The organism is Pseudoalteromonas sp. SG45-2, assembly GCF_014164115.1.
GTDB lineage: Bacteria > Pseudomonadota > Gammaproteobacteria > Enterobacterales > Alteromonadaceae > Pseudoalteromonas > Pseudoalteromonas distincta.
Genome location: NZ_JACJEO010000007.1, coordinates 57,672 through 115,342 on the forward strand (window position 1 = coordinate 57,672; position 57,671 = coordinate 115,342).

48 protein-coding genes, 3 pseudogenes and 2 riboswitches (1 of these 53 only partly in view) are annotated in these 57,671 nt (G+C 38.7%); of the genes and pseudogenes, 19 read left to right on the plus strand and 32 right to left on the minus strand.

What is annotated here, in order from left to right; all coding sequences use genetic code 11:
- Positions 1-24: 24 nt before the first annotated feature.
- The 8 genes from H5116_RS06575 to H5116_RS06610 form a co-directional block, all read right to left on the minus strand.
- Positions 25-540 (minus strand): M23 family metallopeptidase, encoded by a 516-nt coding sequence (locus tag H5116_RS06575; RefSeq protein WP_182693383.1) that lies wholly within the window; start codon positions 538-540, stop codon positions 25-27.
- An 89-nt stretch (positions 541-629) separates the two neighbouring features.
- Positions 630-896: a YrhK family protein gene (locus tag H5116_RS06580; protein ID WP_002961829.1), complete on the minus strand. Its 267-nt coding sequence runs from the start codon at positions 894-896 to the stop codon at positions 630-632.
- Between the two features lie 151 nt (positions 897-1,047).
- On the minus strand, positions 1,048-2,388 hold the full coding sequence (locus tag H5116_RS06585; protein ID WP_002961828.1) for an SPFH domain-containing protein: 1,341 nt from the start codon (positions 2,386-2,388) through the stop codon (positions 1,048-1,050).
- A complete protein-coding gene (locus H5116_RS06590) occupies positions 2,381-2,719 on the minus strand; it encodes a methanolan biosynthesis protein EpsI (RefSeq protein WP_121955681.1) in 339 nt (112 codons plus the stop codon). The genes H5116_RS06585 and H5116_RS06590 overlap by 8 nt, the downstream gene beginning before the upstream one ends.
- Before the next feature lie 235 nt (positions 2,720-2,954).
- Positions 2,955-4,442, minus strand: coding sequence for a hypothetical protein (locus tag H5116_RS06595; protein ID WP_182715784.1), 1,488 nt, complete (start codon positions 4,440-4,442; stop codon positions 2,955-2,957).
- A 582-nt stretch (positions 4,443-5,024) separates the two neighbouring features.
- Positions 5,025-8,117 (minus strand): pilus assembly protein, encoded by a 3,093-nt coding sequence (locus H5116_RS06600; protein WP_182715785.1) that lies wholly within the window; start codon positions 8,115-8,117, stop codon positions 5,025-5,027.
- 555 nt (positions 8,118-8,672) lie between these two features.
- Positions 8,673-9,083: a hypothetical protein gene (locus tag H5116_RS06605; protein ID WP_004336087.1), complete on the minus strand. Its 411-nt coding sequence runs from the start codon at positions 9,081-9,083 to the stop codon at positions 8,673-8,675.
- A 501-nt stretch (positions 9,084-9,584) separates the two neighbouring features.
- Entirely contained in the window at positions 9,585-9,992 is a 408-nt protein-coding gene (locus H5116_RS06610) for a hypothetical protein (protein ID WP_024609350.1), read from the minus strand.
- 468 nt (positions 9,993-10,460) lie between these two features.
- Here H5116_RS06610 and H5116_RS06615 point away from each other — a divergent pair, with 468 nt between their 5' ends.
- Complete coding sequence (locus tag H5116_RS06615) at positions 10,461-10,919, plus strand: hypothetical protein (RefSeq protein ID WP_231616293.1); 459 nt, start codon at positions 10,461-10,463, stop codon at positions 10,917-10,919.
- 74 nt (positions 10,920-10,993) lie between these two features.
- On the opposite strand, the gene H5116_RS06620 is transcribed toward H5116_RS06615, so the two are convergent.
- The 6 genes and pseudogenes from H5116_RS06620 to H5116_RS06640 all read right to left on the minus strand — a co-directional run bounded on the left by H5116_RS06620 (position 10,994) and on the right by H5116_RS06640 (position 16,453).
- On the minus strand, positions 10,994-12,244 hold the full coding sequence (locus tag H5116_RS06620; RefSeq protein ID WP_182715786.1) for a sodium:proton antiporter: 1,251 nt from the start codon (positions 12,242-12,244) through the stop codon (positions 10,994-10,996).
- A 269-nt stretch (positions 12,245-12,513) separates the two neighbouring features.
- On the minus strand, positions 12,514-12,933 hold the full coding sequence (locus tag H5116_RS06625; protein WP_182715787.1) for a hypothetical protein: 420 nt from the start codon (positions 12,931-12,933) through the stop codon (positions 12,514-12,516).
- Between the two features lie 188 nt (positions 12,934-13,121).
- Positions 13,122-13,238 (minus strand): annotated as a pseudogene (locus H5116_RS20310) (alpha/beta hydrolase); the annotation flags it as partial.
- A 79-nt stretch (positions 13,239-13,317) separates the two neighbouring features.
- Positions 13,318-14,397 carry a protein kinase domain-containing protein gene (locus tag H5116_RS06630; protein WP_182715788.1) on the minus strand — a complete coding sequence of 360 codons (1,080 nt, stop codon included), beginning with the start codon at positions 14,395-14,397 and terminating at the stop codon, positions 13,318-13,320.
- Positions 14,394-15,416: a serine/threonine-protein kinase gene (locus H5116_RS06635; protein WP_182715789.1), complete on the minus strand. Its 1,023-nt coding sequence runs from the start codon at positions 15,414-15,416 to the stop codon at positions 14,394-14,396. Before H5116_RS06635 ends, H5116_RS06630 begins: the two co-directional genes overlap by 4 nt.
- Before the next feature lie 20 nt (positions 15,417-15,436).
- On the minus strand, positions 15,437-16,453 hold the full coding sequence (locus tag H5116_RS06640; protein WP_182715790.1) for a PP2C family serine/threonine-protein phosphatase: 1,017 nt from the start codon (positions 16,451-16,453) through the stop codon (positions 15,437-15,439).
- A gap of 298 nt (positions 16,454-16,751) precedes the next feature.
- On the opposite strand from H5116_RS06640, the gene sbcB reads away from it, so the two are divergent.
- Complete coding sequence (sbcB, locus tag H5116_RS06645; protein ID WP_182715791.1) at positions 16,752-18,197, plus strand: exodeoxyribonuclease I; 1,446 nt, start codon at positions 16,752-16,754, stop codon at positions 18,195-18,197.
- Between the two features lie 242 nt (positions 18,198-18,439).
- Here the strand turns inward: sbcB and H5116_RS06650 are convergent, their stop codons facing one another.
- Positions 18,440-19,321, minus strand: a complete 882-nt coding sequence (locus tag H5116_RS06650; RefSeq protein WP_182715792.1) for an NAD(P)-dependent oxidoreductase — start codon at positions 19,319-19,321, stop codon at positions 18,440-18,442.
- A 121-nt stretch (positions 19,322-19,442) separates the two neighbouring features.
- Here H5116_RS06650 and H5116_RS06655 point away from each other — a divergent pair, with 121 nt between their 5' ends.
- Positions 19,443-20,003, plus strand: coding sequence for a glutathione peroxidase (locus tag H5116_RS06655; protein WP_024605886.1), 561 nt, complete (start codon positions 19,443-19,445; stop codon positions 20,001-20,003).
- A gap of 88 nt (positions 20,004-20,091) precedes the next feature.
- Positions 20,092-21,072 (plus strand): 2-hydroxyacid dehydrogenase, encoded by a 981-nt coding sequence (locus H5116_RS06660; RefSeq protein WP_182715793.1) that lies wholly within the window; start codon positions 20,092-20,094, stop codon positions 21,070-21,072.
- A gap of 91 nt (positions 21,073-21,163) precedes the next feature.
- On the opposite strand, the gene H5116_RS06665 is transcribed toward H5116_RS06660, so the two are convergent.
- The gene (locus H5116_RS06665; protein ID WP_007375800.1) at positions 21,164-22,486 is read right to left on the minus strand and encodes a sodium-dependent transporter; all 1,323 of its coding nucleotides are present in this window, start codon (positions 22,484-22,486) and stop codon (positions 21,164-21,166) included.
- A gap of 141 nt (positions 22,487-22,627) precedes the next feature.
- Here H5116_RS06665 and H5116_RS06670 point away from each other — a divergent pair, with 141 nt between their 5' ends.
- Positions 22,628-23,386, plus strand: a complete 759-nt coding sequence (locus H5116_RS06670; protein ID WP_182715794.1) for a 4'-phosphopantetheinyl transferase superfamily protein — start codon at positions 22,628-22,630, stop codon at positions 23,384-23,386.
- Positions 23,387-23,432: 46 nt separating this feature from the next.
- On the opposite strand, the gene lysC is transcribed toward H5116_RS06670, so the two are convergent.
- Positions 23,433-24,824 carry a lysine-sensitive aspartokinase 3 gene (lysC, locus tag H5116_RS06675; protein ID WP_182693750.1) on the minus strand — a complete coding sequence of 464 codons (1,392 nt, stop codon included), beginning with the start codon at positions 24,822-24,824 and terminating at the stop codon, positions 23,433-23,435.
- A gap of 75 nt (positions 24,825-24,899) precedes the next feature.
- A riboswitch (Lysine riboswitch) is annotated at positions 24,900-25,072 on the minus strand.
- 101 nt (positions 25,073-25,173) lie between these two features.
- Positions 25,174-26,421, minus strand: a complete 1,248-nt coding sequence (gene nhaD, locus H5116_RS06680) for a sodium:proton antiporter NhaD (protein ID WP_101217585.1) — start codon at positions 26,419-26,421, stop codon at positions 25,174-25,176.
- Between the two features lie 222 nt (positions 26,422-26,643).
- Here nhaD and H5116_RS06685 point away from each other — a divergent pair, with 222 nt between their 5' ends.
- The 4 genes from H5116_RS06685 (at position 26,644) to H5116_RS06700 (ending at position 31,901) form a co-directional block, all read left to right on the plus strand.
- Entirely contained in the window at positions 26,644-27,915 is a 1,272-nt protein-coding gene (locus H5116_RS06685; protein ID WP_182715795.1) for a hypothetical protein, read from the plus strand.
- A 3-nt stretch (positions 27,916-27,918) separates the two neighbouring features.
- Positions 27,919-28,467, plus strand: a complete 549-nt coding sequence (locus H5116_RS06690; protein WP_024605891.1) for a condensin complex protein MksE — start codon at positions 27,919-27,921, stop codon at positions 28,465-28,467.
- Positions 28,464-31,241, plus strand: a complete 2,778-nt coding sequence (locus H5116_RS06695) for an ATPase (RefSeq protein ID WP_182715796.1) — start codon at positions 28,464-28,466, stop codon at positions 31,239-31,241. The genes H5116_RS06690 and H5116_RS06695 overlap by 4 nt, the downstream gene beginning before the upstream one ends.
- Positions 31,242-31,349: 108 nt before the next feature.
- Positions 31,350-31,901 carry a DUF4136 domain-containing protein gene (locus H5116_RS06700; protein WP_024595193.1) on the plus strand — a complete coding sequence of 184 codons (552 nt, stop codon included), beginning with the start codon at positions 31,350-31,352 and terminating at the stop codon, positions 31,899-31,901.
- Between the two features lie 289 nt (positions 31,902-32,190).
- Here H5116_RS06700 and H5116_RS06705 read toward each other — a convergent pair whose 3' ends face one another.
- A complete protein-coding gene (locus tag H5116_RS06705; protein WP_182715797.1) occupies positions 32,191-32,679 on the minus strand; it encodes a peptide-methionine (S)-S-oxide reductase in 489 nt (162 codons plus the stop codon).
- A gap of 340 nt (positions 32,680-33,019) precedes the next feature.
- On the opposite strand from H5116_RS06705, the gene H5116_RS06710 reads away from it, so the two are divergent.
- A complete protein-coding gene (locus H5116_RS06710; protein ID WP_182715798.1) occupies positions 33,020-34,870 on the plus strand; it encodes a TonB-dependent siderophore receptor in 1,851 nt (616 codons plus the stop codon).
- 382 nt (positions 34,871-35,252) lie between these two features.
- Here H5116_RS06710 and H5116_RS06715 read toward each other — a convergent pair whose 3' ends face one another.
- Positions 35,253-35,516 carry a YkgJ family cysteine cluster protein gene (locus H5116_RS06715; RefSeq protein WP_008134548.1) on the minus strand — a complete coding sequence of 88 codons (264 nt, stop codon included), beginning with the start codon at positions 35,514-35,516 and terminating at the stop codon, positions 35,253-35,255.
- Between the two features lie 169 nt (positions 35,517-35,685).
- Between H5116_RS06715 and H5116_RS06720 the strand changes: the two genes are divergently transcribed.
- From H5116_RS06720 to H5116_RS06740, 5 genes are all read left to right on the plus strand, one after another.
- Entirely contained in the window at positions 35,686-36,864 is a 1,179-nt protein-coding gene (locus tag H5116_RS06720) for an efflux RND transporter periplasmic adaptor subunit (RefSeq protein WP_024597428.1), read from the plus strand.
- A 2-nt stretch (positions 36,865-36,866) separates the two neighbouring features.
- A complete protein-coding gene (locus tag H5116_RS06725; RefSeq protein WP_182715799.1) occupies positions 36,867-40,016 on the plus strand; it encodes an efflux RND transporter permease subunit in 3,150 nt (1,049 codons plus the stop codon).
- A 144-nt stretch (positions 40,017-40,160) separates the two neighbouring features.
- Entirely contained in the window at positions 40,161-40,331 is a 171-nt protein-coding gene (locus tag H5116_RS06730) for a hypothetical protein (RefSeq protein WP_182715800.1), read from the plus strand.
- 36 nt (positions 40,332-40,367) lie between these two features.
- Positions 40,368-41,324: a hypothetical protein gene (locus H5116_RS06735; protein WP_024599523.1), complete on the plus strand. Its 957-nt coding sequence runs from the start codon at positions 40,368-40,370 to the stop codon at positions 41,322-41,324.
- Between the two features lie 99 nt (positions 41,325-41,423).
- Positions 41,424-42,314, plus strand: coding sequence for a dienelactone hydrolase family protein (locus H5116_RS06740; protein WP_182715802.1), 891 nt, complete (start codon positions 41,424-41,426; stop codon positions 42,312-42,314).
- A gap of 67 nt (positions 42,315-42,381) precedes the next feature.
- Here H5116_RS06740 and rhlP read toward each other — a convergent pair.
- The 3 genes and pseudogenes from rhlP to H5116_RS06755 all read right to left on the minus strand — a co-directional run bounded on the left by rhlP (position 42,382) and on the right by H5116_RS06755 (position 44,519).
- Positions 42,382-43,207: pseudogene (gene rhlP, locus H5116_RS06745) on the minus strand (rhombotarget lipoprotein).
- Between the two features lie 18 nt (positions 43,208-43,225).
- Positions 43,226-43,570: a lactoylglutathione lyase gene (locus H5116_RS06750; protein ID WP_182715803.1), complete on the minus strand. Its 345-nt coding sequence runs from the start codon at positions 43,568-43,570 to the stop codon at positions 43,226-43,228.
- 13 nt (positions 43,571-43,583) lie between these two features.
- Positions 43,584-44,519 (minus strand): LysR family transcriptional regulator, encoded by a 936-nt coding sequence (locus H5116_RS06755; protein WP_182715804.1) that lies wholly within the window; start codon positions 44,517-44,519, stop codon positions 43,584-43,586.
- 133 nt (positions 44,520-44,652) lie between these two features.
- Here H5116_RS06755 and H5116_RS06760 point away from each other — a divergent pair, with 133 nt between their 5' ends.
- Together H5116_RS06760 and H5116_RS06765 are read left to right on the plus strand one after the other, a co-directional pair.
- A complete protein-coding gene (locus H5116_RS06760; protein ID WP_182715805.1) occupies positions 44,653-45,678 on the plus strand; it encodes a zinc-binding alcohol dehydrogenase family protein in 1,026 nt (341 codons plus the stop codon).
- A 361-nt stretch (positions 45,679-46,039) separates the two neighbouring features.
- Positions 46,040-46,696 carry a nitroreductase family protein gene (locus tag H5116_RS06765; protein ID WP_182715806.1) on the plus strand — a complete coding sequence of 219 codons (657 nt, stop codon included), beginning with the start codon at positions 46,040-46,042 and terminating at the stop codon, positions 46,694-46,696.
- A 113-nt stretch (positions 46,697-46,809) separates the two neighbouring features.
- Here H5116_RS06765 and H5116_RS06770 read toward each other — a convergent pair whose 3' ends face one another.
- Positions 46,810-47,211 (minus strand): hypothetical protein, encoded by a 402-nt coding sequence (locus H5116_RS06770; protein ID WP_096792864.1) that lies wholly within the window; start codon positions 47,209-47,211, stop codon positions 46,810-46,812.
- Positions 47,208-47,648: a T6SS effector amidase Tae4 family protein gene (locus H5116_RS06775; RefSeq protein ID WP_232525520.1), complete on the minus strand. Its 441-nt coding sequence runs from the start codon at positions 47,646-47,648 to the stop codon at positions 47,208-47,210. The genes H5116_RS06770 and H5116_RS06775 overlap by 4 nt, the downstream gene beginning before the upstream one ends.
- A 189-nt stretch (positions 47,649-47,837) precedes the next feature.
- On the opposite strand from H5116_RS06775, the pseudogene H5116_RS06780 reads away from it, so the two are divergent.
- Positions 47,838-48,089: pseudogene (locus tag H5116_RS06780) on the plus strand (NAD(P)H-dependent oxidoreductase); the annotation flags it as partial.
- Positions 48,090-48,213: 124 nt separating this feature from the next.
- Here H5116_RS06780 and H5116_RS06785 read toward each other — a convergent pair.
- From H5116_RS06785 to dapB, 7 genes are all read right to left on the minus strand, one after another.
- On the minus strand, positions 48,214-48,600 hold the full coding sequence (locus tag H5116_RS06785) for a hypothetical protein (RefSeq protein WP_096792863.1): 387 nt from the start codon (positions 48,598-48,600) through the stop codon (positions 48,214-48,216).
- Between the two features lie 276 nt (positions 48,601-48,876).
- The gene (gene ribB, locus H5116_RS06790) at positions 48,877-49,530 is read right to left on the minus strand and encodes a 3,4-dihydroxy-2-butanone-4-phosphate synthase (protein ID WP_182715837.1); all 654 of its coding nucleotides are present in this window, start codon (positions 49,528-49,530) and stop codon (positions 48,877-48,879) included.
- Positions 49,531-49,776: 246 nt separating this feature from the next.
- Positions 49,777-49,948: riboswitch (FMN riboswitch) on the minus strand.
- A 76-nt stretch (positions 49,949-50,024) separates the two neighbouring features.
- Positions 50,025-51,083 (minus strand): S66 peptidase family protein, encoded by a 1,059-nt coding sequence (locus H5116_RS06795; RefSeq protein WP_024597434.1) that lies wholly within the window; start codon positions 51,081-51,083, stop codon positions 50,025-50,027.
- Between the two features lie 158 nt (positions 51,084-51,241).
- On the minus strand, positions 51,242-51,718 hold the full coding sequence (greA, locus tag H5116_RS06800; RefSeq protein ID WP_004335404.1) for a transcription elongation factor GreA: 477 nt from the start codon (positions 51,716-51,718) through the stop codon (positions 51,242-51,244).
- A 48-nt stretch (positions 51,719-51,766) separates the two neighbouring features.
- On the minus strand, positions 51,767-54,985 hold the full coding sequence (gene carB / locus H5116_RS06805) for a carbamoyl-phosphate synthase large subunit (RefSeq protein ID WP_039487473.1): 3,219 nt from the start codon (positions 54,983-54,985) through the stop codon (positions 51,767-51,769).
- Between the two features lie 16 nt (positions 54,986-55,001).
- Positions 55,002-56,138: a glutamine-hydrolyzing carbamoyl-phosphate synthase small subunit gene (carA, locus tag H5116_RS06810; RefSeq protein ID WP_004335400.1), complete on the minus strand. Its 1,137-nt coding sequence runs from the start codon at positions 56,136-56,138 to the stop codon at positions 55,002-55,004.
- 361 nt (positions 56,139-56,499) lie between these two features.
- Positions 56,500-57,303 (minus strand): 4-hydroxy-tetrahydrodipicolinate reductase, encoded by an 804-nt coding sequence (dapB, locus tag H5116_RS06815; RefSeq protein ID WP_182715807.1) that lies wholly within the window; start codon positions 57,301-57,303, stop codon positions 56,500-56,502.
- Between the two features lie 354 nt (positions 57,304-57,657).
- On the opposite strand from dapB, the gene H5116_RS06820 reads away from it, so the two are divergent.
- Positions 57,658-57,671, plus strand: partial view of a Na+/H+ antiporter NhaC family protein gene (locus H5116_RS06820; protein ID WP_004335396.1) — the start only. The gene runs 1,300 nt beyond the window's last position; the window shows 14 of its 1,314 coding nt (coding positions 1-14); its start codon is at positions 57,658-57,660; its stop codon lies beyond the right edge, outside the window.

The following is a 57,671-nucleotide window of genomic DNA, read 5'->3' on the forward strand; positions in this document are numbered from 1 at the left end:
ATCTTGATTTAACAGCTAAAACTATTATTTAGCAGTGAGTTTTTTATGTGGGCTCAAAAAAAACATCTTTTTCCACCCTTGGTTTTGCGTTGTAAAAAGCCACGGCATGGGCACTAACGATAAAATAGAATAATGCACATGAGGCTGTTTTCCTGCGGCATTTCCGGTATCGCCCAGTAAGCCAATTTGACTGTTTATGCTTACTACATCACCTGTACTTACCGAGTAGTTATTTAAATGTGCAAAATAATGCACGCGCCATTTAGGCCCAAGCACCGCAACCACCTTACCACCTCGGCTTAACTCACCTGCAAATATAACAACACCATTTGTTGAGGCAACTACAGGAGTGTTCTTTATGCCAAAAATATCAATTCCTTTGTGCACACCCGACCTACCCCAAGGCTCGTACCAAAACGTGTTATGGTTCCAATCTTTACTTGTGGCACCTTGTACCGGAATCATTATTTTTTCGGGAATTAGTAAGCCTATAATTAGTAAAGTAGCTATTCCAATTGAAATCCACTTAAGTACTTTCACTTTTCTATCCTTGATATTTAAATAACTTATACTGGTAAATTATTAGCCATAATAACTGAACTCATCATGAGTCGTATTTATGGTTTTATTTATGAAGTTTTATTTGAATGAAATACCCGACTAACATGTACTAAGCTGATCAATTTCAAAACAGGTTTTATAAGTAATTGAGCACTGCCCGCTATAAACAACCATGTGCCACTTTCTATTAGTGAGTCATTTAAAAAGAAAAAACTGCCAATTAAAAACCACACAGCAATCAAAAAATCGTTAAACGCTCCCAGCGCTTCATATCGCCGCTGAATGGTAATATGCTCTTGTCCTAAATCTAAAATAAACTGATTACTGGGGTCCATAAGTACTGCTCACTCTTTTATTTAATAATTTAAAAAGCTTGCTTTCACAAGCTAAGCCGCACCATACAATAACAAAATTTACGCAATAAAAAACGCTGGCCAATGCGAATCAGCCAACGTTTTATTGTTTGTGCAATACTTAACTAATCGTTTATTTTTTCTCTTTTTCTAAACGCTTTTTAAGACTTAATGCAGCATCGGCGGCTAATAAACGCATAAATTCAGAGCCATTACTTTGCTCGCCTTGGCCTGCGCCTATTACAATTTCAGGCACTAAACGGCTATTACCTAAGCTTGTAAATAAAGCGGTTTGAATTTTAACTTCTGCTTTTAGTGTTTCATCAAATACATACTTTGGATCAAGTGCAGCAGACTTAGCTCTTAAACGAGCCTCAGCTAAAACGTCCATACCTAATGCTTCTAAACGTTGTTGCTTTAGAATCTCTTCTTGCTCTTTCGCAAGCTCCGCTTTTACAGCCACTCGTTGCTGCGCAGAAATAATGGCATTTGCCTTAATTCGTTCAGCATCAATTTGCTCTTTTATTTTTAGCTTTTCAGATTCAGCACGTTGCTTAGCAATTGCTTGTTCACCTAAAGCCACTTCAGTACGCGCTTGTTGCTCTGCTTTTTTAAGGTTTTGACGCGCTAGCGCTTCATCAGCAGCAGCCTGCTTTTGGGCTTCAAGGCGAGCATTTACTTTGCTTTCGTAGTCAATATCAATAATGCTGGCATCAACTACTGTAATACCGTAAGCGCCTAAAATGGGTGCGTTACGCAGTGTATTACCCTCATCATCCATTTTAATATTAATAGTGACACGTTGCTGTTTACTTAAATTACCTAAGTCGTCAGATTTATCGCGCTCACCTGTACTAATAATTTGCTCAGTAACAAAAATACCGTTGGTTAATTGATCTGCAAAATCTTGGCTTAATTGACCATTACCACCAGAGTAATGTTGCTCTACCGACATCATTCGCGCCGACGCTTTTACATTTTCGGTGGTTGCACGCATTAATAAATTAGATATTAATGTTTCTTGTGAACCAAACTCTTCGTGTATTTTAAGTAAACCACGTAGAGCACCCGACTCTGCTGCTGGTACATTGCCTGGTAATCTAAAACGAGAGACACCTCGTGCGCCACCTGTTGTGGTATCTAAAAATCGAATTGGTATTAGCGGTACAATTGCGCTTGCTGTTGCACCGGCATCGCCCGTAAAGTTAATCGAAATTACTTTTTTATAAGCAGATGTACTACCAAACGCTTTTAAGTAAGGGCCGGCTTGATTTATTACGGTTAAGTTACCTGTAAAAGCCGATTGATGTACTAAACGCTCATCTGCTTCATTCCACGAAACAACTTGCGATGTAAGGGTTGCTATCACTACCAATACAACAACAATTGATGACACTATAATTACATTACGACGACCAAATCGACTCATAAATGAGTCACTTTTTACTGCTGGGACTGCTTTTTCGCTATCCATTTTTACTACTCTCCATGTTTAATTTCTTTTTAACAAAGTAAATAATTTCCTGTTCACTCAAATGTGCGCAAAAGCTACCAGAGCGATGTAACTCAACAAATGTTGCAAGGATTTCTTCTTTACCTTTAGCTGTTTTATCTTGGTTTTCTTGTGTTTGATTTTTTTCTGTTAGTTGAGTGATTAGTTCATCAACTATCGTGTCTTTATCAAACAGTACGTTGTATTCCTTGGATTTTCTTACCCGACTTTTATGTACGTTGCTGTAAATTACATAAAGTGCAACGCATAAAATAATAACAAGTAAACTTAACCCTATAATATAAAAAATCATAAGCTCTACTTAAATTAGTTTAAATACTTAATGAGCAATAACAATTGTAAGCATTGCTTAACAAATGTTAACCCAGTAATTTTACAGTAAACCCGAGTAAAAAACAGATTAAAAATAAAGTTCATCAGGTATACAGTTATAAGCGCACATAAAAGTAAGCTTTTTCAAACAAAAAGTGCCAGTCAGTTATTAACTGACTGGCACTAAGCTAATATTCATTAAAGTGCTTTTTACATTATTCGCATGGCCCCCAATCAACACCGTTTTCACCGCATTCATACAGCGTTGTTCCATCTTCTCGGCGAGTCTCTCTAAACCATTGCCCTTCAATTGTTTTTATAATACGTACGTTGTCTGTGGTTTTGTATTTACGCCAAAAGCTAGCATCAATAGATGTTTCGTCATCAAACTTATAAGGCATAGCAGCGAGTACGGTCACTAAATCTTGAGTTTCTAAGTCAGCAGCTTTGTCTTTAACATTTACCCAATCAGATAATGTTTGAAAGTCGGCATTTTCCTCTCTAAAGGCAAAGTCAGTTTGGTAAAACGATCCTGACTCAGTATAGCTAATGCTAAAACCTCGCTCGAACGGTGTATCTAAATTAGCACTAACGCATTCATCTGCTGTAGGAAAGTTAACCGATGGGCTAGTATTAGCAACGCCATAAAGCACATTGCTTTGCTCAAAACTAACGTTCTCAATGCTAGAGCATCGGTAAGTACGATCGGCGTTAATGTAAACATCGTCTCTAACTGTTAATTTTCCATTTAACGATTCTTCGCCCCAAGGCGTATCTATTGAATCCAATCGAGACAAAATAACGTCAATTTTGTCGAGTTCGTCTGTATTTTGAAGCTTTACTTGCTCATAAATAAGTTCAGCGCCTGCAAAAATAACTTTGTCGCGGTACCATGCATTTTCAAACCCATACTCTGCATCTTTTGCTGTGTCTTGATAAATCACTGCTCTTACTTCTTCTGCATCAGGATACTGAGCATCTAGCTCTTGCTTGAATTTATAGGCCGCTTTTAGTCCCTTAACAATTGCTTGTGCTCTGTCGTAAGCGTCGCTGTCGTTAGTAGCGATAAAATCTGAGTAAATTTGCTCTGTCGACAAATTATAATGCGCAACCAAGTTTTGCATTACGTTTGTTATTTCGCTTTGAAGGTTTGCAAGTAACTCAGTATTTTCTTTAAGTGCATCACAACTTAAATTATTGTTACCACTTTTTTGTAATTGAAGGCTCAACTGCTCCCAAATAACGGTTGTTAAAGGTGATATATTTCGAATATCTTCATCAGTCAAAATCTCAATTGAGGGTGGAAATGACATTTGATACGCTTGTGTTACCTCCCCTAAATCCTCGTCAATTGCGCCAACTGGTACATCAACATACATAGTTGAATACGGCACACACAGCGCCTGCTCTTCTGTAAAATTAAAACTATAATTACCCGATTCTTCAGAGACTACAGAAGGTTCTGATTGCTCGTCAAAAGTACCATCGCCATCAATATCCAGCCATACTATTGCACCAGATACATAACCATCAATAACCTTTCCTGTAAGAGAGATAGTGTTAACTTCTACGGGATCTACTTTTATAGGATCTGGCTTAGCTACAACTGGCTCTACAACGGCCGCTTTATCACCGCCACCACATCCAACAAGGCCTAGCGTAAACGCTAATGAAATAGCTAACTGACTTTTTTTAAAAAACATACAAAGACTTCCTTTTTTGCACTTTAATTATTATTAAAAATCATATTGTTATAAGTTACTTTAATACAAAATAAGTAATGCCAATCTGCTTATATATGGGATCTAGTTAACGTTAAAAAATTACGCTAGAACGAGGCAAAAATTTTTGTATCTAGTTGTTCTAAATAAAATTTTAACGACGTTATAGTGCAATTTAATTTGTTAAATTACTCAAAGATTTATGCAGGTTGGTATAAATTTAAACAACAGAAATTTATTGAATTTTTATGGGGGGATGGCAACAAGTTAACATGCCCTGTACCTATATAGTGACACAGCATGTTATATTTAGCTCTTACATTTGTTAATTAAATATAACAAATGCCAGCTATTATTAACCAATATGGACTACAGGCACCCAATCTAAAGGGCTTGAGTGATAGGCAGTATTTTGTAAATGAATGTGTATTATACATGGGTTGGTTTAGAGCCCTTCGAAAACTCTAAACCAATTATATAAGCAAACCATTAGCATTTTTGATTTGCTCTTAAAATTGAAAAGCCACCTAACTAAGGTGGCTTATGTTTATTGCATTGTGTTTTTTAAAGTGCCTGAGTATCGTTTTCTTCGCGTTTATAAATATATGTTTGTTGGGTTTTAAAGCCAAAACCAATTGGTTCAGCGCCATTTACTAGCTTAACTTTTCCACCTTCAACATTTAAATTTGGCCCAAGTATTTCAATAGCTTTTATCGGCTTATCAGAACCTTTAACCCCAGGGCCTATTAAATAAAACTGACTAACTTGCGTTACATCCGTTGCATCATCCCAATCGCACTTACCATCCGCATCATTATCTGCACACGACGGACCTTCCCCAAAAAATAGTTTCGGTGTATCTGGTACATCATTACTTGTTGCAAATTTCACATCGTCATAAACCTTCGTTCCATAATGCAAATGAAAGGCATAAAGCGAACCACCGCCACCCGTTAACGAACATTGGTTTTGTGTTGATGATGAAGATGCAGGCGTAAAGGAAGTAAAGTAAGCAACCCCACCAACGACCGTTGCTGCAGCAAGGGACTTTTCGCCCGTCCCTAATTCATATCGCCATCCTTTAAATTCGGCTAACTTAACTTCAAGGTTAACAAATTTATCAACGTCATCAAGTGCGTTACCAAATGGGTCTTCATTCATTTTCATTAAATCATCTGGCACTATTGGGGCTGGAAATTCAGTAAAAATTTTTGTTAGGGTGTTTTCATCACGGATCATATACAACTGATCTTGCTCATTAGTAGCAAGTGGGTTTGAACGATTTCCGCTACCTATAACTATTGCGTCGTACGGGGTATCTAAACGGGTGGTGATCATTTCACCACCATAATTGGTTTTAGTAACTTTACTAAACAGCGTTCTAGCAACTAATGGTTTGTAAAAAAAACGTCTGTCTTGCGACGCTAATGTACTGCCAAGCTCCGCAAGTTTAAAATGGGTAATATCACCTTCATCTTCACTAGGAATATCTACTCGCCAAATATTACCACCTGTATCGGTTGCATAAATTCGGTCGATATACCCGTCGTAATCTGAGTCAAGCGTAGTTACATCCGCTGCAATACTGTGCTCTCCGGTAAAACCATGTTCATCTGGAGTCAGCGCCCATACCTTTTCGCCAGTTTTAGCATTAACAATGTAGATACCTAGTCCGGTTTCATCTGTTGTTCTAATCGCATTATCTTTGTTTGTATCGTAGCCTGCGCCAAATATTAGCAATGGATCCTCACCAAAGGCTTTAATGTATGCAATTTGAGGCTTAGACCATGTTTGCGCTAAATATTTAAATTCTTCTGAGCCACCAACAATAGGCTTATTCCATAATTTTTTAGGTTCGTTAGGATCACTTATATCAAGCGCGTAGTAATTTTTACCGCCTCTGCGCATACCTGCAAATGCCCACACTTCATCACCATCACTTGCTCTAATAACACCATCGTTTAACCCTTCGCTATTTGAGCCTTTATTATTAAAGAACACACTTATAGGCCCATCCATGCCATACACTTTTGTATTTGCAAGATTACTACGCAAAGCAGGAATGTTTTTTAATAAGGCTGCAGGTGTAAAAGCCCACTTTTCTTCAACAGTATCGCCTTTGTCTTCAAACATATGTAAAAAGCCGGCATTAGTACCAACAAGTATGTGAATACTTCCATCGCCGTAATCTATAGATACCGGCTTTGAATGCAAAGGGTCGCCAAAAATATTGATTCGCTGATCTACTGATGAGTTATCACCATCTTCATTGTCAACATCAACCCCTCGTGCCCAGCTAATATCACTCTCCTGTAAAGTTAGCCCGATATTAGGAATCAAATCAGGGGCAAGATCGGTAACTGTACCTGTCGCTAAATTTAAAATGGTTTGTACTTTATCAAAAGTAAAATCAATAATACTGCCCGTTTTATCTATGTAGATTTTACGGCTATCAGGGTCTAAAGTTGATAAAAGTAAATTTACGCCACCCTGGGCTACTAAATTCCCATCTGCAGGCTTATTAGTTGGCAGCCAAAATGTTCGCGCCTTCTCATCAATTAACCCATTTTCATCAAGGGCTATTTGATCAGTTGAATCGACTATATTTGCACCTGACACTTTTAGCTTTTTTAAATTCCCGCTCCAACGTGCGCCTGTTTCTGGGTAAAACATCGCAAAGTAAATTGACTCTCGGCTACGTGTTTGGTCAACATTATTACTTGCTACCGTAGGTGATGAAAAACTATCGTTAACTTCGCGTATTTTCGATATTGTATTATTAAGCGCTTCAGAAAGTTCAGTTGATGTATCTGCATGTAAGTACTCGCCGCCGCCCAATAAAGCGGTTTTTTCTAATAACTTTTTACCATTTGTACTCATGCCACTACCAAAACCGATAGTAAAAACGCGTCCGGTATCAGCAACCTCTGGCGTAGTATCGTACAAGTCAACTTCAACATCTCTTGTACCATGTATTATCTGAGCTAAAGCGGCTAGATAACTATTACTTGTTTTAGAAGGATTTGAGCCAAAAGTAGATTTGTATAATGATTTGATATCATCGTTTCGGTTAGTATCACTTTGAGGATCACCGTCAGTCATCAAAATTAAATTGATTGAATTATCACAACGTACATCGGCACCAACTGCTTGGGTAAATGGTGATATGTATCGAGAGTTATTGTCGTAATATAGCGAACCAGTTTCAGCAGAAAAATCCCGCTCATTTGAGTTTTGTCCGTAGTACACTTTCTGACCTGTTAGATACAAGTAGGCTTCCCATAGGGTTTCTGTAACTGGGGTACTACCAGCCGCTGGTAAACTGTGAATTTGGCTTAAAATTGTAGAATGGGGAGATCCAAGACCTGCCATAATATAGCCGCCATTATCATTTTTAAAACGCATCAAACCAAAATCGATAGAGCTATTATCAGTAACCAACTGACTCATTGCACTGATGCCGGCATCTACTTTTCTAATACCGTTGGGTAAAAAGTTTTTCATACTTCCAGATGTATCAAAAACAATGATTACACGTGGTTTTTCGTCGGTTTCAACATTATGGTTTACGTATAGCTCTATATCTTCGGCAAATACAGAAAGGCTAATACCCACCCCGAATAACAAGGCAGCTATTTTTTTTAGTTTAAATTGCATTTTTAAATCCCTTTATTTGCGCTTTTTATTTTTATTGCGCAAGTTAATAACTACTCTATTCCCTGTTTAATTTTTAGTAATATTGAGGTGGGACTAAAAATAAAACAAAAGTCATATCTAGCTATTCATCACAAAACAGTGATTAGCATCCACGTGGCGTCAATGCTATAAAATATATATTACTTCGATTTTTAAATAAAAACAGACTAAAGTCAAAGACATTAGGTTTTATTATCATTTAAAAACAACAGTTTAAATAAAACAATCCCGTTTTACTGCACAGTTAAATCATGCTAAAAAACTATATTTTTACCTATGTTTCTATATTTATAGATCTATGTTTTAGGTAACAAGTACTTACCAATATAAATTAGTAACGTAAGGCTCTAAAAATCACCTTTAAAAACACTATTATTCAGTAAAACTGTTTTATTAAAAGAAGTGTGTTTATAGGTAACTACGGTTATTCAAACATACAAAAAAGCCCATATTAGGTGCTACCTAATATGGGCTTTTATACTCTCGCTAAATTATAAGCGCTTTATACAAGCATTCTTATAAAGATAACTCTTTCTTAGCGCGAGTTAAGTTATGTGTTACAAGTGAGTTTTTAGAAATTTGAACCGCTTCATATAAATCAGAAATACCAGCAGTGTCTTTTTGAGCCTTAATACGTGCTACACCACGGTTACTTAATGCAAACGATGTAAGTTCACGTACTTTTAAACGCGGACCATGGCTTTGCTTAAGCAATGCAATAGCTTGTGTACAAATAGCTTCTGCTTCTTCGTAGTTTCTTGCTTCAACATTTAAAGCACAGCTATTAAATGATTTTTCAAATGCGGGTGCTGCAGTTACAGAGTCTTCAATAACCATTAATTTATAATCACCTTGATTAGCCATTGCAGCAGCTGAGCAAGTTAATAATGAGCCAAGAGCGATGGTTTTTAAAAGTGTAAATTTCATGATTATATTCCTAATTAATTAAGTCGTACTTGTTGCCGACAACTAAACTTTAGAGTGTTAGCTCAATTACCACAAACGATAAAAACAAACCTAATAAGTGAATAAATCTAACCTATAGACTTTAGTCTAACACTTGTAAAAATACTTAGTAATTACAATTAGTTAAAAACCATGAAAATCACTAAACAATAAATAGCAAAATACATTTTTTTATTTTTTAATAATACCAATTCGCTTAATTAAGTGATCTATTTTGAGGATGGAAAAACGTGTTGATAGCTAGGCAAAAAATTCGCTATTTGGTTGTTCTAAATGAGAATTTTTTAACGCAGGTAGCGACACGTTTAGCCCCGCAAAATGATTATGTATTATTGCGAATTGGTATAACACAATACAAAGTTAATAAACACAAAAAAGCCGATGTTGGGGTTTAACCCAATATCGGCTTTTTTACTCTCGCTATTTTATATTATGCTTTAGTAAGCACTTTATAAAAAGACCTTATAGAGATAATTCTTCTTTAGCGCGAGATAAGTTGTGCGATACCATTGAGCTGTTAGACAATTTTGATGCTTCGTATAAATCAGCAAGTGCAGCTGTATCGTTATGCGCTTTTAAGCGTGCAACACCACGGTTGCTTAATGCGAATGACGTAAGTTGGCGTACTTTAAATTTAGGGCCATCTGCGTCTTTTAAAAGTGCGATTGCTTTAGTACAAATTGCTTCAGCCTCAGCGTAATTTTTTGACTTAACATTTAGTGCGCAGCTATTAAATGATTGCTCAAGTGGCTGTGGCGCTGTTGCAGTTTCAATAACCATTAATTTGTAATCACTTTGATCAGCCATTGCAGCAGCTGAACATGTTAATAGTGAGCTAAGAGCGATAGTTTTGATAAGTGTAAATTTCATGATTAATTTCCTGTAAGTTAAGTCGTACTTGTTGCCGACAACTGAACTTTAGAGAATTAACACAACTCCGACAAACGATTAAAACAAACCTAATAAGTGAAGAAAATTAACCTATAGACCTTAGTCTAATACGTTTAAACTTTTTCTATATATTTAAACAACTTACGCACCAACAGTCGTGCCTAAAATCGCTACTTTACGTTTTAAAATGTATATAATTATTTATGCTTTTTTTTAGTTGGTTTTATTTTAAACACCTTACTTTGGCATAGCTGAGTAACTATCAAACAAATTTATACATTTAATTACATGCAATACTAAGTCATGTATTTATAATTACAGCTCTGGTAACTTTTCATCATTAATGGGTTAACTTTTTTGAAACACATACTTTCTCTTTTTGTTTTATTAAGCACGCTTTTATCATTTAGCCAAAATGTTAACGCAAGGCTTTTGCTAGGTAATGACATGCCTAACACCGGTATGTTTATAAAATCAGAATTTAATGGCGATAGCAGCATTACATCTGCGGGTGTAGAAATGATGGTCAAACAAAATTACAGTAACTTTGGTGTTGTTTTTACCAGCGCAATTGGCGCGGCAGTAATCGATAATAAACAAGGCGAGCAAGAAGAATTTATAACGTGGGACAATGGCATGAAGCTTGGTTATTTTAATGACTTTTTTATATACGCCGAGCTTGGCTTAGATCTGTTCGAACTCGCCTTTAAAAACGATAGAGGCGATAACACCTACCAAATAGAAAAATCGAACAACGACATAGATGGCTACGCAGGTATAGGTGCGGGTTATCACTTTAAGCCATTTAAAATAGAAGTATTTACCCGTGCGCGCCAAATAGATGGCGACTACTGGGAAGCACAAGAACATATTTACAGCGGTGTGCAGCTCAGCTTTACGTTTTAATTACCCTTTTCTTATAAGAAAAATAAAAAGCGTGTGAAATACAGCTATTTCACACGCTTTTTAAAAAATTATATTTAACGGATAGTTTTGGCTACTTTGCCAATACTCAAACCCTGAATTAAAATAGAAAACACCACAACCGCATAAGTAAGAGCCAATAAAATATCGCGCTCGTTCCCATCAGGTAGTTGCAATACCAGTGCAACCGAAATACCACCACGCAAGCCACCCCAGGTTAAAACTTTCCACGCACCAGATGGCAACTCTAATTGCTTATTAAATGTAGTGGTTGTTATACCCACAACAACTAAACGTGCGAGTAACGCGATTAAAATTGTTAAGCCACCAGCAATAAACAAATTACTCGAAAATGCAATCATGACGACTTCAAGTCCTATGAGTACAAATAAAATGGCATTTAAAATTTCGTCAATCAGTTCCCAAAATAAATCAACGTAATGGCGTGTTTTGTCGCTCATAGCCATACTACGACCATGATTGCCCACCATTAACCCCATCATTACCATTGCAAGTGGGCCCGACAAATGCCAATGGCTAGCAAGTGCATAGCCACCAATAACGCCCGCTAAAGTAAGGAGTACTTCTTCTTGGTAACTATCAATACTTTTAAGTAAGTAATATAAAATACCACCTAATACCAAACCAAAAGCAATACCGCCACCAGCTTCAACCGCCAGCGTGTGCGCTACATAATAAGTTGTAGGAATATCACCACTTGATAAAACACCCAATAAAAGCACAAAAATAACCACGCCAATACCATCGTTAAACAACGATTCACCCGCAATCACGGTTTCAATACTTTTAGGCGCACCCGCAGATTGTAAAATTCCCATTACCGCAATCGGATCGGTTGGCGAAATTAATGCGCCAAATAATAAACACCATATAAATGCTAAATCAAAACCAAGCAAAGGAAGTACTAAATAAAGCGCACCAGCAATAATAACCGTTGATAGCAACGTACCAACACAGGCCAAAATACCTATTGGCAATTTATAGCGCCTTAAGTCGCTAACATTTACGTGCAGCGCCCCTGCAAAAAGCAGCATTGAGAGCATGCCATCGAGCAAAACTTCAGTAAAATCTAACTGATCGAGCAAGCTCACTTCGTAATCTATAAGATCATCAAACCCTAAAAAGCCCAAAAATATAGCGCCGATAGATAAAAGCATCGAAATAACCATAACGCCAATGGTTGTTGGCAAGCCAATAAAGCGATGGTTTACATAGGTGAGTAACGCGGTAATTGATAAAAATATCGCACTTATTTCAAGTACGCTTAGGCTGGTTCCTGGTGCCATGGTTTAAATCTCAATATTTATTTAATGATGCCTTGCTCAAAATAAGCAAAGCAGAAGGGTTATTATTTTTTATACGGTTATCTCGCATTATATTCGTGTAGCCTAAACAAGCATACCCAAAATATTAATTATAAATACACACCCTACTCAATTAACGTATTTAAAGTATTAACTCACGCTTAAAATAAAACAAAAAAGCCCATGTTAGGAATTAACCTAACATGGGCTTTTTTACTCTCGCTATTTTATATCATACTTTTATAAGTATTTTATAAAGCGCTTATCAAAGATAAGTCTTCTTTAGCGCGAGTTAAGTTGTGCGATACCATTGTACTTGTAGACATTTGGTTTGCTTCGTATAAATCAGCAAGGCCAGCAGTGTCGTTATTCGCTTTTAAACGTGCAACACCACGGTTGCTTAATGCAAACGATGTAAGTTGGCGTACTTTAAATTTAGGGCCATCTGCGTCTTTTAAAAGTGCGATTGCTTTAGTACAAATTGCTTCAGCTTCAGCGTAATTTTTTGACTTAACATTCAGTGCGCAGCTATTAAATGATTGCTCAAGTGGCTGTGGCGCTGTTGCAGTTTCAATAACCATTAATTTGTAATCACTTTGATCAGCCATTGCAGCAGCTGAACATGTAAGTAGTGAGCTAAGAGCGATAGTTTTGATAAGAGTAAGTTTCATGGTCGTAGTCCTGTTGGTTAAGTCGTACTTGTTGCCGACAACTGAACTTTAGAGAATTAACACAAAACCGACAAACGATTAAAACAAACCTAATAAGTGAAGAAAATTAACTTATAGACTTTAGTCTAATGCCAAATTACTAATTTACGGCAATTGGTATTTATACAATCAGCAACCAAACCCACACCTTATTTAGTGCGTTCAAGCAACTTAACTACTTGGGCTACAACCATTTCTGGCTCATCTTTTTGCGGGTAGTGATAGCTCTTATTTGTTATTACTATTTCACCTCGAGGAAAGGCATTTTCCTAACATGTGGGTATTAGTAAAAATGGTGCCTATAAAAAATAGCACCATCATTGTTAAAGAATAATAATTTAAAACCTAAGATCGAAGTTTAACTGTGGGAAAAGCTCTTGGTTTAGGGACTCCATCATATGCAGAAAATGAAACATTATCACCTATTTTCAAAGCTTCACCGTAAGTATCATTTGAGTGGAAAAAGATGTCATCATCACTATCATTTGTACTCATAAAGCCAAAACCTTTATCTCTATACTTTACTACCCCTATCTTTCTTACTGAATTTGAATAGCACAATCCACTGAATCTTTTCAACAATTCTTCAGCTGTTGGTCTTGCATTTTCATCATAGTCCAAGCACTCAATAATTATTTGAAATAATTCAGATGCTAATGGCGATAAATGCTGAGCTGAATGTAAAATATTTATCGGCTCTATCGGTTTCTTTAAATGATAATTTAAGATTATTTTAGTAAACTTAGTTCCGAAAGGAGCCGTCCCACTAAGTAATTGATATAAGATTGCACCAAATGACCAAATATCAGAACTTTTACTTGCTCTTCCAGTATCTAAAACAATTTCAGGAGCCATATAGGGAACAGCTCCTACTAATGTTCTTGAACCAGCTACTGAACTTTCAACATCATCTTCGCTAAATAATTTCAGTTCATCGTCTAATAATTTTGCTATCCCAAAGTCTGTTATTTTTAAATCTCTTACACTAATACCGCCACATATCATTATATTACTAGGCTTTAAATCTCTATGTACAATATTTGCTCTATGTGATGCAAGTAAGCCTCTAACCAATAAATGGCCGATATGCGCAACTAAAGAAGGATCTAAATAATCAAAAAAGGTATTAAATATTTTTTGTAGGTCATCACCCTCGATAAATTCCTCAACTAAATACTCTCTTCCATCTGAAACAAAATAATCTAATGTTCTTGCTACATTCGGATGTATTATTTTTGCACTACAAATAGAACTAGATTGAAATCGTTTAGAAGCACTTGAAGTTTTTGGAGTTTTCAAAGCAACTGGTCTATCCAGATGCCTATCAGTTGCTAAATATACTTCTTGCATCCCACCTTCAGCGTAAAACTTCTCGATAAAGTATCTATCTGCGATTAGTAAACTACTATCATGGATTTTAATCATAAAACTACCTCAGGGTGAGATGAAGAAAATGAAATATAGGTATTCAACGGCATTGTAAAAACGCAAGCTTGAGGAAGGATCATACCTTCATAAATCTTAATATTGTTACAATATATATTACCTGCAACATTATTCATTTTAAAACTAAATCCATCGTAATATATTGTAGCCTGACATTTATTAATTTTTAAATTAACTATTCTATTATCTTTATTAAGGGGATATGTTTGATTTTCAAAAGCGATCAAGCCTGAGTGTTTATCTTTTACTAATTCATTATGAAATAATGTTTTTAACTCTAAAGCAGATGGTCTTTTACTAGGATCAGTAGCAAGTGAATTATTAAGAGCTTGAATTAATATAGGATGGTAATCCAAATTAAATAAATGGAAACCCGCATTTAGGCAATTTGGGCGATAGGGATTATAATTTTGACGTTGGCCTGTAATAAGTAGAGAAAAACAAGCTCCAAAACTATAAATATCAGAGGCAAATGAAATTGCACTATTTCCGTAAGAATCTTGGGTAAATAGTTCTGGGCTTGCAAAATCAATGGAACCGTATGCATTATTTGTCAAATGTTCGGCGCCTGAACGTGAAATACCAAAATCAAATATTTTGAGTACACCTTCAGAATCGAAACGCATATTATCTAACTTAATATCTCTATGACATACTCCACTATTATGAATATCTGTTATACCGGTTAAGATTTGATATGCTAGTTCTGTTAACTCCAAAATAGAGCACTTACTCACTTTATGGTTTAAATCAATACCACTAAGCAACTCTTGGACGATTAACATTTTTGTACTATTCTCAATTACATCATAAATTCCAACAACATGTTTAGATTGTATTTTTTTTATAAATGAAAACTCAGGCATTTCATTTATACTAGATTTATCTATTTGTTTAATAGCGACTTTTCTTTCTAAAGATTCATCAAAATACTCATCGACTGAGCCAAATCCGCCTTGCCCTATATGTTTTTTATAGCTATATCTACTAGGTAACATTCATTGATTCCTTTCAAATTTTAACTTTTACTCTTTGAGCCGCCTACGGTAGGAGAAGCTTCCGTTGAGATTTCTAAACCTTCATTATCTGACTCACTAACTGACTTATTTTCTTTTAACAATTTTTTGCTAACATCGTTTTTAATATATCTTTTCACAGGTATAGGCTTTTCCTCAGTTTCAACTTTTAAAGCTTTAAATCTAAAATAACCTGAAGGGTCCCATAACTCTATGAGCCCTTTTTCATGGCTTGTAAAAGGTAATTTCTTTGGCTCGATATAAATTGCAGATGAGTTATCCACACCACCTATCCAATTAGAATAATGAATACACCTTTGTATATATTCCACTGGTGTATTTGCATACTTTTTAAACAAAGATAGGTTATTATCACCAATTAAATGAAAACCATCTGATGATAGAAGGTATTCCTCTTTATTTGAAAGTATATCCACTTCAAATTCGGGGTCGTCTTCCATACCGATAAATTGAGTTAAACCATTTTTCTTAACTAAAGATTCATTAACTTTAATGTTTGAAATTTCTTTTAACTCATTAATGATGTTGTCGTCTTCAGTAAGTAAATGTGGTTTATCTAGAGCGAAAGTATATGCTCTGCTATCACCAATACTAACCAAGTAGGCTCCTGACTTCTTCACTAAAAGCATCGTAAGAGTAGTGCCACTTTTCCCACCGGTTTGCTTTGAAAGTCCTGTGTTTGTTTCTATTATTATTTTTTTTATTAAATCTGTGAAATTTTCATTTTCAACATCAATTTCACTTAACTTTGATAAAATATTTGCTACGGTATAACTTGCAGCTGTTCCTCCTTCAACCATACCTCCCATACCATCACATAGAATAAAACAATAAATTAAATTTTTATCCCCATGAACCTTAGATATCACTACACGATCTTGATTTTCTGTTCTTTTAAGGCCGACAGAAGTACCAATTACAGCTTCGCAGTCTGATATTTGGCCAACTTTTATACCTGAAATAATACGATTCAAGTGTTTTGCAATAACTTTATCCATTTAATTATTTACTCAGTTGACTATTTAAAAATATAATAATGAACTGACTGTAATATCTCAAGAGTTATTAATAACAAAAGCTATATTCAATTTTTAACTATAAAAATATAAGTGGCTAAAGACTACCTCAGCCATATCGGTACATTTTAGTTTTATTCTAACTAACTCCAATAACACATCATTTCTCACCCAAACCTATAAACTCCCTCGCCCATATGCCATAATCTAAATAATTCATTATTTTAGTAACTTGGCGCGTATTTAGGCGCTTTTAAGTTAACTACTCAGGGTTTTCAGCATGGCATATCAAGAGCAAAATCAAGCAACAATCTATTGGCACGACTACGAGACTTGGGGGGCAAGCCCTCAAAAAGATAAGCCGAGCCAATTTGCGGGTATTCGTACCGATCTTGATTTAAATATAATTGGCGAGCCGCTTATTGAATATTGTAAGCCGCAAGCGGATTACTTGCCTCACCCTGAGGCGTGTTTAATTACAGGTATTACGCCACAAGTAGCGATGAAAAAAGGCTTAGTTGAGGCTGAGTTTATAGTAAAAATTCATGCTGAGTTTAGTGTGCCAAACACCTGTGTTGCCGGTTACAACAGCATTCGGTTTGATGACGAAGTAAGCCGTTATAGCTTTTACCGTAACTTTTACGACCCATACGAGCGTGAATACAAAAATAACAATAGCCGATGGGATATTATTGATTTAGTACGTGCTTGTTACGCGCTGCGCCCTGAAGGCATTGAATGGCCGTTAAAAGAAGATGGCAGCCCAAGCTTTAAGCTAGAGCATTTAACCGTAGCTAATGGTATTGAACACGCCGCAGCGCACGATGCACTAAGCGATGTAACCGCTACTATTGCATTGGCTAAACTAATAAAAGAAAAACAGCCAAAGCTGTATAACTTCTTTTTTGGACTGCGTGGCAAAAAAGCACTCGCTGAGTTGGTTGATGTTTTTAATATGACGCCGCTGGTGCATACCACGTCGCGCATACCAGCAACGCAAGGCTGTACTAGCTGGGTTGCACCAATGAGCTTTCATCCGGTAAATAAAAACGCGGTTATTTGTTTTGATTTAACCCAAAGCCCGCAAGTACTCATTGATTTAAACGTAGAAGAATTACGCAAACGTTTATACACCAAACGTGTAGATTTAGCCGAGGGTGAATTACCTGTTGGCTTAAAACTGGTGCATTTAAACAAGTGCCCTATTTTAGCCCCAGCTAAAACATTATTGCCTGAAAATGCCGCTCGCCTTGGGATTGACCGCGAGCAGTGCTTAGCTAACTTAGCTATTTTAAAAGCCAATACCGACCTTCGCGATAAAGTAACCGAAGTGTTTAACGAGCAAGTCGATTACAGCGCAACCACTAACGTTGACTACTTACTTTACGATGCTTTTACAAGCCATGCTGATAAAGCTAAATTTGCGATTATTCGTGATGCAAAACCAGATGAGTTAGCTGGGTTGAAGTTAGACTTTGAAGATAAAAAGTTTAATACGTTGTTGTTTAGATACCGCGCCCGTAACTGGCCTGAAACGCTAAACCAGCAAGAGCTTGACCAATGGCGCCAGTATTGCCAAAACAAGTTAATGCACGGAGAAGATCAACCGTCGATTAATGCGCAAGATTTTATGATCACCCTTGAAAACCTAGCGCATGAACATGACGACAGCGAAAAAAATCTTACTATTTTAAAGGCGCTATATAACTACGCTCAAAGCATGTAATTTTGTTTGTATAACGCATTAAAAACGCGACGCTTTAGCAATAAAGCGTCGCGTTTTTGTTTATTAATATCTGTACCACTTAAAACAAAGCAAAATCTATTTCACAAAGAGAAGCGAATGAGGAGTAAATGAGCAAACATAAAACCAACAATAATCTTTTTTATCTATCACTGCCTCTAAAAGCGCAGCGCCTCATAACCTCTTTGTGAATAAATTACTTTACGGGCTTCGCGTCTACAGCGTTACTTTTTATGCAGTGCTTCAATGCGTGCTAGTAAGCTTGAGGTGTCGTATCTGCCACCACCGAGCGCTTGTACATCGGCGTAGTATTGATCGACCGTTGCAGTCATTGGTAAAGTAGCGCCATTGTTTTTAGCTTCATCGAGTGCAATGCCTAAATCTTTACGCATCCAATCTACGGCAAAACCAAACTCATATTCACCCGCCCACATTGTTTTGTAGCGGTTTTCCATTTGCCACGAACCGGCTGCACCTTTAGAAATGGTCTCTATAACTTTTTCACCATCAAGCCCAGCTTGCTTGGCAAAATGTAAGCCTTCGGCTAAACCTTGCACTACACCAGCAATACAAATTTGATTAACCATTTTACAAAGTTGTCCCGAGCCAACGCCGCCTAGTAATTGGCTAAAACGACTAAACGCCGCCATAACTGGCTGCACTTTAGCAAATACGGCTTCGCTGCCACCCGCCATAACCGTTAATACGCCGTTTTCGGCGCCAGCTTGTCCGCCCGATACAGGCGCATCTATAAAGTCGATATTTTGCAGAGCCGCTTTTGCAGCCACTTCGCGTGCTACTTCGGCAGAGGTTGTGGTGTGATCAACCAAAATAGTGTGCGGTAACATGCCCGCTAACACGCCGTCGTCGCCATACACTACTGAGCGTAAATCGTCATCGTTACCAACACACATAAATACAATATCGGCATTGCTGGCAGCTTCGCGCGGGGTTAGTGCAAAGCTTCCTGAATGTTCTGCAGTCCACGTTTGTGCTTTAGCTTGTGTGCGGTTATAAACGCATATGCTGTGCCCTGCTTTTGCTAAATGCCCCGCCATTGGGTAACCCATTACGCCTAAACCTATAAATGCGACTTTCATTGACATAAAAATGACCTATTTAACTGATAACTTAGAAACTAGACCTCGATTATGTCAACCGGTCGATAAAAAAGCGAATGAAAGTCTTTATAAAATTTCCTTAACGGGAAAGGTAAGTAGGTAACCTATGGACAGTATTTATCAATTTAATGCACCACTTTATAACAGCGAAAATTTTCCTCTTAGCCAGTTACAGGGCAAAACCGTCCTTATTGTTAATACAGCGAGTAAGTGTAATTTTTCGGTGCAATTAAACGCACTCGAAAAGCTCTACCAGCAATACAAAAGCAATGGTTTTACTGTACTAGCGTTTCCGTGTAACCAGTTTGGCCAAAATGAGCCGCTTGATAATTTAGCCATAAAAGACTTTTACCAAGATCAATTTAATATCTCGTTTGAGGTATTTGGTAAGGTAATGGTAAACGGGCCAGAAACACATCCGTTGTTTAATTATTTAAAGTCGCATACGCGGGGTATTTCGCAAAATCGTGCAATTAAGTGGAATTTCACTAAGTTTTTAATTAACTCACAAGGGCAACTTGTTGCTCGCTATGCACCGCGTACTAAGCCCGAAACACTTAAACAAGTAATAGAAAGTAACTTACTGCAAGCCGCAAAGTTAAGCGCTGCAAGAGGTGGTAAAAAGGTAGCATCAAAAATATCTTTGTTTACGCCAGCTAAGGCTTAATTTAAATCAATAAGATGCGTGTTACTAAAGCATAGGTTTATAAAGTAGTTTATTGTATTGATACTTATTAAGCGTCGAGGCTATTACCATGAATATTGCTTTTTTTAGTACTCAAAAGTACGAACTGCCTTTTTTTGAACAAAGTACACGCGATAATCGTGATATAAAAATAACGTATTTTGAGCAATCCCTGAGCGAACAAACGGCTATTTTAGCAAACGGGTTTGATGCCATATGCGTATTTGTAAACGACACCGTAAACGCCACGGTTATTGAACAACTGGCAAGCCAAGGCATAAATACTATTTTGCTGCGTTGTGCAGGATTTAATAATGTTGATTTACCTGCTGCAAAAGCACATGAAATTAAAGTATTACGCGTACCGGCTTACAGCCCTGAGGCCGTAGCCGAGCATTGTATTGCACTTATGCTAACACTTAGCCGTAAAACCCATAAAGCGTATAACCGCGTACGCGAAGACAACTTTGATTTAAACGGATTACTAGGCTTTAACTTGCACAATAAAACCGTGGGTATTGTAGGTTGCGGTAAAATTGGCCTTGCGCTGTGCAACATTTTAAATGGCTTTGGCGCTAAAGTATTAGTGTGCGACCCATACGCACAACCTGGCAATTATACAATTACCGATATAGACACATTACTTAGCCAAAGCGATGTGATTTCTTTACATTGCCCACTGAACGAGCAAACTCATCATTTAATAAATGATGAGGCATTTAGTAAAATGAAAACCGGCGTTATGCTCATTAACACTTCTCGCGGTGCATTGCTTGATAGTAACGCGTGTATTAGCGCGCTTAAAACTAAAAAGCTAGGTTACCTGGGACTCGACGTTTACGAGCAAGAATCGGAGCTTTTTTTTAAAAACCACAGCGACGAAATAAACCAAGACGATATATTCTCGCGCTTAGTGAGCTTTAAAAACGTATTAGTAACGGGGCATCAGGGATTTTTTACGCAAGAAGCACTTACCGAAATAGCAAACACAACCGTATTTAACGCGCTTGAAGTAAGTGAAGGTAGGCCTCTAACTAATGAGGTTTTATAAATACCTTAGCTTTACCTAAATAATAGGCACAAAAAAGCGAATAAGGTGAGCCCTATTCGCTTTTTGTTTAAAAATTTACTTTAAATAGAGCTTAGCCAAACGCAACGTTTGCAAATACCAAGGTCATTAATATTGGGCAAACAAAACGAATATACTGAGCAAACCAGTAATGTACGCCAGTTGTTGCTTGATGTAATTTGTTACCACGCTGCCACATCCACCCTACTGTAATAAAGTAAAATAAACCCATAAGCGGTAATTGGTATTGAGTAAATAGCATAATAACTAAGCCAAATAACCAATCAAAATTTAATATAATTGCGCTTGCACACACAAGTACAACGGCGCTCACTGCCCATGTTGCTTTGGTGCGGCTAACGTTGTGATTTTCGACTAAAAACGCTACCGGAATTTCGGTGGTCGATATAGTTGACGTAACCGATGCGATAGACATTAATACAAAAAACAATAAACCAACTAATAAGCCAATTTCGCCCATGGTGCTAAATAGCTCAGGTAAAATAGCAAAAATAAGTTGCCCTTCGCCAATCAGTTTACCGCCACTAAATACTTCAACACCGTTGTGCTGCGCCACATAAATAGCAGGAATAATAAGTAACCCAGCTAAAAAAGCAACGCCAGTATCAAGTAGTGCAACACCTGCTGTGAGCTTTGGTAAATTAGCATCTGGTTGTAAATACGAGCCGTAAATCATCATACAACCCACACCTAACGAGAGCGAAAAGAACGCTTGCCCCATTGCGGCAATAATTAAATTAGGGTCGAGTATTTGGCTAAAATCAGGGATTAAATACGCGGCAAAGCCTTCGCTTGCGCCATCGAGTGTTGCAATGTAGGCAATTAAACCAACAAGCAGCACAAGCAGAAGTGGCATCAAACGGCGCGACCAAGTTTCGATTCCCGATTTAACCCCTTTTAAAATAATACTGGCAGTTAAAATAAGCATAAGCGGCGTAAATACAAAATTACGCAGCACTGAGTCGCTATGTAAAAATTCGCTTGCGCCTGTGAAACCTAAAAAGGTTGTTATGGGTTCAATAGCGTACGAGAGCATCCACCCTGCCACTATTGAATAAAAACTTAGCATAACAACTGCGCCCGCAAGGCCTATGTAACCGGCTGCTGCACCTACTTTACGGCTAGTGTTTTGCCATGCATCGCCCAATGCTTTTACCGGGTTAGCTTGTGCTTTGTGACCTAAATAAAGTTCGGTATAAAGCGCAGGAAGCGCAAGTAAAAATATAACAATAAAATAAACCAGTAAAAAAGCACCGCCGCCATGGTTGGCCGCTTGCGTAGGAAAACCCCAAATATTACCCAAACCCACTGCTGCGCCAGCAGCGGCTAAAACAAAACCAAGTCGGCTTTGAAACCCATCACGCACTTGTGCCATACATCTACAAATCTGTTATTATTTTGATTATTGTGAATTAAACCATATTTCATGCCAGCTGAGTAATAAAATTGTACCCAGCCTTTATTAGTGGCACTAACCGCTCACAATATCAGCGACTTCTTTTGCTTTAGGGCTTTTATGACTGAACACTATTTTAAAAACGCCTTGAGTATTACTTCAACTCAATTGGCAAATTTGTCTTTAGCGAGTAACAGTATTTTATTATTTAATGCTAAAACACTTGAGCTTAGAGACTTTAATTTGCCCGATTGCTTAAGCCCGTTTGAGTTAAACATTATAAACCGCCGTAAAAGCCCACAAGCTAAGCAAGAGTATTTAGCGACGCGGTTATTGTTAAAACACCTTATTAAAGTAGCGCAGCCGCAACATGCGCACGTAGCCCTTAATAAAATGAGTACAGAATTTGACGAGGCAAGCTCAAAGCTGCAAGTACATGTAAGTGGTGATGTTATTAATACCTGTATTTCACACTCACATGGTTTAGTTGGGGTCGCGCTAAATTTTGATAAAAGTGAGTTTGGTTTTGATATTGAAAAAGTAAGCCTAAAGCGCCCATTTGAAAAGCTCGCTAAGCATTTTTATCATAATGATGAAATTACACTTATCACCAAGCCTACTAATACCCAAGCCCAAGCAGATACGTTTTTTAGAATTTGGACACTAAAAGAGTCTCTTGCTAAAGCCACCAGCCGCCCTATTGCAAAGTTACTTAGCCCCAATGTGTTTGACGAATTACATAGTGCAAAGCTGAGTGCTTGCAGTAATCGCGTTACTGTAGCTGATAGCAGTGACAGTAATGTTTGTTTTGATGTGAGTGTGGTGCATAAAAAAAGCACCGACTGGCGATGCTTTTTATTAAATGACTTTATTAATTAATTTTGTTAAGCAACCTTACTAGTTAATTTTCCTGAATAACCGTTATTTACGCAGCAAAATCGTTTTCTAATAAACGGCTATGAATAGACTGTACTACGTTATCTGACTCAGTTTGCTCTACTAAAAAGCACAGGTTGTGCTTACTAGCACCGTGACAAATTAATCGAATGTTAAAGTCTTTTAGTACACTCATTAAGTTCATTTCGTGTTGGCGTAATTGAATCTCAGAGCCAATAAGTGCCACCAATGTTAGGTTGTTTTCTACCGAAACATGGCAAAACTCTGCAAGCTTATCTAGGCATTCTTGATCAAGCTCTGGGCGCGAGGCGTTTTGCGCGTTATCAAGCGTTATAGCCACACTGATTTCTGATGTAGTTACCAAATCTACCGATATATTGTATTCACTTAATAGTGTAAATACGCGTGCTAAAAAGCCGCTTGCTAGTAGCATTTCTGGGCTTTTAAGCGTAAGCAATATTTGGTTTTTACGTTGCGTTACTGCGCGTATACCTGGTTGCTGCGATTTTTCGCGCTCAATCCACGTACCGCCACGCTCAGGCTCTCGGCTAGAACCTACAAACACGTTAATGTGGCTACGGCTTGCTGGTAAAATAGTCGCTGGGTGCAATACTTTTGCACCAAAGGTTGCCATTTCAGCGGCTTCGTCAAAACTTAAGCGTGCAATAGGCGTCGCTTTTGCGCACAAACGCGGGTCGGTGCTAAAAATGCCCACTACGTCGGTCCAAATATGCACACTTTTAGCGTTAATCGCTTCAGCTAGTAATGCAGCGCTATAGTCAGAACCACCACGTCCTAGCGTTGTGGTGTGACCGTATTCGTCACTACCAATAAATCCCTGAGTTACAATTACTTGAGCGTCTAATAACGGAATTAAATGCTCTTTAGCAGCTTGCGCTGTGGCTGCAACATTGGGCGTTGCTTTACCAAATTGGCTGTCGGTTTTAAGTACCTTGCGCACATCAAAGCGATCGGCGTTTAAACCTTGTAAACGCAGCACTTGAGCAAACAAATACGACGATAAACGCTCACCAAAGCTAAGTAGCTCGTCGTGTTGCTGATCGGTTGTTAGTGGCTCTTGAGCCAATGTTTGAAATGCTTTTAGGGTTTCGTTAAAGCCAACCGCTAAATCGGCATCTAGCGATAATTCATCTAAAATAGTTTGTTGAATAGCAAGCACGCCGTTTATGTGTTCTTGGCGCTCACTAGGAGTAATGCTTGATTTACACAGTGCAACTAAGTGATTAGTTACGCCGGCACTGGCGCTCACGGCAACAATACGTACGCTTTTATCTGCAACAATAATTTCGCTACAGCGACTCATCGCTTCAAAATTTGCAACACTGGTTCCGCCAAATTTGGCAACGATGTAATCTGATTTTGCGCCTGATACTGTTTGTGGCACTGATTGGGTAGTCATTTAGTCTCCTTTCGCGGTATCCAAACCGCAATAAAACAAGAAGAACTTGGCAAAGGAATGCTTGAAGATAAGTCCACTGCCAGAAGCTCTCCACCTATATTGGTGACAGTTTTGAGGATTCAGCCCCATAAACCGAAAAACAATGACGACGTACCATTATTTTCCTCGGCGAGTACTTCCCTCCTTAATGATCATCGGCTTTCGTCGCCTAACATTAAGTACCTAAGTATCGCACCTCTTCTGAATGCTTTATTAACCAGTGGCTAATAAAACAAAACCCCACTAAGTAGCGGGGCTTTGAAAGTTATCGTTTAGACGTCTAGCTGTCAAGCATTTAATAATTTATGAGTTAAATAAAACTGCCCATGTAATACGAGCCCGCATATCCAACCGTGTAACAAATTAATAAATGCAGCGATAAACGCAAGTAGCTCATAAAGGTAAGCGCTTTAACTTTACTCATGGCAATAATGCCCGCAGCCGAACCAATAATAAGCATTGAACCGCCCACACCCGTTGCATACGTAAACGACAACCAATGTTGTTGGCTCATTACTATATTGGCTTTTAATAATGCAGCGGTAAGCGGTACGTTATCGACCCCAGCTGATAATATGCCCATTAAGTAGTTTGCGTATTCTGGTGCCATTACCGTGTATAGGTCGGTAAATTTACTCAACATACCAATTTCTTTAAGTGCGCCAACAAGTAAAAGTACACCTACAAAAAACAATAATGTGTCGTATTCTATATCGCGAACAAAATCGATTATGTCTTTGTTTATGTCTTTTTTGCGCATTAAAAATTGCGCCACTAAAAACATCACTGATAAGCCAAACAAAAAGGTTAATAAAGGCGGTACGCTGTAAATTACACTCAACGTAAGTGTGCTCACTACGGTAGATAAAAATATAACAGCAATGGTTATGTCGGTTTTTTCAATGCGGGTTTTACCTGCACTAGCAAACTCAACACGCCCTTTCATACCTATAGACAGTAACGCAGCAAGCAGCATAACGCTTGCAAGTGCTGGCGCTATAAGTAGTAATAAATGAGCAATGGTTACTTTGCCATCTAAAAATATCATTAGTGTGGTTACGTCACCTGTTATTAGCGATACCCCACCTGAGTTCACTCCAAACACAATAAGCGTGGCGTATTTAACGAGCTTTTTAGGTTCTAGCTTTAACGACATAACAACCGCAAGCGATATAAGCGTCGCTGTTACGTTATCTGAAATCGACGAAAACAAAAACGCAAAACCACCCACCAAAAACATGAGCTTTTTTTCGCTAATACTTTTTGGCATAACACGGTGCACAATATTTTCTATAAACCCCTTTGAATTTAAATACGCGACAAAGGTCATTGCAGCCATTAAAAATAGCCATAATGAGGCAATTTCTAAAATATTTTCGTTTAAAAGATGCTGAATCGTATCGGGGCTTTGCCCGTGTAGGGGGTATATAAAAAGAAGAATCCAGCAAAGCGTACCAAAAAACAGCGTGGTTTTAGCTTTATTTACATGGATTATATCTTCTATAACGATCAGTAAAAATGCAATCGCTATCAGGGTTAGAATAATCGAGGAAACCATGGTAGTTAAACAACCTTTGATATAGTTTTAAAGAACACACAAATAACATTCCATTTCATGTGCCTATTTTCGGCGCGAATTTTAGCACTGCCTCTATGCAAAAACTATTATTAAATGGTCTTAAAAACGAATACTATATACAGACAAGGTTAATTAAAAATACGTAATAATGAGTCTTCTAAAAGAACTCAATAATAAAATACTAGGATGTTGTAACCCCTTATGATCCCAGCTAAAAAGCTGCTAAACACCATAACCGAACATTGGGGTGTATTAGAGCTATTATTTAAACGTTTTAAAATGGCTGACTTTAGCCTAAAAGACGTACAAAACGCGATTAAGCAAAAGCAGCCTACGTGGTCAAACGAACGCATTTATAAAGAAACAAATCGTTTGTTAAACCAAGATATTTTAATTCCGCTGGCTAAATCCTCTCAGCTTGAAATAAATCGTGCTATTGCTGATTTTGCTACGTTTTTACTGCAAGAAGAGCATTTAGGTTTAGCGCAAGAAATTAGCGTATTAGTAGAGGACCTTGCTCGTTTAGGTAACCGCCTAGATAACGCTGGCGAAATAGAAGACTTTGACGACTTACGCCGCTACAGCCGCATTATGGATGATCGGGTGCGTAAAATAATGAAGCTCTATACGCACAACGAAAACGCTATTTTAAACATTGTTGAACAAGCCAAATCAAATAATGCAGTGCAATCGCTGCAAAAGCGTTATAAAGCGGTAATAGAAGCCTTTGACGAATACATAGAGCCAATGCTTGAAATGGTTGATATTCGTGGTGAGTTTCATGCATGTTTTACCCTTATTGAAGAGCAAATAAGTAAGCAAGTACTGCACATTGAGCGCTCAGGTAAAGCGTATAACGACAAACGTATGCTGGAGCAATTACGTACCCGTATACTCGAAATGCATTTAATGGGCCGAGAAAGCTTACGTAAAAGTGCCGATATGCTTATGCCACTACGTGAGGAGCTACGTCGTAATAACTTAATTACTCGCCAAGCAGCCAAAGTACTTGGGCTTGTACGTAAAAATGGCGTAGACAATATGCTAAGTGCTGTGCAACCACATTTTGTAAGCGACGCGCAGCGATATTCGCTTGGTCAGCAACGCCATATTGTGGCTTACATGGCAAGCTTGGTTGAATTTGAACACGAAGAATACCAATTGCCTGACCAGCAAGACGTGCCTGCATTTGTTACGCCTAATATTCCTGACTACAACGATGTCAAAACCAGCTTTGCTAAGCGCTTTAATAAAAAACGCAAAAAGCCGCAGCCCTTGCTGCAATTTTTAGACGAAAGCTATCCAGATCTCGATGCCGACGAAATGCTATTTTTGTATCAAAAATTAGTCAGCGACAGCGATATTAAAATAATTCAAAGCGATGAAAAAGCCCGCGTAAAAATTGCCGGTCAGCACTTTTCTTTATATCCATTTAATTCAGAGCCTCAGCCAGATCCAAAGGCAGGTAAATAAACCATGACACACATAAACTTAGACGAGCTAACCCATCTACAAGCCATTAATAAAAAATTAGTAGCGGGTTATCACATTTGTGAGCAAGACAACGTAATGTGGCAAGAGCTTGACCAACACATAGAAGACTACACCGCCCTATTTACCGCTTTAGGTAACGATTTGAAACACGACAGCCGTGGCTTTTATTATTTTGGTAGCGACGAAAGTACGCCAAATATGGGCAAAATATCTCGCGCTATCGCGCTCACCATTTACATTTTAATTGAGCACTACGCCAATACGGGTAAAGACCCAATGCGCGCATTGTTTGACGACGTAAACGATTTAGAGCTTATGCAAACGCTGGTGCAAATTAACAAACATTTGTTTGATCAGCTTGAGATATTTTCGGGATCGGATTTGCGTAAAGACGTTTACCTGCGCATGGTGCGCTTAGGTTTAGCCCGTGAAGTAGAAGGCGGCTTTATGCTACAAGCGCCAATTCACCGCTACATAGATGCACTCATGGAAGTAAACGAAGAAACCTACATTACAGAGGACGAGGAATGAAAAATCTATACGGACTAAGCAAACTCGCCCTACTTAACACTGCAGGCTATGCAAAATGTGTGATCCCGCTTGATAAAAGCAGCTCTATTTGCGCGCCCAATAACACCGGTAAAAGCTCGGTTATTAACGCCCTGCAGTTTCCGCTTATTAACGATTTGCGCTTAACAGAATGGGACGGACACGATTTAGATGAAACCCGTAAGTTTTATTTTTCATCCGATCAGTCCTACATTTTACTAGAAGCTAACTTGCCTCATGGCTCGGTAGTAATAGGCGTTGCGGGACTTGGTAAAATTGCCGGTTACGCGCATCAGTACTTTTGTTATCAAGGAAAGCTTGATTTAGAGCAGTACACGCAAGGTAAAACTATTATTAAATTTACCAAGCTGTTCAACCATTTAAAATCGCTTAACTACAACCCTATTGAGTTAAAAGCACAAGAGTTAAACGCGCTACTTACTGGCGGCGCAACGCCTTTTGACGGCGACATTAACCTAAAAATGATCCCGCTAAATAATGTACAAGACTCTTCTATTTATAAAGAAATATTTAGACGTATTCTTAACTTACATAAATTGGGCGCAAGCGACGTAAAACGCTTTATGCTACGCGTGTTTGAACGCCATATGTCGAACTCTAAGGTCGACTTTTATGAAGTATGGCGTCGCTCGTTTGATAAAGTAAACCGCTCAAAACGCGAATTAAAAGCCCTTGAGTCAATGCAAGAGCCAATAGCAGCGCTTGAATCAATGCTTGAAAACCAAACCGTGCTTAAAGGTAAATTAGCCGCATACGCACCTAAAATTGACCAAGCACTGATTGATTTTGATACCTATCAAGAATCGCAACTTAATGAGCTGGGTATAGCCCTTGAAGATATAGAGCACGAAAAACACGAGTTTGAGCAAAAACAAAGCCTATACGTACAGCAATCGCGTGATATAGAGCGCAGACAAACTCAAATTGAGCAGTGGTTTTTAGATTACGATGCGCTTAAAAGCGAGTTTGAACTGGTAAATAAAGCCACGCTTAAAACCAGCCTGACTCAGTTAAAACAAGATTACGAGTCGCTTTCGCACTCTATAACTAGCGCACAAGGGCAAAGCCTGCACACGCTTGACTACCGCATCAGCGAAACACAAAAACAAATTAAGAGCCTAAAGCTGCAACTTAAAAATCTTGAATTTAATTTGTTTACCCGCATGCGCGAAGACCTCTCGTTAAAAGAAGTAGAAGAAATATCGCGCATTTTAAACCCTGATATTCTCTCGTTTGCAACCACCACTAATGGCGATATAACCATTGATGACGAAGACGCGTTTGGTGAATTTTTATCGCTACTTAGCGAAAACGTTAAAGGCGGCGTATTAACGCTACCAGGTGCGAGCATTAAGCTTAAAAAGCTCTCGCCTGTGCAAATGCAAAGCGGCGAAAACAAAGAGCAATTAACCGCTCAGCTAAATGCACTTGAGCACTCACTTAAAGAGTTTAAGCAACAGCGCGATGTTGCAGCAAACGTTGCCGACAAGCAAAAAGAGAAAGACGCGTTATACGATGAGCTTATGAGCGCAGAGAGCGCCCTAAAACGCTTAGAGCAGTTTGAGGTAATGCAGCAGTCGGTTGGAGCGCAAGCCATGCTAAAAGAGCAGTTATTAGCTGAGCGCGAACAAGTTGACGACTACTTGCAAGATATTCAAAAAAATAGTGGCTCAATTGCCGATCGTCGCTCGTTAATTAAATCGAAACAAGAGCAAATTAATCGCCAAACTGAGCGATTACGCCAAGTTAAGAGCGAGCGAATTGATCACACGCTTGATTTATACAGCGGTAAAGTAACTCCATACATGATTGATATTACGGTCGACTTTGATAACTTAAGCGACCTTGTTCATCACTTTAATAAAGACTGCCAAGAGCTGCGTAATTTTGACATAAACGTACGTAATACCTATTTGCATGTATATAACGCGGGTATTACTAAATTCGACAATGAAAATGACGAATACACTAAATATCAAAAGCTAATAAGCGCCTTTCATAATATTGATAACGAACGCGATGCCGTTGAGCGCCAAGCGCGTGTTGCGCTTACCGAGGTTGCCGCAACGATTAAAGGCTTGCGAGAAGATTTAGACCGACTTCGCCGCGAAATGAATAGCTTTAATAAAGGCATAAGCCAGCACCGAATTTCAAACCTGCAAGCGTTTAAAATTAACGTAATACCTCGCAAAATGCTGGTTGATAGTATCGATACCATTATCAGTACGTCGCATCAGTTTGAGCAAGGTGACACGCTTGATTTACTTAGCCAAGAACCGTACAGCGAAAGTGCGGTAAACGAAGCAAAAGATCACTTAATTAAACTCGCATCAGATAAAGCGGGCTTAACACTTACCGATTTATTTGATATTCGATTTGAAGTAGTTAACCGCGCAGGTGAAACCGAACACTTTGAAAAAATAGATTCTGCAGGTTCAAACGGCACACGTATTACGATTAAGTTATTGTGTGGCATGTTGTTTATTCGTTACTTATTAAGCGATCAGGAACAAAACCTATACCGTATACCTATTTACATAGATGAAGCGGCCGACATTGACCCACAAAATCAAAAAGCAATTATAGAAACCGCACTAAGCTTTGGTTTTGTGCCTATATTTGCCTCAGTTAAGCCGCAAATAAGTTGTGACTACATTGTGCCGATTCGCTCGGTAAAAGACGGTGCACAAAACTGGGTAGATGAAAAAGATTGGATTGAAGTTGAACACAATTAATTGGCCGTTAAGGCAAACCAACTAAACTAAAATATAGGACGTTTAAATAATACACATTTAAACGATGTGTGTTATTTTAAATTAATGCATTTTATTGGAGCAAACGTAATGAAAAATATACTTATTGTTGCAGCGCTAGCACTACTTACAGCCTGTACACAAACCCCTGATTGGGATTACGATAAATCAGCCAACTTTAGTAATTTTAAAACATTTGCTTGGGTAGAAAACGCCAGCCTAACTAAAGACACAAATAATTACCAAATTAATGGCCTAATGGAAAAACGTGTTCGCACTGCCGTTAACGCAGAACTGAGCCAAACACTAGGTATGAGCTTAGTTGATGCAGCAAATGCTGATGTACTTGTTAACTATCATGCATCGGTAGATAAAGAGCTTGAAGTAGATACATTTAATGTAAATTACCGCCCGCATTGGGGTTATTGGGGTACTGGTTTTCAACGTGATACAACCGCGCGTGAATACGAAGTGGGTACGTTGATTATTGATATTGTAGATCGTGAATCTAACCAGCTTGTATGGCGCGGCGCAAAAGAAGGTCGATTAAAGAAAAATCAATCGCCAGAACAACGTGAAGCATCAATTAATAAAACAGTGAGCGAAATATTAAGTAACTTCCCGCCGCAAAAGCAGCAGTAAGTTAAAATTAGCTATAAGTAAGTTTTAAAAAAGCTCACAGTACGTGAGCTTTTTTGTGGGTATGTATTTTTGGGACTTCAGGTTTAAATAATTATGAGCTGCGCTCATCACGTCAGCAAGCTGCACGTCTACAAAATACCGGATTAAACTTTACCTGTAGGCGCTATGCTTGCTTGCGCGAGAAGCGATAGCTTCTAATTACTTTATAGCGCTATATTCCACCTTAAATTACGAGCTGCGCTCGTCACGTCAGCAAGCTGCACGTCTACAAAAAAACACCGTGTTAAATTTACGATTTATACTTATGCAGTAACTCAAGCGGTATATGGCAGTAATCATCAGGGTGATTAGTTAGTCGGTCTTGATGCTCAGGATCGCTTGGCACGTAGTTAGTTAGCAGCTCTACCCCTACCACAATTTTATCGGCATCACTGCGCTTGTTTATATAATTGCTTGCTGCATCTAAATGGCTTTGGTTTTTGCTATAAATGGCAGTGCGGTATTTAGGGCCTACGTCATCCCCTTGTTTATTAATACTGTATGGGTCAATAATTTCAAAAAAGTAATCATACAGCTTATTTAGGCTAACGACTTTTAAATCAAAAATGACCTTTACGCATTCGGCATAACCATCGTATTCGCCGTCAGTGGTTTTGCTTGTACCATTAGCGCGACCTGCTTCAGTACTTATTACGCCTGGTAAGTGCTTTAAAAACTCTTGTACGCCCCACAGGCAGCCACCAGCAAAGTAAATAGTATTTTGTTGTGTCGTATCCATTATAAATGTTACCTAATAAGTAATTATACCGATTGCATTAAAATAATGTTCTATTATAGCGCCAAGAAAATAGCGCAATAACAAGGCGAAAATTATGACATATAGTTGTTCTATATAAATAACTTTTAACGCAGTGAGTGCGCTATTTAATACGATAGAATGACCATGTTTTTAATAAAGCCGGTATTACGTAAATGGTTATCAAATGCAGTTATTAACAAATTAATGTACAATCGCGCACAAAATGACTGCTGTTACATTTAATTATTTTATCATGCTCAAATATAAGCTTTGAAATTAATTGTAACCGCAGCTACAAATAAAAAATGACGAGAAACACATGAATCGCACACCACACCTTATAATACCTGCAATATTATGCAGCGTTACTGCATTTGCTAATGCTAATACGCTATCTGATGAGTCGGCAATAGAGAAAATAACGGTTGAGGCCTCACCCACTGCAAATAAGTTGCCAGTAGGTACATTCGACTCGCCTATTTCTAATTTAGAATATGACCCCCGTGTTGATTTACAATCGCGTAATATGGCTGAGGCGCAGGCTGATGTAACTATACGCGGCGGTATTTTCGAAAACACCGGTTTTAGAGTAGGAAGCGTTACCCTGCTTGACCCGCAATCTGGGCATTATTTTGCTGAAATACCCATTGCACCGCAAATGCTAACCGGCCCAGATGTTTTAACCGGTGCCGATAACGCACTTTACGGTATGAATAGCTCTGTAGGTACAGTTTCGTTTGGTTGGAAACCGATTATTACTGGCGGTAGTGTATCCCTTGGTACTGGTACAAACGACTTTAATCTGCAAAGTATTCACGCTGCTAAAAACACACAACTTGATAGCTTAGCTAACTATACTCTGGGCTTTGAAGGTGAGTATTCTCATTCGCAAAGTGATGGCACCATTGATAATGGCGATCATGGCTTCTCGCGCGCCTCAGCTCGCGTGCAATTAGCAAGCGAGCATAGCCAAACAGATTTGTTTTTTGGCTCACAAGATAAGTTTTTTGGCTGGCCTAACTTGTACACCCCTTTTGGCGTTAACGAAACTGAAGATTTAGAAACCCGTCTTTGGATGCTTAATCACAAGCAAAACTACGCTGATAACAGCAACTTTGAAGTATCTGCTTATTATCGTACCCATGACGATCACTATATTTACTCGCGCGAAAATCCTAGTGCATTTGAAGCTTTTCATAAAAGCGAAGTTAAATCGTTTGGACTTTCGGGTCGCCATGCACAAAGCGATGCACTGGCAATAAATTACTCTGCACAATTTATTGATGACTCGATTGAATCAACCACACTTGAAAACAACTTTACCTCACGAAAGTATTACAAGCTAAGTATATTGCCCCAATACACAATAGCGCAAAAAAACCAACAGCTTACCTTTCGTTTAGGCGCAGCCTATGACGATACAAATCGTGATGATGCTGAAGTATCAGCTATTGGTGACATAACCTTAAACACCCAAAATAGTGACGGCACAGCACAAACCCTTTACTTATCATACGCGCAAGCGAGTCAAGTTGCAGGCTACACAGCCATTGGCGGCAGCGACTCTGGCGGGTTATTTAGAAGTAACTACAACCTTGAGCGCGAAACCACATCAAACTTGGAGCTAGGTTTATTACTTGAAGAACAAAGCTGGCAGTTAAACTCGGCTATTTTTTATCGAAAAGATAATAACTTGACCGATTGGACCTTTAATTTTGATTCAACCTCAGCGCGCTTTGCAAACCCAGTAGATATTGATACTGCAGGGGTTGAATTTTTAGCGACTAAGCACTTTGATACAGCAAAGCTTATAGCAAGCTACACCTATTTACATAAATCAGAAAACTACGGCGCAGCCGATATTGATGCCAGCTTTTACGCGTTAAACTTTCCTGATCACCGTTTAACACTTGGCGCTGTGTACAACCCAACTGATATTTTAGAATTTAGAATAGATAACGAATGGCGTACACAACACAAAAATTCACTTAGAAACGGCAATGACAATGCGTTATTTACCCAGCTAACGCTTAAAATAACGCCGCCACAGTTGAGTAATTTATTTATCACCTTAGCGGCAGATAACTTATGGGATGAGTCGTTTGAAGAAATACCAGGTACACCTGGGCGCGGTGAGCAATATACGTTAAGCGCAACGTATAGCTGGTAGAAAATAAAGCCAGCGTTTACGAACTCAATTTATACTTTGGTTTGTAAACGCTGTGTTTATTTATATAAAAGTGCAGTTTTTAGGAAAAAATATTACACAAAGAGAAAAGAATTAGGAGTAAATGAGAAAAACAAAAGCCAACTATTACTTTAAATTAATCTCCTTCTCTAAAAGCGCAGCGCCTCCTCCCCTCTTTGTGAATAAATCAGTTTTACAGGCTTTGCCTGTCACGTAAGCAAGCTTTACGTCTGCAAAACAGACACAAACCTACACTTTGGCGGTAGACGCAGAGCTTGCTCGCGTGAAAAGCGCAGCTTTTAATTACTTAAAATAAAAACACAGTAATAAATAAGTGTAAATATATGTGTATTTTAATAGCTCACTAAGTGAGCTCTTCGAGCTCTGTAATAAGCGCTAGGGCTTGCGCGTTTGTTGACCCGCACACATCAAACGTGGCGCTAAAATCGCTACACACTTTAGGCCGACTTTCATCACCAAATAACTTACATAAATTACGTTCGTCTAGCTGAATACAGCGCTCTCCGGCTTTTTTACCATTTGGCATACCTGGAATAGGCGAACTAATACTTGGCGCTATACAACATGCGCCGCAGCCTAGCCTGCAATTCATCGATTCGGTTTTCATAATTTCCTCTGAATAAAAAACACTTACTTTAATTTCTTTTTAGGAACTTAATTAGTCGCATAGCGAGTTGTAACACACATATGTAATGCTTTGTTACATCTTAAAACAGCTTGTAAACACTTTATTGCGTATTATTACTCTGTCACCACCAATTATGAAGGAATGCCTTGTGGCTACTACAAAACAAATAATACTCCCAATCGCTGTTTTAGCAGGCGGCATTGCGCTAGCTATAGCCTTTAAGATGATGAAACAGCCACCTGAAGAAAAGCCAGAGCAAGATTTACGTCCTTTAGTAGCAACACAAAGCGTACTTTTAGATTCTATAACGCTCGATGTTAAATCGTACGGCATTGTTAAACCCAAGTATCGTACCGAGCTAATAGCACAAGTTAGCGGGCAAGTTATTTCGGTATCGGATCAATTTGTTGAAGGCGCGTTTGTAAAGCAAGGCGATATTTTAGCACGAATTGATGCAAATGATTACGAGGCAGACTTTATTGAAGCACAAGCAGGTTTAGCACAAGCAAGCTCAGCACTTGAAATAGAACGCGCGCAAGCACATGTCGCTCAAGCTGAGTGGGAGCGCATTAAGTCAGACTCAAGCGACGCTATTGCATCAGAACTTTATTTACGAAAACCACAGCTGGCAGAAAAATTAGCGCGTTACCGCTCTGCTCAAGCAAGTGTTAAGCGTGCTAGCCGCAATCTTGAGCGTACTTATATTAAAGCCCCTTATGATGCCATTATTAATGAGCGCACAATTAGCTTGGGTTCAGTAGTAAACCCAGGTAATAGTTTTGGTGCATTGAGTGCAACCTCAGTTGCAGAGGTACGTTTACCGGTTGCCGATCAAGAACTGCAATATTTAAAAAATGGTGGCGTAGGCTCAAATGTTACATTTAACGCAGAATACGCAGGTAAACAAACAATGTGGCAAGCCAAAGTAATTCGCACCGAAGGTGTGGTTGATCAAACAAGCCGCATGAGCTATTTGGTAGCACAACTTGCAACACCTTATGGCGATAAAACACGCCCTCTTCGTTTTGGTTCGTACATTAACGCTACCATTGAAGGTCGCCCGCTTGATAACGCAATTATTGTTGCGCACCACTTAGTTAAAGATAATAAAATTGTAATTTTAAATGACGATTTAACATTGTCGTTTAAAACCCTCAATATTATACGCGAACAAAACGGCATGATTATAGCCAGCCAAGGGTTAAACAATGGCGAGCAAATTGTTACCTCAGCGCTTGAATACCCAACTGAAGGTATGGCAGTAAAAATTGAAGATATTGCGCCTGATAAAACTGATGTAACTCAACTTGCGCTGAAAGAGGAATAATCATGAACACTCGTGAAACAGGGTTAATAGCATGGTTTGCCCGAAATCCCGTTGCAGCCAACCTACTAATGATATTTATATTAGTGGGCGGTATTTTAATGGCGATGACCATTCGCAAACAAATGTTCCCACAGTTTGAAAGCAACTGGATAAGCGTACAAGCAGTTTACCCAGGTGCAGCCCCGCAAGAGGTTGAAGAAGGCATAACCATAAAAGTTGAAGAAAACCTCGAAGGTATTGAAGGCATTAAACGCCTAATTACGTACTCTAACCGTGGTTTTTCACAAGCGTGGATTGAAATAGAAGAACAATACAATCCACAAGAAGTACTTGATGAAATTAAAGTACAAGTTGATTCAATAAACACCTTTCCTGCGGGAATGGAGCGCCCTGTTGTGCGCCGCGATAAGTTTGAGCAAGAGGTAATGATACTCGCGCTTTACGGCGACATGAGTAACTACCAGTTAAAAGAGCTTGGCAACGATATAAAAGACGAGCTACAAGCACTGCCTCACGTTAACCTTGTTAATTTTAACGGCGGCTTAGAATATGAAATTGGTATAGAAGTCAGCCCCGATAAACTGCGCGAATATGGCTTAACATTTAGAGATATTGCAGGCGCGGTGCAAAACTTTTCGGCAAATATGTCGGCGGGACAAATACGCTCTGAAAATGGTTATATTTCGATGCGTGTTGAAAAACAAGCCTACCGTGGTTTTGAGTTTGAAAAACTGCCACTTATTACCCTTGCTGATGGCGCACAAATTTATTTAGGCGATGTTGCAACTATTAATGATGGCTTTGAAGAAGGTCTACAATATTCAAAATACAATGGTAAGAATTCACTCTCGTTTGAAGTAAACGCATCAAAAGATCAAGACATTACCGATGTAGCAAAAGTACTTAAAAGCTACATGGCAACTAAAGAGCCGCTTTTACCAGCAGGTGTTAAGCTCTCTCCTATTGTTGATTTAACTTACTACCTTGAAGGTCGACTCGATATGATGGTCGATAACATGATTTGGGGTGGCTTGTTAGTAATGTTAGTGCTGGCACTATTTTTACCGCTACGCTTAGCATTTTGGGTAATGATGGGTTTACCGGTGTCTTTTCTGGGCGCCTTTTTGTTTATGCCTATTGGCTTTTTAGATGTAACAATTAACCTAGCCTCTCTTTTTGCCTTTATACTTGTGCTCGGGATTGTTGTTGATGACGCCATAGTTGTGGGCGAATCAGCCAGTGCCGAAATAGAAAAATACGGTCACACACTTGATAACGTTGTACGCGGTGTAAAACGTGTTGCGATGCCAGCAACCTTTGGTGTATTAACTACCATTGCGGCATTTTTACCGCAAACAATGGCAACAGGCCCTGGCGCTGCTTTTTCTAAAGCAATTGGTGGCGTTATTATTTTATGTTTGATTTTTTCACTCATTGAATCAAAACTTATTTTACCTGCCCATATTGCAGCAATGAACCCACGTAAACCAAATCCTAAAAACCTATTACATCGCTTACGTATGGTGATTGATAGTGGTTTAAAAGGCTTTGTGAATAACTACTACCTTCCTTTTGTTGGCCGCTGTATTCACTATCGCTATACCGTAATTGTTGGCTTTATGTGTTTACTTATTGTAAGCGCAGGTATGTTTGCAGGTGGTTTAGTTAAGTTTGTACCAAACCCTAAAATACCGCACGACTTTCCGCGTATTGATATAGAAATGAACCTAGCTTCATCTGAGCAAGCAACGCTTGAAACCGCACGTAAAATTGAAAGCGTGTTGTTACAGGTCGATCAGCAACTACAAGAGCAATACGGTAAACCGATGATCCGCGATTTATCGGTAAGCCTTCGCGGACGAACTGAAGCAAATATTATGGCCATTTTGGTAGAGCCTGATTTACGCCCTATCGACACCTTTGCCCTAAGTGCATTATGGCGTGAGCAAATGCCCGCTCTACCCGGCATTAAAACCATGACCATTCAAGACAGTATAATGAATGGCGGTCGAGATGATGGCGACGTTAGCTTTAAACTTGAAGGCAAAAATGCTGACGAGCTAAAAGAAGTGGCTGGTAAATTAAAAGCCAAATTACAAACAATGGAAGGCGTTGGCGACGTAAACGATTCAATGCAAAGCGCTACCGACGAAGTGCAACTTGATTTAAAACCACTCGCTTACAGCATGGGTTTAACGCTTGCTGATGTAGCGTCGCAAGTTAGCTTTAGTTACTACGGCTTAGAAGCGCAGCGAATATTGCGTGAAGGCGAAGAAATTAAAGTCATGATCCGCTATCCAGAAGACGAACGTAACTCAATAAGTGACATAGCAAGTGTGCGTATTATTACACCTACAGGCGCTGAAGTACCGCTAAGTGAAGTAGCCGAAGTTAAGCTGGTTGACGGTGTAAACCGTATTCGCCGAGAAAACTCTAAACGCACTGTAAACGTATGGGCTGCGGTAAATACCGACAAAGCCGAACCATTTGCGATTGCAGAAGAAATTCGTGATGAATACTTACCAACATTACTTAAGAGCTACCCTGGCGTTACAAGTGATGTAGCTGGGCGCATTCAAGAAGAGATGGATAGCGCTTCAGAGCAGCTTCGTGATTTTGGTATATCAATGATGATTATATTTACCTTGTTAGCCATTCCGCTTCGCTCTTACTCGCAGCCACTTATTATAATGTCGGTTATTCCGTTTGGTGTAGTGGGCGCGATGTTTGGGCATATGATTTTAGGTATGACCATGAGTAGCTTATCGATGTTTGGCATTATTGCTGTAGCGGGTGTGGTCGTAAATGATTCCCTCGTTATGGTTGATTTTGTAAACAAAGCACGCGCTGAAGGTGTTGCGATTAAGGATGCTGTAATGCAAGCCGGTGCTCGTCGCTTTAGAGCGATATTACTTACCTCAATCACTACCTTTATTGGTGTAATGCCAATTATTTTTGAAACGAGTTTACAAGCTAAAATTGTTATCCCAATGGCTGTATCACTTGCTTTTGGTGTGTTATTTGCCACAGTAATTACACTGATACTTATACCGTGCCAGTATGTTGCACTAGAAGATGCTAAACGATTAGTACGTAAAATGCGTGGCAAGCCACCACTAGTAGATGCCCAACCAGCGCCTACTCACAGCTAAATTAAGTAACATCCCAACCAAAAAAGCTCGGCATATTATGTCGAGCTTTTTATTTTTAGCTTAAAAATGATATTCACCTATTTGCCAAGTCTTTACCTTACTGATAATTTAACTCTATAAATATAACCCTCAAAAGGAATAATAATGGGTACACTTCAACTTATTTTATTTACTGTATTTGCTGTACTAACCACAATTGGCTACAAAAAGAATAACCGCAACTTAATGCTATTAGGCGCCGTTGCAATATCGTTTGCGTTTGTAGGTTTAGAGTTTTTGCTGGGTATTGACCAAGGCCTATCAGGCATTAATTAATCAAAAAATTTTAGCTTGAAAATTAAAGGGACTTTAATGCGCTTATACATACTGATTATTTCTTTAGTTATTTTTTTAAGCGGGTGCCAGAGCTATATTGCTTATCAAATAACTAAGCCTCCGCAGAAAGTTCTCCCTAAAGAATTTGAGAGCTCTATCGCTTTATCTGGAGTACAAACCCATTACTGTAGCAGCGAAGTAGATTGTCTTGATTTTAGATTTATCTCACCTAAGGATATCGAAAGCTACCTACTCGATGGTAATAAACTTTCGTTAAGTTTGATTGTTGAAGGAAGCACTGAAGATGATGTTTTTGAATACCAACTTACTTCAGATAATTTACCAAGTAATTCAAGTAGCGGACTTTTAATTATCTTTCCGGGATATGGCGTAGACAGTTTGATTTACACCATGCAAGCAAGATGGCTTAGTCATATTACGGGAAAAAATGTAATAGTGATGCCCGCTAGTAATCAATACGATAAGTTTAGATTTGGTTTAAACTCTCTTGATGTGTTAATCAATTATGTAAATAAAGAAAACTACACTGATATCTCCTTAATTAGTTACTCAATGGGCGCAATTGCGGGAGTTGAGTTGGCATCTAAGCTGAACATTAGTAAGCATATACTTTATGCCCCAATGATTAATTTTGAGGCCGCACTAAACACAATTGCTAACTTATCACACCCTATTTATAGCAAACTATTAGGCGATGATTATATAAATGAAGTTGCCGTTAAGATAATTGAAAAAAGTGAAGTACCTCTTACTAAACTCGCTATATTAAGTAATCTAAATAAGAACCCTCATGCTAGGCAAACTTACATCTTTTCAAGTAATGCAGACAAAGTGAGTCCATATAATGGGTTGCTTACTCTTAATAATCCAAAAGTGAGTATTTATGAGGTAAAAGATTTAAATCACATCAAAATGGTTTCTTTAATATCCAAACAACAAAGGAATGTGCTCCTTTCCTTGCTTGACGGATAGCTTTGGCAACAGTCCTAATAATTGAGAGAAAATATTGCTCGTTTTTTATTCCTAATACGTTATGGTATTTAAATAACATAATAAAATTAAGGAACAGCCATGAATACATCTCCCTCTGATCACATTCCTCAAGAAGCCTTTGATTGGTATGACGAATACGCCCACGGTTTAATGGACCGTCGTACTTTTATGAAAAAACTCGGGGGGCTTGCTGCACTTGGTTTTTCAATGGCTGTACTTACATCAGCATTATTACCTAATTACGCGCTGGCTGAACAAGTGTCGTTTAATGACGATGATATTAAAGCAACGTACGAAGAATTCGATTCGCCAGACGGGCACGGTAAAGGCAAAGGTTACTTAGCAACCCCTAAAAACATAGAAGGTAAACTTCCTGTTGTGCTTGTGATACACGAAAACCGTGGATTAAACCCATACGTAAAAGATGTAGCAAGACGCTTAGCGAAGGTAGGTTTTATTGCATTTGCACCCGATGCGCTCTTTCCACTGGGTGGCTACCCTGGTAACGATGATGAGGGACGCGCTATGCAAAAAACCATGGACCGCGCTAAAATTCAAAACGATTTTATAGCCGCAGCGCACTTTTTAAAATCGCATGCCAACAGTAACGGTAAACTCGGCGCTGTTGGTTTTTGTTTTGGTGGCTACATTGTTAACTATTTAGCGGCTGTAGATAGTAATTTAATCAGCGCCGGAGTGCCTTTTTACGGCACTCCTGCCAGTGAAAGTTTACGTAAAAATATTAAAGCTCCATTAATGATTCAATTAGGTGAGCTGGATAAACGTGTAAACGCATCGTGGCCACAGTACGAACAAGATTTAAAAGCTAATAACGTTGAGTACACTATGCACATGTATAAAGGGGCAAATCATGGATTTCATAATGACTCTACTGGTCGATATGATAAAGACAATGCTGAGCTTGCATGGCAACGTACCGTTGACTTTTTTAATAAAAAGCTAAGTTAGCGAATAAAAAATAATGCCACCGGCTCAAAGTAGGTGGCATTATTAAAGTACTTAGCTATTTTTTGCTTTAAACTTTTCTGCTACGCATAACTAATAACGACAACAAAACGAGTAAATAAATACTCAAAGAGCCACCGCTGCTGGAGCCATCTTTATTTTCGACTTTTGCAATTTTTTCTTCTTTAACACGTGTTTTAAACCTTGCTAGTTCTGCATCTAAATTAGTACTCATATCACTAACCGCTAGATTAAAACCTTCAGCCGACTTTTCAGATAACGTTTCATCAATACCTATTGCTGTTGTTCTTTTTTCAAGCTTACTTATACCAGGTGCTCTAAATAGCATTTTTCTACTTTTAATATCAAAAACAGCTGTATCCACAAAGGTTTGGATTGTATTTTCATTGCCTGGAATAACGTACATACCCACTATTGTCCAATAAAGTAAGGCTGCATTATTTTCATAAGATTGCGTAATTTGATCATATGAAACCAGTGCGATTAAATCTACATCGTAAAGTCGCCCTACTTGCTCGAGTGTTGCAAAACCTTCACCACCCTTTAAATAGGTGCTTGGTATAACTTCAATGCGGTCAATGTAATCATATTGAAGAAATGACTTTTTTACTTTTTCGAGTAATTCGACTTGGTTTTGGGTCTCTAACCCGTCTGGCTGCCAGTTTTTAGACGGTACAAATGCAATTCCGACGGTAACAGGGAGTTTTAAAACAGGTATTTCAGGTTTATAGGTAGCACGGCTTTGTTGATCAGGATATAAAAAAATCCATTAAGCTACTAGATTGTGTATTTTTACCTGTATTGTTACTCATAAACGAGCTACAAGAAGCAAGTAAGGCCGCCATCAAAATGATTATATATTTATTAAATTTCATATTTATTCCTTTTTATTTTTAATTTAATTCAGTTACGTGCCAAAGCTCACCCGATGGTCCCCATAAGTAAATAACGCTACCCCAAGATTCTTGTTTTATACCCTCAAAGCGGATGTCAAAACCGTTTAGGTTACTAATGAGTTCGTATGCTTCATCTATATTTAACACACAAAGTTGCAGCATTAAGTTTTCAGCAAACGTTTTATTATAATAACGCTGTAAAAAGAACGTACATTCGCCAAAGGTACACACACATAAATCATTTGAAGCATCTTCAATCTTAAATCCAAGCGCTTTATAAAAGCGCTGAGATTGTTCATAGCTTTTACAGGGAATAAAAACTCTAATATCATCAACTTGCATAACTCTTCCTAAATTAGCTCAGTACGCTTTTATCAATAATTCCTTTATTTACTAACTGCTGCAAAATAGCTTGGGATTTTGCTCTGCATGCATCACGTAGTAAACGCACCGCTGGGGTTATTGACTGCCTACTTGGGCAAATAAGCCAAAGTTCACCATTAACATGTTGATAATATTGCATTACAGTAACCACCCTGTCATTGAGTAAATCATCGGCTATATCAAGGGCTGATTTTACAGCCAAGCCTTTACCCGCAACGCACCAGCGCCTTACTAAATCGCCATCGTTTGAGGCGCGCCTGCCATTCATTTTAACTTTATATTTTGACTCACCATCGGTGAATTCCCACGTATTATTTATAATATCCTGCAACTGATAAAACAAACCTTGATGCGACGCTAAATCATCGGGATGCATGGGAGCCCCGTTCTGTAAGAGATATTCGTCAGTTGCACATAACAAGCGCGGTACGTTACAAATTTTGAATCCATAAACGCTAGCATCATTAGGCGAGCCATAACGAAGCGCTATATCAACTGAGTCACGGTAAAAGTCGATATTACTATCACTTATATGCGTTCTTAAACTTAGCTTTGGATAAGTGTCCATGAGTTCATCAATCCATGGGATCACTAAGTTACGGCCTAAGTCAGATGAAAGGGCAACCCGCAGCTCGCCTTCAATTTCGTCGTGCTCACCTTTTAGATTTTGCTTTGCAAGCTCAAGTACAGCTAAAGCCTGCTCACATTGTGGTATGTAGCGCTCCCCAGCAGCCGATAACCTTAAATGACGTGTTGTACGAACAAATAGCTCACTACCAAGGGCTGCCTCAACACGTTTAATAGCCGCGCTTGCTGTGGCTGTACGCATATCTAACTTAGCAGCTGCGAGCGTAATACTTCTAAACTCAGCTACTTTTAAAATAAGTTTTAAATCTTCTATGTTCATATTATCTATTTATATTTGATAATGATTCAACAATTATGCGTTTTATCTATATTAAAGCAAGGTCTACTATATATCCATCAGCTAGCCAAAGCATGGCTTGCACCTTATATGTAAACAAATTAGGACACTTATTATGAAAGCCATTGGTTATAAAAAATCTCTTCCTGTTTCTAATCCTGAATCGTTAATTGATGTTGAATTACCACAGCCAGTTGCAACAGGTCGTGATTTATTAATTAAAGTTAAAGCTATTGCAGTTAACCCAGCAGATTACAAAGTGCGTGTATCTATGCCCCCTGCTGATGGTGAAATAAAAGTTATTGGTTGGGATGCTGTTGGTGAAGTTGTTGCCATCGGCGATGCTGTAACGGCATTTAAACCTGGCGATGCTGTTTACTACGCAGGTGATATTACCCGCCCAGGTAGTAATGCAGAATTTCAATTAGTGGATGAGCGCATTGTAGGGTTCAAACCACAAAGCTTAAACGATGCTGAAGCTGCTGCATTACCCCTTACTGCAATAACAGCGTACGAATTATTATTTGAGCATTTAAACATTGTAAAACAATCAGCTGATGCAACAACAAAATCAGACGAAGTTATTTTAGTAACAGGTGCCGCAGGCGGCGTTGGTTCTATTTTTATCCAGCTTGCTAAAGCGATTACTGGTGCAACAGTGATTGCCACTGCATCGCGTGAAAGCTCACAAGCATGGGTTAAAAAACTAGGCGCAGATTATGTTGTTGATCATACAAAACCATTACCGGCTCAAATTGACGCATTAAACATTGGATCGGTAACACATGTAGCAAGTCTGCACAGTACTGATACTTACTTTGAAGCGTATACGGAGGTACTTGCACCATTTGGTAAAATTGCAATGATTGACGATCCTGAGTCATTAGATGTGAGTAAATTAAAAATGAAGAGCTTATCGCTACATTGGGAATTTATGTTTGCCCGCTCAATGTTTAATGCCAAAGATTTAATTGAGCAAAGCAAGTTACTAAATCATGTTGCTGAGTTAATTGATCAGGGCCATATTCAAACAACGATTGGTAAAAATTTAGGCATTATAAATGCGGCTAACCTGCGTATTGCACACGCAGAACTTGAAGAAGGTCGCTCTATTGGCAAAATAGTGTTGGAAGGTTTTTAATTCCATAAATACTAAACACGCGCAGCCTGAATTAATTGAAGGCACCAATGTAATTGGTGTCTTCAGCCAATATTTTGGGTGGCTATGGCTGTATTTATATTTATTAAAGAAACTATTACCTAATAATATTTGATAATGATTCAACCATATACCTGTTTATCATATTGTAATAACCCACTACTATCCGTACCTAGCTATATTGATAGGCCTTACTTTACGTAGATATCAATTGAATCAAATAAGTAGAGTGATTTAAAAACACGATATTATTTTTGTAATAAATTTTTAAAAGGGTTTGTTTTTACTAAAACTGACTCAACATAGTAAATACTGGTAAAACACCTACTCAATGGAGAAACTAATGACTCACCCTATTCTTAATGACTTAGAAAAGCGTTACACAGCAAAACGTTACGATGCAACGAAACGTGTATCTCAAGACGATTTAGCCGTTATTTACGAAGCTATGCGCCTATCTCCATCATCTATTAACTCGCAGCCTTGGAAATTCATCGTAATTGAATCAGATGAGGCTAAAGAGCGTATGCATAGTACATTTGCTAATAAATTTGCGTTTAACCAGCCACATATTAAAACAGCTTCGCATATAATATTATTCGCTCACAATCCTAAATATACCCGCGATGACTACGCACAAGTTATTGATGCAGATATTAAAAATGGCCGTACTAAAGCAGAAAATCGCGAACAAGCTTTTGGTGCTTATGCGTTTGTTGATATGAATACTGATGAGCAAGGCGTTAATGAAGAGTGGACTAAAGCACAAACTTACATTGCACTGGGTAACACTATGCATGCCGCTGCACGTTTAGGCATTGATTCAACTCCAATGGAAGGCGTAGATGCCGAGCTGATTGGCGAAGTCTTTGAAAAAGAACTTGATGGTTACGTATGCGACGTCGCATTAGTACTTGGCTATCACGATAGCGCTGAAGATTATAATGCTAAGCTACCTAAATCTCGCTTGGCTAAAGAGCAAGTTATTCAGGTTTTATAAGTAATACTATATTAATAACAGTTTTCAATTAAACCACTTATTATAATAAGTGGTTTTTTATAATCCGTAAGGTATATGGAGTAAGCGAGAAAACTGTACTACTCTTTCATAGATTAATATTGGACAAATTGTTGATAAAACTTTTCATCTAAACCAATATCAGGACACACTAAACCTTTATCTTTCAGTTTAGATAGAGAAAATTTATTACTAACGACTATAACAGCCTGATATTCCAGTGAACATCTATCACTCTCTTTTACTGACCATCTTTTTAATTTCTCTAATTTAGCCGGGGCTCCAGAAATAATATAAATTTTACTTTCATTAAATTGAAAAAAATTTTTCTTGCCATTTTCAGTTTTGACTAATGAGCATGGAGGTGACAACTGTAGTTTTTCACTATTATTGTCCATTGAAACTTCGCAAATTTCAGCATCTAAAAGTATGCCAGCGTTTATATTTGAACAAGAAAATAAAAGTAACATAGAGCTAAATGTTAATTTATTTCTCATACTAAAATTTCCCAAAACCAGATCTCATCACCTAAATTCAGCCAATCTGTGTTACCACCCTTTAGGTACTCCCCATCCCACAAGTCAATGTGATCAGTATTACCCCAGCCATTCATTATAAATATAATTCCTTTTTTATCTTTCAACTTGGATAAAGCGCCCCCTTTAATTACTTTTTTAGTACCAAATGCAGTGCTACGAGGAGAGTCAATCCAATTTGCAAGCTCCTGAGCTGCCAAGATATGTCTAGGACTATGCTTTAAACCAGGGTAGCACCGGCGTTGAGGATACATACTATCAAAAGACGAAGTATCTATTCCTGACTTTTCTAGCGCAACCCCCATGCGAATAGCGCATTGATTTCCAAACAGAGATTTATCACAAGGTGCGTCAGGATATGGATGATTAGACCAAAGTTTATTAAATTTAACGATCATATTATTAATTCCTTTTATATAAGTTAACGTCAATATAGCATGGCATTAACTCGCTTACAAAAGCAAAATAAGCCGTACTATCTTTCACTTATACTATAACGTTAGCACTGACAGTTAACATGTAATGTCACACACTTTAATTAGCCTCTCAAATAAAGTCTGGAAGTTTTCTTAAAAAATAACAATTATTCGAGGTGGACTAAAGCACAAACTTACATAGCGCTTGGTAATACAATGCATACAGCAGAACGCTTAGGGATTGATTCAACTCCAATGGAAGGCGTAGATGCCGAGCTGATTGGCGAAGTTTTTGAAAAAGAGATAGATGGTTACATTTGTGATGTAGCTTTAGTGCTTGGCTACCATGATGACGCAGAAGATTATAATGCCAAATTACCTAAATCACGTTTAGCTAAAGAGCAAGTTATTCAAGTTTTATAATTTTTCAAACCAAGCAGCTGGTTTATATCAGCTGCTATTTTTTCGCTTATACATTTATAAATACAACTCATATTCAGTAAAGGATCCAAGCATATTACTCTGTACTAATGTGCTGCAGTAACTGTTAAGGCCACCTTAATATGGTAAGCAAAAGTATTGAACAAAAAGTACAGCTATAAAAAAATTGCATTACAGTGAAGGAAAACACATCGTCGGTTACAGTCACTATACCGTATTTAGATAGTGTCCAGCCATAACGAAAAGAATGCAATAAAGGTAACCCCACCATAAGTAAAAGTACCACGCTGTAAAATTGATTAATCGTGCTTAAAATCGACAGTTCAGCGAACAACAATAAGGGTAAACTGATACACAAACCAAATAAAAACACACCCGCTATTCTTTTATTAGAGCAGCTGGTCATTCGTAATATTTTTTTAGCCTCAGCCTCTTTTTCTATCGCATCATTATAGTGTTTTAATTCGTTTTCTCTTTTTAAAAATTCAGCCATTAATGCATTGAAATTCTCAGTGTATTTATCTTTATCTATATTAGCTTTTACATCGAACAATTCTTCAAGTGTATAGTTAGAATAATCTATTTTAATGGGGTAATTCCTTATAGAGTACTGTATGTAGCGGCTACAGAAAGTGCAATTCCTTCGCTAAGCTTCTTAAATAACGTAAATAAAAACAAGTGATTATTATATTTTAAGAGCAAGTTAGGCCCATAAAAACACGCAACAGGTGCGTGCTTTTAATATATCTAAGGCTGATAAAATAGTAATTTAACCTACTTTAAGCTGCGCAGCTTGAATGTATTGCACTAAATCTTCAATAGAAACCACGGTCATATTATGCTTATTAGCATAATCACTCACTTCAGGTAAGCGCGCCATTGAACCATCGGGATTAGTAAGTTCGCAAATTACGCCAAATGGTTTTAAGCCGGCAAGTTGCATTAAATCAACGGATGCTTCGGTATGACCGCGACGCATTAATACGCCACCCGTTTGTGCCTTTAAACCAAATACATGCCCTGGGCGCGATAAATCACTTGGTTTTGCATTATCCGCTGTCGCTGCTTTTATAGTAGTTACTCTATCAGCAGCAGACACACCTGTTGTTACGCCATGCTTAGCTTCAATAGTGACTGTATAAGCGGTGTTATTTTGACTCGTATTGTTAGCTACCATTTGCGGTAAATCGAGCTGTTTAATGCGTTCCTCCCCCATGCATAAGCAAACAATGCCGCTGCCTTCGCGGATCATTTCGGCCATTTGAGAAGTCGTTAGGTGCTCAGCTGAAAAAACAAAGTCGCCTTCATTTTCACGGTTTTCATCATCAACAACAAGTACGCCTTGGCCTTGCTGTAGTGCAGTGATGGCGCTTTGTACGCGGGTATGGCTTTCGCCGAATTGAGTAAGTAGAGACTGAATCATCATTATATTCCAAATAAAAATAATAGATTCAGGACTGTGAAAGGATCAGTAATACATCACTTAAATTTAAAGCGATCACTACCAAAATAGCTTAAATAAAATAACAAAAAGCACGCAGCAAAATGCAGCGCACACTGTTATACCAATAACATTAAATTAGTGACTAATTATAGCGCAAAGAAAAATAGCTCACTTAACGCGATACAACGGTCATGTCTTTAATAAAATTGGTTTTAGTATAATAAGCCATATTCTCTTTCATCCGGACTGTAACCGTCGGCTCTGGCATCTCACCAGATCTGCTTGACCTTTACTTAACCTAAAATAAGTTAAATAAAGCGCTCGCGGGCTCGTTTAAGTCATAAAAAACATTAAACATACCGCCGGTGGGGAATTTCACCCCGCCCTGAGAATTTACAGTAAGCATTAGCACTTACTGTAGGCATATTATACGCTTGTATTTATTTGTTTTTCAAAACTAAATACAATAAAAACTACGAAAGTTGAATATTTAACGATGCGCGATCTACTATACCTTCATTTATATCAGCAACTAGCGTACAGGTAGCACCATTGACCAAATTTAAGTTAGGTTGAACGTGCCCTATATCGGCATCAAAAATTACAGGAAATAAACACCCACCTAGCGCAACATCAAGCGCATGACGATAATCAAAGGCATCGTAATGACCTTGTGTTATTTCACTTCGCCCTAAAACCAAGCCATTGATGTCATCAAATATTCCGGCTAATTTTAATGACAGTAAAAATCGTGCAACGGTTGTTGGTGTAAGTTCTGAGTTTTCGAGGTATAAAATAAGCCCTTCGGGCGCACTGTCCTTTTTAAACTCATGCAGCGCTAAAAATGGCGAGTCGAGCAATAAACCTACGGTATCTAAACACCCACCAAATAACCGACCAGACATTTCTATGGTACGTTTATCTGTGTAGTTTAAACATTGCCAGTTTGTGGGCTCACTCGGGCTGAGTAATTCGTTCGGACTTTGCGCGTAATTAGGCTTATTTTTTTGGTATAAAGAAGAAGGACCTTGCTCAAATTTACTACCGGCTTCGTAGGTCAGAGTTTCAAATATTTGTAAGCTGTACGGATTTTTTTCATCTGGGTGTAACTGCATAAGATTGGCGCTGTGAAGGGTTGCCCATTGGCACTTAGCAGTGAGTGCACATGCAATAGTACTCACATCAGAAAAACCAACTAACCACTTAGGCTTTGCTTCTTTAATAGCTTTAAAATCAAGTAGTGGCAGTATTTCCATTGCCAGCTCACCACCCATTGGCGGCATAATCGCATCTATTTCATCATCTAATAAAAAACCCATTAGCTGCTTAGCATGCGCTTTAGCATTAAGCTGTTCACGTGGTTTGTTTTGACGTAAAAACTCGCCTTCAACAACATTATACCCTCGTTGTTTTAGTCCATTTATAACAATATCTAAGCGTCCGTGATACTTTTCTTTTAGCCCAGATGAAAGCGAGCAAATAGCAATTTTAGAGCCTACTTTTAAAGGCGCTGGGTAAAGTATATTAGCCATTGAGTGTTCCTTTTAATGAAGTGATTATGTACCTATATCATCATGCTTACTCTTTATGCAATATGAATACCCTTATCAGTATAGTGATTTATTTAAGGCATAAAAAAACCGATGTAAATACATCGGTTTTTATTTAAAACGTTAAAGTGAGTTGTGCGTTAAAGATACTCAACTTCAATGATTTCGTACTCAACGATACCTTTTGGCGTTTGGATAGACACTGCATCGTCTACTTGTTTACCAATTAAGCCACGTGCAATCGGTGAATTAACAGAAATTAAGTTGTTTTTAATATCTGCTTCATCATCGCCTACAATACGATACTTTACTTCAGCATCCGTATCTACATTTACTATAGTTACGGTAGTACCAAAAATAACTTTGCCCGTATTTGGCATTTTAGTTACGTCGATTATCTGAACATTTGAAAGTTTAGCTTCAATTTCTTGAATACGACCTTCACAAAAACCCTGTTGCTCACGTGCAGCGTGGTACTCAGCGTTTTCTTTTAAGTCACCGTGTTCACGCGCAACAGCAATGTCGGCGATAATTTTTGGACGGGTAACTGTTTTTAATTCGTTAAGCTCTTTGCGCAGTAAATCTGCGCCACGAACTGTCATCGGAATTGATTGCATACTTTTCTCACTTAACACCAAGGCCCTAGTTGGCCTTGGCACATTTCCTTAGTTCAATCGCAGGTGTAGCTCTTGAACTGACGTTACTTTACTACGGTCATCTGCTTTGTTAGCAGTACAGTTAGCAAAAGCCGCGTTCAAGGTTGTCGTATAGTTGGTTTTATTTTGCAATGCACCACGACGTAACACCTTCGAATCTTCGATCGCTTGGCGACCTTCGGTGGTATTAACGATATAGCTGTACTCTTTATTCTTGATATAATCAAGAATATGCGGGCGGCCTTCATATACTTTGTTTACACGTCGTACTTCAATGCCAGCTTCTTCAAGAGCTTGTGCCGTGCCACCCGTTGCGTCAAGTTCAAAACCTAAGTCGGTCATAATCTTGGCTAATTCAACAATGCGTGGCTTATCGCTATTACGAACAGATAATAACGCGCGACCACCGCGTGGTAAAGTGTTGCTTGCACCTAATTGTGCTTTTGCGAATGCTTCGGCGAAAGTATCACCAACACCCATCACTTCACCCGTTGAGCGCATCTCAGGGCCACGAATTGGATCCACACCCTGAAACTTAGCAAATGGTAAAACAACTTCTTTAACGCTGTAATAAGGAGGGATCACTTCTTTAGTAATACCTTGGCTTGCCAAAGACTGACCCGCCATACAACGAGCCGCCACTTTTGCAAGCGCTACACCGGTTGCTTTTGATACAAACGGTACAGTACGTGCGGCACGCGGGTTAACTTCAATTAAGTACACTTTGCCATCTTTTACAGCAAACTGTGTATTCATTAAGCCAACAACACCAAGCTCAAGCGCCATGTCGGTTACTTGCTTGCGCATTACATCTTGCACTTCTTGCGATAAAGAATGTGCTGGTAATGAACATGCTGAGTCACCAGAGTGAACACCGGCTTGCTCAATGTGCTCCATGATACCGCCAATAATTACTTGCTCGCCGTCGCAAATCGCGTCAACGTCAACTTCAATTGCGTTATCTAAGAAACGGTCCAGTAATACAGGTGCTTCGTTTGATGCAGATACAGCTTCGGTCATGTAGCGACGTAAATCGTCTTCATCGTATACAATTTCCATTGCACGACCACCTAGTACATACGACGGACGTACAACGAGTGGAAAACCAATTTCAACTGATTTAAGTAGTGCTTCTTCAGTTGAAGTTACTGTTGCATTTTCTGGCTGAAGTAAGTTCAAACGCTCAACAAGTTGTTGGAAACGTTCGCGATCTTCTGCACGGTCAATCGCATCAGGTGAAGTACCAATTACTGGCACACCATTCGCTTCAAGCTCACGTGCTAATTTAAGTGGTGTTTGACCACCGTACTGCACGATAACGCCTTTTGGCTTTTCAACACGTACGATTTCGAGTACGTCTTCAAGTGTAATTGGCTCAAAGTATAGTCTATCAGATGTATCGTAATCGGTAGAAACCGTTTCAGGGTTACAGTTAACCATAATTGTTTCATAACCGTCTTCGCGAAGCGCAAGCGAGGCATGTACACAACAGTAATCAAATTCAATACCTTGGCCGATACGGTTAGGACCGCCACCAATAACCATGATTTTGTCTTTATCTGTTGGGTTTGCTTCACACTCTTCATCGTAAGATGAGTACATGTAAGCTGTGTCTGAGCTAAATTCTGCGGCGCACGTATCAACACGCTTGTATACTGGCACGATGTTTAATAGGTGACGTTTTTTACGAATTTCAGCTTCAGATACACCAGCAATTTCAGCTATACGTGGATCTGCGAAACCTTTGCGTTTAAGTTTACGTAGGAAGTCGGCATTTAAACCAGCCATACCTACTTCACCAATTTTTGCTTCGTCTTTTAAAATATCTTCTATTTGTACTAAGAACCAGCGATTAACTTTAGTCAGCTCATAAACATCATCAACGCTCATACCATGGCGCATTGCATCGGCAATGTACCAGATACGCTCAGCACCTGGCTCACGTAATTCGCGGATGATTTTTTCTTTAGCTTTAGGGTCATCAAGTGCAACTATTGGGTTAAAACCTGTTGCGCCCACTTCAAGACCACGTAATGCTTTGTGTAATGATTCTTGTTGGTTACGACCAATCGCCATTACTTCGCCAACCGATTTCATTTGCGTAGTTAAGCGATCGTTAGCACCGGCAAATTTTTCAAAGTTAAAGCGAGGAATTTTTGTTACAACGTAATCGATTGAAGGCTCAAAAGATGCTGGAGTTTTACCGCCAGTAATATCGTTTTGAAGCTCGTCAAGCGTGTAACCTACTGCTAGCTTTGCAGCAATTTTAGCAATTGGGAAACCCGTTGCTTTTGATGCAAGTGCAGATGAACGTGATACGCGTGGGTTCATCTCAATGATAACCATACGGCCATCTTCAGGATTAATACCAAACTGCACGTTAGAACCGCCAGTTTCTACACCAATTTCACGTAATACCGCCATAGAGGCGTTACGCATAATTTGGTATTCTTTGTCGGTTAGCGTTTGCGCTGGTGCAACGGTGATTGAATCGCCAGTGTGAACACCCATAGGGTCAAAGTTTTCAATGGTACAAACAATAATACAGTTATCGTTTTTATCACGTACAACTTCTGTTTCGTACTCTTTCCAACCAATCAGTGATTCATCAATCAATAATTCGTTTGTTGGCGATAAGTCTAAACCGCGCTCACAAATTTCTTCAAACTCTTCCATGTTGTAAGCAACACCGCCACCGGTGCCACCCATGGTGAAAGAAGGACGAATGATACATGGTAAGCCAATTCGGCTCATTGTATCTTTAGCTTCTTCCATTGAGTGAGCAATTTCAGCACGAGGACATTCTAGGCCAATGTTTTTCATTGCTACGTCAAAGCGTTCACGGTTTTCTGCTTTGTCGATTGCATCCGCCGTTGCGCCAATTAGCTCAACGCCGTGCTTAGCCAATACACCGTGCTTGTCTAAATCAAGTGCACAGTTTAATGCTGTTTGACCACCCATTGTAGGCAGTACTGCATCTGGCTTTTCTTTTTCAATAATTTTTTCTACCACTTCCCAGTGAATTGGTTCGATGTAGGTAGCATCGGCCATTTCAGGATCGGTCATGATAGTTGCAGGGTTTGAGTTAACTAATATAACTCTATAGCCTTCTTCTCTAAGTGCTTTACACGCTTGAGCACCAGAGTAGTCAAATTCACAAGCTTGACCAATTACAATTGGGCCTGCGCCTAAGATAAGAATGCTTTTTATGTCGGTACGTTTTGGCATTATTACTCCAGTTAAATTAGTGTTTACGCGCTTGCATCAAATCGATGAAGTGGTCAAATAATGGTGCTGCATCGTGTGGACCTGGACTTGCTTCAGGGTGACCCTGGAAGCTAAACGCAGGCTTATCAGTACGATGAATACCTTGAAGCGTTCCATCAAATAACGATTTATGCGTGGCACGAAGCGTACTTGGTAGGCTTGATTCTTGAGCTGCAAAACCATGGTTTTGAGCTGTGATCATAACTACATTACGGTCTAGGTCTTTAACTGGGTGGTTACCACCGTGGTGGCCAAATTTCATTTTTTCTGTTTTAGCACCTGAGGCAAGAGCTAATAACTGATGACCTAAACAGATACCAAAAATAGGTGTGTCGGTTTCTAAAAAGGCTTGAATGGCTTCAATAGCGTAAGTACATGGCTCAGGATCACCAGGGCCATTAGATAGGAAGATACCATCAGGGTTTAAAGCAAGTACGTCAGCGGCTGAAGTTTGCGCTGGTACTACTGTAAGTTTACAACCACGGTCTACAAGCATACGTAAAATATTACGTTTTACACCGAAGTCGTAGGCAACAACATGAAACTTTTCATCAGCAGCGTCAAGGGTTTTAAATCCTTCACCTAATGTCCAGCTTGATTCGCGCCACTCAAAATTTTCCTTGGTTGAGACAACTTTTGCTAAATCCATACCTTTTAAGCCCGGGAAGGCTTGCGCGGCTTGTAACGCTTTATTTTCGTCTAGCTCGTCACCGGCAACAATACACCCGTTTTGTGCGCCTTTATCACGCAAAATTCGAGTTAGCTTTCTGGTGTCGATGTCCGCAATACCTAAAATATTACGTTCTTTTAAGTAATCATCTAACGATTGCTCGTTACGAAAGTTACTTGCTAGCAGTGGCAAATCACGGATCACTAGGCCTTTAGCCCAAATTTGATTCGCTTCTTCGTCTTCGCTGTTGGTACCCGTATTACCGATATGTGGGTACGTCAAAGTTACGATTTGTTCCGCGTATGATGGATCAGTCAAAATTTCTTGATAACCAGTCATAGACGTATTGAATACCACTTCACCGACTGACATGCCGTCAGCGCCGATTGCAGTACCGCGAAACACTGTGCCGTCTTCTAGGACTAACAGAGCGGATTTAGTCAAGTTAAACCTCCTAACAGTAAAAAACGGGAGTAAGCAATTGCCTAACACCCCGCCAATACCCAGAGGGATCGTCAAAACCAGATTTTTGTGAGCTTAAATTGTTTTACGCAGTCTTAAATGATGCAGATGTAAAGCATTCAACCTTCAATCATTTTTCTTGCCTAAAACTATTTTCATTCCCACTGAAACCCTGGATTTACTAGCCACTTGGGTATAATTGGAAACACGCATTTAGTAATTTTTGGCAAATTGGCTGCATATTACATGAAGTTGCTATTTAGGTCTAACATTATTTGGTTAATTGTTACAAATAAGTCACTGTAGGTAAAATTAGACCCAAACAGTTAAAATAGTAACTAAACTACTTAAGATCTAGCACATCTTGCATATCATAAAGTCCAGCAGGTTTGTTTTTTAACCAGCTTGCAGCCCTTATAGCACCTAGAGCGAACGTCATTCTCGAACTTGCTTTATGTGTTAATTCAAGCCTTTCGCCCATTGTAGCGAAGTATGCGGTATGTTCACCTACTATATCGCCCCCTCTTAGGACAGAATAACCAATCTCATTTTGAGATTTCGCTGTTTCTACTTGGCTTCGGTCATATACCGCAACCTCGTCGTGATCCCAGCCTTTCGCTTGCGCGATTGACTCACCTATTGCCAGTGCAGTACCTGATGGTGCATCTATTTTATGACGGTGATGCGCTTCAAATATTTCGATATCTAAATCGTCACCAAATTTATTCGCTGCAGTTTGCACAAGGTTAAGTAATACATTGACACCTACGCTGTAATTTCGCGCAAATACAATAGGGATATGTTTAGCGGCATCGTGTAATAGCGCCATATCATCATTTGTTAAACCTGTTGTGCCAATCACCATAGGAATTTTTTGTGCAACAGCTGTTTTTAAATGGTTTTTCATACCCGCTGGCAGCGTAAAGTCGATTAAAACATCTACATCATCTATTGTACTTTCGTCGCTAAAGCTAACACTGTTATCGGCTGCGCTATTTACTTGATTTACATTAATGCCCAATAGCGATGAACCACTACGAACATATGCGCCTGTAAGTTGTGTTTGCTCTTTAATTGTCGCGGCTTCTAATAGGGCTAAGCCCATTCTGCCGTTAGCACCAAAAACACCTATTCGATTTGTAGTCATGGTTTTTACCTAATTTTATTTGAATCCGTTTATTAGCTATATATCCGGACATTGCAAAATACGCAGGTGGGTATTTTTATGCAGTTGGATAAATATTAATCGCTGAAAATCGCGTTGCTTTATAGATATTATCTAAAAGTCATGCAATAGTCAGGTGACCTTTTAATTTAATAATAATAACAATACCAGTTTACTTTAGCCATCTATACATTTAAACTTCTCTTTCGCGTCGATTTGGTCTTTGGCTTGCGGACGCTGCGGCTAACAACTTTTTAAAATAAAAAGTTGTACTGCTAAATTCAGCTAAAAGAGGAGTTTTGGCTGTGATAAATTTTACTGGTTATGAGGATTATGATGCAGCCATCATT

What these genes read in the sequence shown, in the direction of transcription:
- H5116_RS06580 (WP_002961829.1), bottom strand. Translation starts at nt 896, where the DNA reads ATGGACCCCAGTAATCAGTTTATTTTAGATTTAGGACAAGAGCATATT.
- H5116_RS06585 (WP_002961828.1), bottom strand. Translation starts at nt 2,388, where the DNA reads ATGGATAGCGAAAAAGCAGTCCCAGCAGTAAAAAGTGACTCATTTATG.
- H5116_RS06590 (WP_121955681.1), bottom strand. Translation starts at nt 2,719, where the DNA reads ATGATTTTTTATATTATAGGGTTAAGTTTACTTGTTATTATTTTATGC.
- H5116_RS06595 (WP_182715784.1), bottom strand. Translation starts at nt 4,442, where the DNA reads ATGTTTTTTAAAAAAAGTCAGTTAGCTATTTCATTAGCGTTTACGCTA.
- H5116_RS06600 (WP_182715785.1), bottom strand. Translation starts at nt 8,117, where the DNA reads ATGCAATTTAAACTAAAAAAAATAGCTGCCTTGTTATTCGGGGTGGGT.
- H5116_RS06605 (WP_004336087.1), bottom strand. Translation starts at nt 9,083, where the DNA reads ATGAAATTTACACTTTTAAAAACCATCGCTCTTGGCTCATTATTAACT.
- H5116_RS06610 (WP_024609350.1), bottom strand. Translation starts at nt 9,992, where the DNA reads ATGAAATTTACACTTATCAAAACTATCGCTCTTAGCTCACTATTAACA.
- H5116_RS06615 (WP_231616293.1), top strand. Translation starts at nt 10,461, where the DNA reads ATGCCTAACACCGGTATGTTTATAAAATCAGAATTTAATGGCGATAGC.
- H5116_RS06620 (WP_182715786.1), bottom strand. Translation starts at nt 12,244, where the DNA reads ATGGCACCAGGAACCAGCCTAAGCGTACTTGAAATAAGTGCGATATTT.
- H5116_RS06625 (WP_182715787.1), bottom strand. Translation starts at nt 12,933, where the DNA reads ATGAAACTTACTCTTATCAAAACTATCGCTCTTAGCTCACTACTTACA.
- H5116_RS06630 (WP_182715788.1), bottom strand. Translation starts at nt 14,397, where the DNA reads ATGATTAAAATCCATGATAGTAGTTTACTAATCGCAGATAGATACTTT.
- H5116_RS06635 (WP_182715789.1), bottom strand. Translation starts at nt 15,416, where the DNA reads ATGTTACCTAGTAGATATAGCTATAAAAAACATATAGGGCAAGGCGGA.
- H5116_RS06640 (WP_182715790.1), bottom strand. Translation starts at nt 16,453, where the DNA reads ATGGATAAAGTTATTGCAAAACACTTGAATCGTATTATTTCAGGTATA.
- sbcB (WP_182715791.1), top strand. Translation starts at nt 16,752, where the DNA reads ATGGCATATCAAGAGCAAAATCAAGCAACAATCTATTGGCACGACTAC.
- H5116_RS06650 (WP_182715792.1), bottom strand. Translation starts at nt 19,321, where the DNA reads ATGTCAATGAAAGTCGCATTTATAGGTTTAGGCGTAATGGGTTACCCA.
- H5116_RS06655 (WP_024605886.1), top strand. Translation starts at nt 19,443, where the DNA reads ATGGACAGTATTTATCAATTTAATGCACCACTTTATAACAGCGAAAAT.
- H5116_RS06660 (WP_182715793.1), top strand. Translation starts at nt 20,092, where the DNA reads ATGAATATTGCTTTTTTTAGTACTCAAAAGTACGAACTGCCTTTTTTT.
- H5116_RS06665 (WP_007375800.1), bottom strand. Translation starts at nt 22,486, where the DNA reads ATGGCACAAGTGCGTGATGGGTTTCAAAGCCGACTTGGTTTTGTTTTA.
- H5116_RS06670 (WP_182715794.1), top strand. Translation starts at nt 22,628, where the DNA reads ATGACTGAACACTATTTTAAAAACGCCTTGAGTATTACTTCAACTCAA.
- lysC (WP_182693750.1), bottom strand. Translation starts at nt 24,824, where the DNA reads ATGACTACCCAATCAGTGCCACAAACAGTATCAGGCGCAAAATCAGAT.
- nhaD (WP_101217585.1), bottom strand. Translation starts at nt 26,421, where the DNA reads ATGGTTTCCTCGATTATTCTAACCCTGATAGCGATTGCATTTTTACTG.
- H5116_RS06685 (WP_182715795.1), top strand. Translation starts at nt 26,644, where the DNA reads ATGATCCCAGCTAAAAAGCTGCTAAACACCATAACCGAACATTGGGGT.
- H5116_RS06690 (WP_024605891.1), top strand. Translation starts at nt 27,919, where the DNA reads ATGACACACATAAACTTAGACGAGCTAACCCATCTACAAGCCATTAAT.
- H5116_RS06695 (WP_182715796.1), top strand. Translation starts at nt 28,464, where the DNA reads ATGAAAAATCTATACGGACTAAGCAAACTCGCCCTACTTAACACTGCA.
- H5116_RS06700 (WP_024595193.1), top strand. Translation starts at nt 31,350, where the DNA reads ATGAAAAATATACTTATTGTTGCAGCGCTAGCACTACTTACAGCCTGT.
- H5116_RS06705 (WP_182715797.1), bottom strand. Translation starts at nt 32,679, where the DNA reads ATGGATACGACACAACAAAATACTATTTACTTTGCTGGTGGCTGCCTG.
- H5116_RS06710 (WP_182715798.1), top strand. Translation starts at nt 33,020, where the DNA reads ATGAATCGCACACCACACCTTATAATACCTGCAATATTATGCAGCGTT.
- H5116_RS06715 (WP_008134548.1), bottom strand. Translation starts at nt 35,516, where the DNA reads ATGAAAACCGAATCGATGAATTGCAGGCTAGGCTGCGGCGCATGTTGT.
- H5116_RS06725 (WP_182715799.1), top strand. Translation starts at nt 36,867, where the DNA reads ATGAACACTCGTGAAACAGGGTTAATAGCATGGTTTGCCCGAAATCCC.
- H5116_RS06730 (WP_182715800.1), top strand. Translation starts at nt 40,161, where the DNA reads ATGGGTACACTTCAACTTATTTTATTTACTGTATTTGCTGTACTAACC.
- H5116_RS06735 (WP_024599523.1), top strand. Translation starts at nt 40,368, where the DNA reads ATGCGCTTATACATACTGATTATTTCTTTAGTTATTTTTTTAAGCGGG.
- H5116_RS06740 (WP_182715802.1), top strand. Translation starts at nt 41,424, where the DNA reads ATGAATACATCTCCCTCTGATCACATTCCTCAAGAAGCCTTTGATTGG.
- H5116_RS06750 (WP_182715803.1), bottom strand. Translation starts at nt 43,570, where the DNA reads ATGCAAGTTGATGATATTAGAGTTTTTATTCCCTGTAAAAGCTATGAA.
- H5116_RS06755 (WP_182715804.1), bottom strand. Translation starts at nt 44,519, where the DNA reads ATGAACATAGAAGATTTAAAACTTATTTTAAAAGTAGCTGAGTTTAGA.
- H5116_RS06760 (WP_182715805.1), top strand. Translation starts at nt 44,653, where the DNA reads ATGAAAGCCATTGGTTATAAAAAATCTCTTCCTGTTTCTAATCCTGAA.
- H5116_RS06765 (WP_182715806.1), top strand. Translation starts at nt 46,040, where the DNA reads ATGACTCACCCTATTCTTAATGACTTAGAAAAGCGTTACACAGCAAAA.
- H5116_RS06770 (WP_096792864.1), bottom strand. Translation starts at nt 47,211, where the DNA reads ATGAGAAATAAATTAACATTTAGCTCTATGTTACTTTTATTTTCTTGT.
- H5116_RS06775 (WP_232525520.1), bottom strand. Translation starts at nt 47,648, where the DNA reads ATGATCGTTAAATTTAATAAACTTTGGTCTAATCATCCATATCCTGAC.
- H5116_RS06785 (WP_096792863.1), bottom strand. Translation starts at nt 48,600, where the DNA reads ATGGCTGAATTTTTAAAAAGAGAAAACGAATTAAAACACTATAATGAT.
- ribB (WP_182715837.1), bottom strand. Translation starts at nt 49,530, where the DNA reads ATGATTCAGTCTCTACTTACTCAATTCGGCGAAAGCCATACCCGCGTA.
- H5116_RS06795 (WP_024597434.1), bottom strand. Translation starts at nt 51,083, where the DNA reads ATGGCTAATATACTTTACCCAGCGCCTTTAAAAGTAGGCTCTAAAATT.
- greA (WP_004335404.1), bottom strand. Translation starts at nt 51,718, where the DNA reads ATGCAATCAATTCCGATGACAGTTCGTGGCGCAGATTTACTGCGCAAA.
- carB (WP_039487473.1), bottom strand. Translation starts at nt 54,985, where the DNA reads ATGCCAAAACGTACCGACATAAAAAGCATTCTTATCTTAGGCGCAGGC.
- dapB (WP_182715807.1), bottom strand. Translation starts at nt 57,303, where the DNA reads ATGACTACAAATCGAATAGGTGTTTTTGGTGCTAACGGCAGAATGGGC.